The sequence below is a fragment of the Streptomyces sp. NPDC054770 genome, from assembly GCF_053611985.1.
Genome location: NZ_JBSHBL010000060.1, coordinates 1 through 57,671, shown reverse-complemented (window position 1 = coordinate 57,671; position 57,671 = coordinate 1). Strand labels below are relative to the sequence as shown.

The 57,671-nt window shown below is 69.4% G+C and carries 39 protein-coding genes and 7 pseudogenes (1 of these 46 running past the window's edge); 29 read left to right on the top strand and 17 right to left on the bottom strand.

The genetic code is table 11. From position 1 onward, the window contains the following. Window positions 1–540 carry the 5' portion of a phosphotransferase-like protein gene (locus tag ACWGKQ_RS37730; protein WP_453296549.1) on the bottom strand. The gene continues 78 nt to the left of window position 1, outside the view, so only the first 540 of its 618 coding nucleotides appear in the window; it begins with the start codon at window positions 538–540; its stop codon lies off the left edge, out of view. A 483-nt stretch (window positions 541–1,023) separates the two neighbouring features. Here ACWGKQ_RS37730 and ACWGKQ_RS37725 point away from each other — a divergent pair, with 483 nt between their 5' ends. The 3 genes from ACWGKQ_RS37725 to ACWGKQ_RS37715 all read left to right on the top strand — a co-directional run bounded on the left by ACWGKQ_RS37725 (window position 1,024) and on the right by ACWGKQ_RS37715 (window position 3,114). After that, the gene (locus tag ACWGKQ_RS37725) at window positions 1,024–1,182 is read left to right on the top strand and encodes a hypothetical protein (RefSeq protein ID WP_453296548.1); all 159 of its coding nucleotides are present in this window, start codon (window positions 1,024–1,026) and stop codon (window positions 1,180–1,182) included. Window positions 1,183–1,512: 330 nt separating this feature from the next. After that, window positions 1,513–2,184: a hypothetical protein gene (locus ACWGKQ_RS37720; protein ID WP_453296547.1), complete on the top strand. Its 672-nt coding sequence runs from the start codon at window positions 1,513–1,515 to the stop codon at window positions 2,182–2,184. A 633-nt stretch (window positions 2,185–2,817) separates the two neighbouring features. Continuing rightward, complete coding sequence (locus ACWGKQ_RS37715; RefSeq protein WP_453296546.1) at window positions 2,818–3,114, top strand: hypothetical protein; 297 nt, start codon at window positions 2,818–2,820, stop codon at window positions 3,112–3,114. Window positions 3,115–3,718: 604 nt separating this feature from the next. Here the strand turns inward: ACWGKQ_RS37715 and ACWGKQ_RS37710 are convergent. Beyond that, window positions 3,719–4,102, bottom strand: coding sequence for a hypothetical protein (locus ACWGKQ_RS37710; protein WP_453296545.1), 384 nt, complete (start codon window positions 4,100–4,102; stop codon window positions 3,719–3,721). A gap of 759 nt (window positions 4,103–4,861) precedes the next feature. Then, window positions 4,862–6,871 (bottom strand): S9 family peptidase, encoded by a 2,010-nt coding sequence (locus ACWGKQ_RS37705; protein ID WP_453296544.1) that lies wholly within the window; start codon window positions 6,869–6,871, stop codon window positions 4,862–4,864. Window positions 6,872–7,158: 287 nt separating this feature from the next. Here ACWGKQ_RS37705 and ACWGKQ_RS37700 point away from each other — a divergent pair, with 287 nt between their 5' ends. The 6 genes from ACWGKQ_RS37700 (at window position 7,159) to ACWGKQ_RS37675 (ending at window position 11,442) form a co-directional block, all read left to right on the top strand. Then, window positions 7,159–8,415 (top strand): ISL3 family transposase, encoded by a 1,257-nt coding sequence (locus ACWGKQ_RS37700; protein WP_453296543.1) that lies wholly within the window; start codon window positions 7,159–7,161, stop codon window positions 8,413–8,415. Window positions 8,416–8,446: 31 nt separating this feature from the next. Next, window positions 8,447–8,737, top strand: coding sequence for a transposase (locus tag ACWGKQ_RS37695; protein WP_453296560.1), 291 nt, complete (start codon window positions 8,447–8,449; stop codon window positions 8,735–8,737). A 35-nt stretch (window positions 8,738–8,772) separates the two neighbouring features. Continuing rightward, window positions 8,773–9,402 carry an aminoacyl-tRNA deacylase gene (locus tag ACWGKQ_RS37690; protein ID WP_453296542.1) on the top strand — a complete coding sequence of 210 codons (630 nt, stop codon included), beginning with the start codon at window positions 8,773–8,775 and terminating at the stop codon, window positions 9,400–9,402. Further along, complete coding sequence (locus ACWGKQ_RS37685) at window positions 9,399–9,833, top strand: GNAT family N-acetyltransferase (protein WP_453296541.1); 435 nt, start codon at window positions 9,399–9,401, stop codon at window positions 9,831–9,833. Before ACWGKQ_RS37690 ends, ACWGKQ_RS37685 begins: the two co-directional genes overlap by 4 nt. Then, window positions 9,830–10,588, top strand: coding sequence for an SDR family oxidoreductase (locus ACWGKQ_RS37680; protein ID WP_453296540.1), 759 nt, complete (start codon window positions 9,830–9,832; stop codon window positions 10,586–10,588). The genes ACWGKQ_RS37685 and ACWGKQ_RS37680 overlap by 4 nt, the downstream gene beginning before the upstream one ends. Before the next feature lie 659 nt (window positions 10,589–11,247). Beyond that, the gene (locus tag ACWGKQ_RS37675) at window positions 11,248–11,442 is read left to right on the top strand and encodes a DUF6417 family protein (RefSeq protein WP_453296539.1); all 195 of its coding nucleotides are present in this window, start codon (window positions 11,248–11,250) and stop codon (window positions 11,440–11,442) included. A gap of 221 nt (window positions 11,443–11,663) precedes the next feature. On the opposite strand, the pseudogene ACWGKQ_RS37670 reads toward ACWGKQ_RS37675, so the two are convergent. Continuing rightward, window positions 11,664–12,595, bottom strand: a pseudogene (locus tag ACWGKQ_RS37670) (transposase family protein). A 406-nt stretch (window positions 12,596–13,001) separates the two neighbouring features. Here ACWGKQ_RS37670 and ACWGKQ_RS37665 point away from each other — a divergent pair. Together ACWGKQ_RS37665 and ACWGKQ_RS37660 are read left to right on the top strand one after the other, a co-directional pair. Beyond that, window positions 13,002–14,618 (top strand): purple acid phosphatase family protein, encoded by a 1,617-nt coding sequence (locus ACWGKQ_RS37665; RefSeq protein WP_453296538.1) that lies wholly within the window; start codon window positions 13,002–13,004, stop codon window positions 14,616–14,618. A 51-nt stretch (window positions 14,619–14,669) separates the two neighbouring features. Further along, window positions 14,670–15,524, top strand: a pseudogene (locus tag ACWGKQ_RS37660) (IS5 family transposase). Window positions 15,525–15,563: 39 nt separating this feature from the next. Here ACWGKQ_RS37660 and ACWGKQ_RS37655 read toward each other — a convergent pair. After that, window positions 15,564–16,248: pseudogene (locus ACWGKQ_RS37655) on the bottom strand (IS5 family transposase). Between the two features lie 1,051 nt (window positions 16,249–17,299). After that, window positions 17,300–17,539 carry a hypothetical protein gene (locus ACWGKQ_RS37650; RefSeq protein ID WP_453296537.1) on the bottom strand — a complete coding sequence of 80 codons (240 nt, stop codon included), beginning with the start codon at window positions 17,537–17,539 and terminating at the stop codon, window positions 17,300–17,302. 160 nt (window positions 17,540–17,699) lie between these two features. Between ACWGKQ_RS37650 and ACWGKQ_RS37645 the strand changes: the two genes are divergently transcribed. Then, complete coding sequence (locus ACWGKQ_RS37645; RefSeq protein ID WP_453296536.1) at window positions 17,700–18,302, top strand: peptidoglycan-binding domain-containing protein; 603 nt, start codon at window positions 17,700–17,702, stop codon at window positions 18,300–18,302. Window positions 18,303–18,886: 584 nt separating this feature from the next. Here ACWGKQ_RS37645 and ACWGKQ_RS37640 read toward each other — a convergent pair. Then, complete coding sequence (locus ACWGKQ_RS37640) at window positions 18,887–19,621, bottom strand: dienelactone hydrolase family protein (RefSeq protein ID WP_453296535.1); 735 nt, start codon at window positions 19,619–19,621, stop codon at window positions 18,887–18,889. 662 nt (window positions 19,622–20,283) lie between these two features. Further along, a complete protein-coding gene (locus tag ACWGKQ_RS37635) occupies window positions 20,284–21,381 on the bottom strand; it encodes an AI-2E family transporter (protein WP_453296534.1) in 1,098 nt (365 codons plus the stop codon). Window positions 21,382–21,812: 431 nt separating this feature from the next. Between ACWGKQ_RS37635 and ACWGKQ_RS37630 the strand changes: the two are divergent. The 7 genes and pseudogenes from ACWGKQ_RS37630 to ACWGKQ_RS37600 all read left to right on the top strand — a co-directional run. Next, window positions 21,813–21,992: pseudogene (locus ACWGKQ_RS37630) on the top strand (FAD-dependent oxidoreductase); the annotation flags it as partial. 697 nt (window positions 21,993–22,689) lie between these two features. Then, complete coding sequence (locus ACWGKQ_RS37625) at window positions 22,690–23,475, top strand: GMC family oxidoreductase (protein ID WP_453296533.1); 786 nt, start codon at window positions 22,690–22,692, stop codon at window positions 23,473–23,475. Window positions 23,476–23,757: 282 nt separating this feature from the next. Then, window positions 23,758–24,051, top strand: coding sequence for a hypothetical protein (locus ACWGKQ_RS37620; RefSeq protein WP_453296532.1), 294 nt, complete (start codon window positions 23,758–23,760; stop codon window positions 24,049–24,051). A 752-nt stretch (window positions 24,052–24,803) separates the two neighbouring features. Continuing rightward, window positions 24,804–26,243 carry an acyl-CoA carboxylase subunit beta gene (locus ACWGKQ_RS37615; RefSeq protein ID WP_453296531.1) on the top strand — a complete coding sequence of 480 codons (1,440 nt, stop codon included), beginning with the start codon at window positions 24,804–24,806 and terminating at the stop codon, window positions 26,241–26,243. 89 nt (window positions 26,244–26,332) lie between these two features. Further along, complete coding sequence (locus tag ACWGKQ_RS37610) at window positions 26,333–34,720, top strand: SDR family NAD(P)-dependent oxidoreductase (protein WP_453296530.1); 8,388 nt, start codon at window positions 26,333–26,335, stop codon at window positions 34,718–34,720. Next, entirely contained in the window at window positions 34,717–40,089 is a 5,373-nt protein-coding gene (locus ACWGKQ_RS37605; RefSeq protein WP_453296529.1) for a type I polyketide synthase, read from the top strand. Before ACWGKQ_RS37610 ends, ACWGKQ_RS37605 begins: the two co-directional genes overlap by 4 nt. Next, on the top strand, window positions 40,086–40,847 hold the full coding sequence (locus ACWGKQ_RS37600; protein WP_453296528.1) for a thioesterase II family protein: 762 nt from the start codon (window positions 40,086–40,088) through the stop codon (window positions 40,845–40,847). Before ACWGKQ_RS37605 ends, ACWGKQ_RS37600 begins: the two co-directional genes overlap by 4 nt. Here the strand turns inward: ACWGKQ_RS37600 and ACWGKQ_RS37595 are convergent. Beyond that, on the bottom strand, window positions 40,830–41,285 hold the full coding sequence (locus tag ACWGKQ_RS37595) for a DUF1684 domain-containing protein (RefSeq protein ID WP_453296559.1): 456 nt from the start codon (window positions 41,283–41,285) through the stop codon (window positions 40,830–40,832). The two genes, ACWGKQ_RS37600 and ACWGKQ_RS37595, sit on opposite strands and share 18 nt — an antisense overlap. Before the next feature lie 301 nt (window positions 41,286–41,586). Continuing rightward, the gene (locus ACWGKQ_RS37590; RefSeq protein WP_453296527.1) at window positions 41,587–42,627 is read right to left on the bottom strand and encodes a methyltransferase domain-containing protein; all 1,041 of its coding nucleotides are present in this window, start codon (window positions 42,625–42,627) and stop codon (window positions 41,587–41,589) included. A 120-nt stretch (window positions 42,628–42,747) separates the two neighbouring features. Here ACWGKQ_RS37590 and uppS point away from each other — a divergent pair, with 120 nt between their 5' ends. Further along, window positions 42,748–43,524 (top strand): polyprenyl diphosphate synthase, encoded by a 777-nt coding sequence (gene uppS / locus ACWGKQ_RS37585; protein ID WP_453296558.1) that lies wholly within the window; start codon window positions 42,748–42,750, stop codon window positions 43,522–43,524. A 24-nt stretch (window positions 43,525–43,548) separates the two neighbouring features. Here the strand turns inward: uppS and ACWGKQ_RS37580 are convergent. Together ACWGKQ_RS37580 and ACWGKQ_RS37575 are read right to left on the bottom strand one after the other, a co-directional pair. Further along, window positions 43,549–43,755 (bottom strand): annotated as a pseudogene (locus tag ACWGKQ_RS37580) (helix-turn-helix domain-containing protein); the annotation flags it as partial. 203 nt (window positions 43,756–43,958) lie between these two features. Then, window positions 43,959–44,447: an RICIN domain-containing protein gene (locus ACWGKQ_RS37575; RefSeq protein ID WP_453296526.1), complete on the bottom strand. Its 489-nt coding sequence runs from the start codon at window positions 44,445–44,447 to the stop codon at window positions 43,959–43,961. Window positions 44,448–44,643: 196 nt separating this feature from the next. On the opposite strand from ACWGKQ_RS37575, the gene ACWGKQ_RS37570 reads away from it, so the two are divergent. The 3 genes from ACWGKQ_RS37570 (at window position 44,644) to ACWGKQ_RS37560 (ending at window position 47,112) form a co-directional block, all read left to right on the top strand. Further along, window positions 44,644–45,570: an AraC-like ligand-binding domain-containing protein gene (locus tag ACWGKQ_RS37570; RefSeq protein ID WP_453296525.1), complete on the top strand. Its 927-nt coding sequence runs from the start codon at window positions 44,644–44,646 to the stop codon at window positions 45,568–45,570. Then, window positions 45,567–45,875 (top strand): AraC family transcriptional regulator, encoded by a 309-nt coding sequence (locus ACWGKQ_RS37565; protein ID WP_453296524.1) that lies wholly within the window; start codon window positions 45,567–45,569, stop codon window positions 45,873–45,875. Before ACWGKQ_RS37570 ends, ACWGKQ_RS37565 begins: the two co-directional genes overlap by 4 nt. Before the next feature lie 613 nt (window positions 45,876–46,488). After that, a complete protein-coding gene (locus tag ACWGKQ_RS37560; RefSeq protein ID WP_453296523.1) occupies window positions 46,489–47,112 on the top strand; it encodes a Tn3 family transposase in 624 nt (207 codons plus the stop codon). Here ACWGKQ_RS37560 and ACWGKQ_RS37555 read toward each other — a convergent pair. Both ACWGKQ_RS37555 and ACWGKQ_RS37550 read right to left on the bottom strand, forming a co-directional pair. Beyond that, window positions 47,099–49,657: an ABC transporter permease gene (locus ACWGKQ_RS37555; protein ID WP_453296522.1), complete on the bottom strand. Its 2,559-nt coding sequence runs from the start codon at window positions 49,655–49,657 to the stop codon at window positions 47,099–47,101. The genes ACWGKQ_RS37560 and ACWGKQ_RS37555 overlap by 14 nt on opposite strands. Window positions 49,658–49,672: 15 nt before the next feature. Beyond that, the gene (locus ACWGKQ_RS37550; protein WP_453296521.1) at window positions 49,673–50,419 is read right to left on the bottom strand and encodes an ABC transporter ATP-binding protein; all 747 of its coding nucleotides are present in this window, start codon (window positions 50,417–50,419) and stop codon (window positions 49,673–49,675) included. Window positions 50,420–50,593: 174 nt separating this feature from the next. Between ACWGKQ_RS37550 and ACWGKQ_RS37545 the strand changes: the two genes are divergently transcribed. From ACWGKQ_RS37545 to ACWGKQ_RS37530, 4 genes and pseudogenes are all read left to right on the top strand, one after another. After that, window positions 50,594–51,751 (top strand): sensor histidine kinase, encoded by a 1,158-nt coding sequence (locus ACWGKQ_RS37545; protein ID WP_453296520.1) that lies wholly within the window; start codon window positions 50,594–50,596, stop codon window positions 51,749–51,751. After that, on the top strand, window positions 51,748–52,404 hold the full coding sequence (locus tag ACWGKQ_RS37540) for a response regulator (protein WP_453296519.1): 657 nt from the start codon (window positions 51,748–51,750) through the stop codon (window positions 52,402–52,404). The genes ACWGKQ_RS37545 and ACWGKQ_RS37540 overlap by 4 nt, the downstream gene beginning before the upstream one ends. Window positions 52,405–52,631: 227 nt before the next feature. Further along, window positions 52,632–53,111 (top strand): annotated as a pseudogene (locus ACWGKQ_RS37535) (recombinase family protein); the annotation flags it as partial. Between the two features lie 86 nt (window positions 53,112–53,197). Then, window positions 53,198–53,395 (top strand): hypothetical protein, encoded by a 198-nt coding sequence (locus tag ACWGKQ_RS37530; protein WP_453296518.1) that lies wholly within the window; start codon window positions 53,198–53,200, stop codon window positions 53,393–53,395. 36 nt (window positions 53,396–53,431) lie between these two features. On the opposite strand, the gene ACWGKQ_RS37525 is transcribed toward ACWGKQ_RS37530, so the two are convergent. After that, a complete protein-coding gene (locus ACWGKQ_RS37525) occupies window positions 53,432–53,563 on the bottom strand; it encodes a hypothetical protein (protein WP_453296517.1) in 132 nt (43 codons plus the stop codon). A 277-nt stretch (window positions 53,564–53,840) separates the two neighbouring features. On the opposite strand from ACWGKQ_RS37525, the gene ACWGKQ_RS37520 reads away from it, so the two are divergent. Continuing rightward, complete coding sequence (locus tag ACWGKQ_RS37520; protein WP_453296516.1) at window positions 53,841–54,602, top strand: metallophosphoesterase family protein; 762 nt, start codon at window positions 53,841–53,843, stop codon at window positions 54,600–54,602. An 84-nt stretch (window positions 54,603–54,686) separates the two neighbouring features. Here ACWGKQ_RS37520 and ACWGKQ_RS37515 read toward each other — a convergent pair whose 3' ends face one another. Continuing rightward, a complete protein-coding gene (locus ACWGKQ_RS37515; RefSeq protein WP_453296557.1) occupies window positions 54,687–55,265 on the bottom strand; it encodes a transposase in 579 nt (192 codons plus the stop codon). 832 nt (window positions 55,266–56,097) lie between these two features. After that, a pseudogene (locus tag ACWGKQ_RS37510) lies at window positions 56,098–56,322 on the bottom strand (transposase); the annotation flags it as partial. Between the two features lie 475 nt (window positions 56,323–56,797). Between ACWGKQ_RS37510 and ACWGKQ_RS37505 the strand changes: the two are divergent. After that, on the top strand, window positions 56,798–57,430 hold the full coding sequence (locus tag ACWGKQ_RS37505) for a hypothetical protein (RefSeq protein ID WP_453296515.1): 633 nt from the start codon (window positions 56,798–56,800) through the stop codon (window positions 57,428–57,430). Window positions 57,431–57,671 lie beyond the last annotated feature (241 nt).

Here is a 57,671-nt window from a genome sequence, read left to right as displayed (position 1 = left end):
GCGAAGGGCGCATTCCCGCGGGCTGCGGAGGCTGGTGTCGACGTCGAGGTCATGCAGCTCGTGAGAGTGCACCTGGCCGAATTGCATCGCGGCCAGTCCCGGTTGTCGGTCACCGCGCTCGATCTCGCGGCGTTCCAGCTCGGGCAGTGGACAGCGGACACCGACCAGCAGCGTGTCTTCGGGCACGAGCAGGTCGAGGAGGTCCAGTAGCCGCCAGCGGCGGCTGAACAGGTAGTCGACGACGAGGTTGTTGCCACCTGCGGCCATGCCGGCGACGGCGCGGTGGAAGCCCTTTACGGTGCGGTCGATCTCAGCCTGGAGATCTTCGTCCGCTATCTCACGTTTGCAGCGCATGGCGTGGAAGGCGTCCACCGGGATGTGGAACCACGTCCCGTCGAGGATGTCGAGGAGCTCCCGGGCAATGCTGGACTTGCCGGAGCTGGACGTCCCGTTGAGCAAGATGACCATGCCGCCGGCTGAGGTGTCAGGGATGCGCGCGTAGGCCGGGTCCGCCGTTCCCGCACCCTCCTCGGTTGGCATGGTGCCGTCCTTCCGCCCCCGGGCCTGACAGCCGCGACGCTTAGCTGAGTGTGCTGCCGTGATCATCCCAGGCGAAACGAAAGAGCGCCGCCCCTTTTCCGTGCCTCCGGTAGGTGCAGAGAAGCATCTTTGTCTCGCAGGGCAGAAAGCCTTCTTCGAAGGCCGCCGGACGGCCTTCCGTTCCTGGGTCGGCCTAGAACTTCTCCCGCACGCCGGGCAGCGAGGGCGCCCACGAGAAGGGCGGTGTTGCAGGTCCCGGCGTCGGGGACGGTAGCGGGCTTCGGTCTCGGGGAGTTCATCGACTGGTATCTCCGCCGTCGCTGTCGCGGGCCTTGCCGCCGGCAGCGGCATCGCTCACGCCGCAACGTGCTCCCAGTCCTGTCTGCCGCTGTCCGACTCGGTGGTTCCCTGACGGCGACGACCAATATGTGGCCGGAGCGGTATTCCGGCACGAAGACCGCCATCACCAAGGACGGGGTCGGAATGAAGCTGAAGAACGCGGTCTGCGCGGGCACGATCACGCTGATCTCGGCCCGCAGCGCGATCAAGACTGACTGGACCATGGTGCTGGCAGTCACCGGCATCGGTTGCCCCCTATACCCACGCGAACCGCCACCCCGCGACACGGCATCGGCGCGGTGAAACCGGTGGCGGCGCGTTGAGGCAGGGATGGGGGGTGCCCCGCGGAACCCGTTTCCCTGCGGTGGCGCTCCCGTTCCAGCGTGCGCCACCAAGCCGGAGGGGATCGGTCCGGCCGGCATCTGGACATCAGAGGCAGTCGGCAGCCAGGCGCCCAGTGCCTCCACGAGCGGCGCCCTACGGCCTGTGTCCGTCCGGGTCCCGTGCTGCTTGGGCTGGATCCGTCGACGGTCGTACGCCGGGTGTGCGTCCGCGCGCCCCACCCCGCGCGCTACGGCTCCGGCCAGGTAGGGCAACATCTGGGCATCCGTCGCCTGACCATGAGGGGCCGTCATGCTGTCCACCCGCCGTGCCATGCCGATCGTGGCGCTGTCCTGCCTGCTGCTCGCGGGCTGCAAATCCGGATCGCTGGGCGGCCTGTCGCCGTCCGGGAGCCCGACCGCATCGGGGACCGCCTCAAGCGCAAGCGGGGCGGGGGGTGGGGGCCGGGCGATCGCCGTGGGGGCCGGTCCGCAGAAGAAGTACACGGTGCAGCAGCAGCCGGCCGCCGGATCGTGCCACTACCACTATGAGAAGGGCGAGCCGCTGGAGGACCCGGCCTGCACCCCGGGCGCCATCTCGCCGGCCGTCACCCAGGCCAACCTGAAGACGACGATCTGCCGCAAGGGCGGCTACACCTCCGGTGTACGCCCCTCCACCTACGTCACCGGCAAGGAGAAGAAACTCAACGCCGCCTCCTACGACTACACCGGCGCGATGGGCGAAGCCGAGTACGACCATCTGATAAGCCTGCAACTGGGCGGCGACCCCAACGACCCGCGCAACCTGTGGGTCGAACCCACCGATCCGGGCCACAGGAACAGCCAGGGCGTCAACAACAAGAAAGACCCGGTGGAGACCAAGCTGCACACAGCGGTCTGCGCGGGCAAGGTCACCCTCGCCCAAGCGCAGCAGGCCATCGTCACCGACTGGACCACCGCCCTCACCACGCTTCACCTCAGCTGACACCCCGGCCCGGCCGGACGAACATCGTGCGGTACGCGGGGATGGCGTGCGATCGTGAGGGTGTCCGGGCCCGCTGCTTTCCCCCGTAGCCGCGGGCCTGGACTTGTGTCTCAGCGGGCAAGGGTCTCGGTGATGGGCTGGTCGAGGCAGGCCGTGAGGCACTCAGCGAGCGCCGCCTGCCCCGGGTCGCTGCTCGACTGGTAGAGGGCTACTCCACCGACATCACCGGCACCAGCCACGGCGTCTACGACACCATGACCGACCCCGGATCATCCCTCTTCCTCACTACCGCACCCACCCCCTGAGACCGGGCCGCCAGCTCCCAAGCCGGCATTTCGGCCGGCCGGTGTGCCGTACATTCGCTCCCACGGCACACCGGCCGGCTGGTCGCCCATCGCGCACCTGGCACACCGGCTCAGAAACCGGCTCCGGCAGCCTGGCCCCCACCCGGGCGAACGCCCAAACCAGTCCGCGGATACCCAGACCCGCCCCACACGCCGATGACAGGCGGACGACATGACAGCGCCGGACACCAGGACGGCCTCGCACACACGTCGTCGATGGCGTCGACCGCTCTTGACTGTCTGCAGCCTCGCCGGCCTCCTAAGCACCGCGGCATGCCAGCCAGCAGCAGTGTTCACCGTGGACAACAAGACATCCGAAGCACTGAGGCTTTACACCAGCGTGCCCTCGCCCACGGGCTCAAAGCCCGAAGTGCGGCCGCTGAAGGGGGTCGGACCAGGCAAAGACACCGGCCCTGACATCAACAACATACCCGGTCTGTACAGCAACAACTGCAGCGAACACGTCAGCCTCATCGCCATCGGAGCCACCTCGGGCAAGAGGTACGTCTACGGTCCGCCCGTGTGCAAGGGCAAGACCTGGACCATCGACGACTCAACCCCCTCTTCTCCGAGCACCGATCAGTAGCACGTCACCCCGGCCGGTGTGAGAGTTGCGACGGATGCTGAGTAGCCCGTCCCGGAACATCACGACCGCGAAGCGAATCATGATGCTGGCAGCAACGCCTCTCATCGCCTCTGTGTGTTTCTGGCCGATCCGCTGGCGCCAGCGATCCGTGCCCAAGCCCGGCCGCAGGTGCGCTTCGTCACCGATGGTGCGTCCCGGGGAAGGGGAGGGCGTACCACCGGTTGCCGGCGCGTACCTTCTGTTCAGCCTGGTCCGTCGCTGTCTCTCCGCCGTGGTGACGGGCCAGAGGCCTGCTCGGTGGGTGAGGGCGACGGTGACGGTGATGGGTTGGTCGGGGCAGGCGGCGAGGCGTTCGGTGAGCGCGGTCTACTCGGCGGGTCGACGGCCAGCTGGTAGCGGGTTTTGTCAGCGGCCCAGTCGGTGAGTAGGTGCACCAGTAGCCGGCATACGGCGGGAGCCACTCGGTCGGGTCCTTGTCCATCTTCGACCGTTCGCGGCCGCCGACACAGCGATCAGCGCCCGGGAGTCGGGTTCAATCAAGACGGAGATCCACAGGGATGGTCAGCACCCCGACCATCCCCGTCGACGTCACTGGCGCACTGATCTATGACGCGCAGGGCTTATTGGTGCCAGCGCCGGAAAGGTAAGCGTCGGAGATCCAGCCGAAATACTGTGCGTAGTGCACGGCGGACCAGGTCGTGTAACCGTTGACCGACTGGCCGATGCGGTAGCAGTTGAGGTCGACCCAGGCGCTCCAGGGGACTCGGACGATGAGCGAGCAATTGCTGCCGGGGCCGGTCCGCATTGCAACTCCGGTGGGGTAGGCCGGATCCCGGTTGATTACCTGCGCAGTGCCCGTGTCCTTGTCAGGCGCGGTCGGCCCGCAGGTAACTGCTGCAGCAGCCGGCGAGGCGGTGGCGAGGGAGATGCCACCGGTGGCCAGCGCAATGGCTGCGAGTCCGGCACCGAATTTGTGTCGACTCTTCATACAGATCCTTTGCTCGAGCGGAATTTTTACTGATCTCCCAGGCTGCGAAACCTAGGACCGTTCACGTGGTCGTTGACCGTGTCCTGGCCCAGCCGCCGAATCGGGATGACCGCCAGGCAGGTTCATCTACGGTGCGTCCCAGACCTTGTGGAAACCTTGCGCACGAGCCGCAACTCGCGCACTGGAACGGCATCCGCGCCTCGGTCGACAGCCCGCTGAGGCCCTCCAGCAGATCGGCGGGTCGGTCTTCTTGTCCGGATGACTGGCGGTGACGTCTACCGTTACTGAGCGCCGCTGAGGCGCCGTTGGTGGGCGGTGACCAGGGTGCGCCACCGTTGGCGGGCGGCTGGTTCGCCGTCGACCCATCGGGTGCCGGACGGATGAGCGGGAGCCACGCAGGCCGTCTCACACCAGGACCGCGGGCGAGCCTGCCGTCCTTTATGGGGATTCTTGAAAATCACCATGTCTACTCGTCGCCCCACTTGGTCCGGAGTCCAACGGAGTGGGGCGTTTCAACGAGTGGGGCGCGAGTTGTCGGCGGAGGGTCGCTCGTTCGTGCCGGCCGTGCTGGCCGGTTCACGGGCGTCTGCGGCCCCTGGACCCGGCTGACTTGTTGAGCGGCCCCTCCCGGGCGTGGCTGCAGAGAGCTTGATGGCACGATGGGCTCCGCCGTCCCCTCCGGGCCGTCGGAAGTCCGCCATGCCGGTCTCCCATGGTGACGCAATTCGGTTGAGCCGATGGCTGGCGGGCTCGGCCCGGTCACAGCAGGCCGGGCTGCTGCCATTCGGTGCCGAGGACGTGGTGGTCGAGGAAGTTGAGGAACGTCTCGTACCACAGGCGCGTGTGGTTCGGCCTCAGGATCCAGTGGTTCTCGTCCGGGAAGTAGAGGTACTTCGCGGGGACTTCGTGCCGCTGCAGTTCCTGGAAGAGAGTGGCACCCTGTCCGACGGGCACGCGGTAGTCCTTGGCGCCGTGGATGACCAGCATCGGGGTGCGGATCTTCGCGACGTCCAGGTGCGGAGAGTCGGCCTCGTACCGTTCGGGGCGGGTCAGTGGGTCGCCGAAGATCCGCTGGAAGTACCAGGGCACATCGGTGTCGCCCTGAAACGTTCGCAGGTCCCACAGACCTGCATGGCTGATGATCGCTTTGAACCGGTCTGTGCTGGTGGCGACCCGGTTTGCCATGTACCCGCCGTACGAGCCGCCCGCGAGCGCCGTACGTGAGGCATCGATGTCGTTGCGGGCCTCGGTCGCGTCGGTCAGCGCGATCACATCCGTGTAGGGGCGCCCGCCCCACTGCCCCCAGCCGCGCCGGTGGTTGATCTGCCCGTAGCCTGTCGACAGGGCCGGATCCGGCAGCAGTACGGCATAGCCGCGCGCGGCGAACGGCCACGGGTTCCACCGCCAGGTCCAGCCGTTCCAGCTGGACTGCGGTCCGCCGTGGACGGCGACGAGCAGCGGAGCGGGCCGCTCGGCGGACGCGCCCTCCGGCAGCACGAGCCAGGCGCGCAGCACGAACCCGTCGTCGGCCTCCGCGTGCACCTCGGTGAGCGTGCCGGGCAGTTCCCCCACGCCACCGGGGGCGGGCAGCCGGGCCGGAGTCTGGTCGACGACGTCGGCGTCGATCCGGACGGGCGTCGGCGGCGCGTCGACCGCGTGGCGCAGGGCGTAGAGCGTCCGCCCGTCGGGGGCGACGGTCAGCGAGCCGTACGCGCCCGAAGCGGTGAGACGCGTGACGCCACCATCTGGGTCGCGCCGGAAGACGGGGGCGTGCCCCTGCTCGTCGGATGTGAAGAAGAGCGTGTCGTCCGTTGGCGAACAGGCCACATTACCGGGCCAGTTGTCGAACCCGGGCAGGAGGTCCCGCACCGCGCCGTCGGCCAGGTCGACCCGGATGAGAGTCGCTTCCCAGGGGTCGTCGTATGTCGGGTAGCGCATCCGGCAGCACACGACGGCCGAGCCATCGTGTGTGAACCGCGGCGCCTCGTAGAGGTGTTCCAGATCACCGACGACGTGGATCTCCTCACCGCTCACCGCGTCGGCCACTATCACGGCGGTGCGATGCTCGTCCGGGACCCGCCCGGGCACGAACCGGCGGTACGCGACCCGTGTGCCGTCCGGCGACAACGCCGCATCCCCCGGGTCCTCCAGACCGATCCCCTGCCCACCGGCGACCACCGGTTCCGCGCCAGCACCGGCACGGACGAACGTGTGCGGCTCCGCCGGGCCGAGGTCGTGGTCCCAGGCGCGGGTCGGGCCGGCCTCGTACAGGATCGCGGTGACCTTCGCGTCCTTTCGCGCCGCGAGCAACTTGCCGTGCGTCTCGGCGTCGGCGGCACCCGGCAGCAGCCCGGCGGTGTGGCACAGCGCGCCAGAGTCCCGGGCGACGGTGACTGCGGCGATCCCGCCTGGGTGCCGGGCCACGACGACGGCCTCTCCGCGCGGCGGCAGCGCCCACAGCGCGGCGCCCTCGTCCTCGTCGCCGTCCGAAGCGGCGCGTCCGGACAGGAAGTACAGCGTCCCGTCCGGACCGAACACCGGCCCCGACTCACCCTTGTCGGACCGGGTCAGTCGCAGGGCGTCGCGCTCCCCGGTCGGATCGATCTCCCACAGGCCGGACACAAACCGCGTCCCGTCCCCGGACAGCAACTGCACGGCGGCGACGAGACGAGAGCCATCGACGGACAAGGCAAGGGTGTTGACGCGGGGGCAGGCGACGAGGGCGGACAGGTCACGGAAGGTGGACGCACCACCGGAGGACTCGGTCATGCGGGCGATTGTCGCCCGCGCGCGACGCGGACGGCCAGGGAGCATGACGTCCCGGCGTCGGAAGCCCGCACCGGGGCGCCCCCGTCAGCGGGCGCCTCCGTCGCCCGCAGCAGGCGTCCCGAGCCGCATCCGTCCCATCCCGTCCGCAGGTCAGCGGGCCGTGGGTGAGGAGGCAAGGTGAGCGGGTCTGGGGGAGCCCTGAGCGCAGAGCGGGGAAATTCAGGGTTCTGTCAGCGATCTCGTGAAGGCCGAGGTCAAGGGGTTGTGTCGTCGGGAATGCCCTGGTCATGGGGGATGTCTGCTTATCGGCCGAGGGCGTGTTCTTTCCCGGGATTCGTGGTGTGCGGGTGGAGTGTGTGGATGCGCTCGTGGGCTGGACACTGGTCCGTCTGTCCAGCACATGCTCCTCGAGAGCGTGTCCGGACTGCGGTGTCGCATCCCGCCGGGTCCACAGCCGCTACGGTCGCCGGCTGGACGACTGTCCCGTCGCCGGCGGGCCGGTACTGGTTCGGCTGACCGTCCGCCGGTACTCCTGCGATACCCCAACCTGCCGACGCCAGACGTTCGTTGAGCAGGTTGACGGTGTGAGCGGGCCCTACCAGAGGGCCAGCTCAAGCCTGCGCTTCGTGCTTGGTTCCGTGGCGGCCGAGCTGGGTGGACGGCCTGGGGCACGGCTGTGCCGAAAACTCTCGGTTCCAGCAGGCCGGATGCGGCTCCTCGGGCATCTGCATGCTCCGGCCGTGCCCGACCGGGCCCCACGCGTGCTCGGCGTGGACGAGTTCGCCTTCCGCCGCGGCCGTCGCTACGGAACGATCCGCGTCGACGTCGAAACCCATCAGCTCGTCGACGTCCTGCCAGACCGGAGCTCCGAGACGCTGGCTTGGCTCCGTGACCATGCCGGTGCCGAGATCGTGTGCCGGAACCGGGCCAGTGCCTACACCCGTGCCGTCAAGGAGGCCGCCCCTGGCGCCACGGAGGTGGCTGATCGCTGGCACCTGCTGCGCAACCTGTCTCTCGCTGTCGAACGGGTCTGCCACGAACACCGCGTCTGCCTGCGGAGATACGCTGAACAACAGCGGCAGGCCCAACCGCGGCAGCTCACCTTGGAGCTCGGGCCGACCACGCTGATCATGGACCGGGTCCGACGCCGGCACGAGGTGATCAGCAGGATGGTCGAGACCGGCTACCCGATCAGTGAGATCGCTCGCCGTCTCGGACTCGACCGCAAGACCGTCCACCGCTACCGCGACACCGACTTCGACGTTCTGCTCGCCTCAGCCAGCGACCGACGGAACGTGCCCCTCTACCGCTTCAAGTCCTACCTCCAGGCCCAGTTCGCCGCTGGCCACACCAACGCCAAAGAGTTGTACGGCCAGATCTGCGAACGCGGCTTCTCCCGGCGGCTACTCAACGCTCTCCCGCTACGTGCGAACCCTGCGCGACGGCACCGCCGTTTCTGCCCCCGCACCGATCCCGAGCCCACGCACCATCAGCGGATGGATCATGCGGCCACGCGAAAAGCTCACACCGCGTCAAGCCGCTGAGCTGGAACGCGTCCGGCTGGCCTGACCGGACATCACAGAAGCGTGCAACATCGCCCGCGCCTTCACCGACCTCGTCCGAAACCGCCGGGGCCATCTGCTCACCGAGTGGATCCGCCAGGGCGAACAATGCGGTCAGCCGTCGATCCGGTCCTTCGCCGGCTTCCTCCGGCAGGACCTCGACGCCGTCACCGCCGGACTTACGCTCGCCTACAGCCCGGGCGTAGTCGAAGGACATGTCTGCAGAGTCAAGCTCCTCAAGAGAAGCATGTACGGTCGCACGTCCTTCGCGCTCTTGCGAGCTCGCATCCTGGCACGGCCCTGACCTCGGCTTTCATGAGATCGCTGCCAGAACCCTGAGTGGCCGCCTCTGCTCGCCTCCTCACTTGGTTGCGGTTTCAACCGCGGGTGGGTCCCGGTGGAGCGGCGTGGCCGCCTTCTGCTCCGCAAAAGGCGATCAACTCCCGTATCGTGCACGGTAATCTCGCCGGGGTGAATGGTCTCGCACCCATTGGTCCACCGGAGATCCTCGCTTCGCTCGGTGTGTCCTTCCAGCTGCACGAGCACCCTCACGTGACCAGCCCTGTGGAGGTCTGTGCCGCGTTGGGCGTTCCGCTGGAGCGAACCGTCAAGACTTTGGCATTCGTCACCCCCGAGGACCGTCTCCTGCTGGCGGTGCTGCCCGGCCATGCACGGCTGAGGTACGGCGCCCTCGCCCGCGCAGCCGGGATCCGCCGAGACGACTTGTCTCCCGCCGATGCCGGGCGGCTGGCGCGGGCGGGGATGCAGCCGGGCGGGGTGTGCCCCGTGTCCGCGGACCGGGCTGCGACGGTGGTGTTCGACGAGACGGTCAGTAGTCTGGGACGTGTGCACTGCGGCAGCGGCCGGCGCGACAGCAGCATCGAGATCGAGGCGGCGGAGCTCATGGCCGCCGTCCCAGGGGCCGCTACGGCGTCGATCGGCAGCCTCCCGGCGGACGGGCCGGCATGACGACTGTCCGCGACGCCACGCCCTCGGACGCCGATGACATCTACGGTCTGCTGAGCGGGTTCGTGACGAGCTACCGGCCCGATCGAGCGGTCTTCGACGGCGCCACGTTTCCGCGGATCATCGAGGCTGCCTCGGACGGCGGCGCCGAGTTCCTGGTCGCCGAGCAGGACTCGTGCGTGGTCGGGTACCTGCTCGCGGTACGCATGCCCACCCTGTTCGCCGGCGGAACGATCCTCGAACTGCTCGAACTCACCGTGGCCGAGACCATGCGGGGCCGCGGTGCGGGTTCCGCGCTGATCCGGGCCGCGCAGGCGAAGGCCCGGGAGGCGAAGGACATCGAGGTGACCGTGCCGACCCGCAGAGCGGCCGACTTCTACCGCACTCTGGGGTTCCACGAGACCGCCGTTCATCTCAAATGGTCCACCACATGATCGAGAATCTGCCGACGAATCGGCCGGGCGAGACGGGCATTGAAACCATGCAGATCCAGGGGGCAACGGCACTGGTGACCGGCGCGAACCGGGGGCTCGGACAGGTGATGGCCCGGCTGCTCCTGCAGCGCGGCGCACAGCACGTCTACGGCGGGGCCCGCGACCCGCGGTCGGTCCTCGAGCCCGGCGTGATCCCGGTCCGCCTCGACATCACCGATCCCGCCCAGGTGGCCGCGGCAGCCGAGACATGCTCCGAGGTGACCTTGCTGGTCAACAACGCCGGCGTCCTTACCGACAGCCCCCTGCTGGCCGCGCCCGACCCGGCCGCGGCCCGTGCGGAGATGGAGGTCAACTACTTCGGCACGCTCGCCATGTGCCGTGCCTTCGCCCCGCTGCTCATAGGCAACCCACCCGGCGCTATCGTCAACGTGCTGTCCATCGCGAGCTGGTTCACCAACCCTGCGATGGGCTCCTACAGCGCCTCCAAGGCCGCCGCCTGGGCCCTGACCAACGGGATCCGCGGCGAACTTCACGACACCGGCGTCCTCGTCGTCGGCGTGCACTGCGGCTACATCGACACGGACATGGCCGCCCATGTCACCGGCCCCAAGAACACCCCGGAAGCGATCGCGGAGCAGACTTTCGCCGCCGTCGAAGCGGGCGAGACGGAAGTCCTCGCCGACGAACGCACCCGACAGGCCAAGGCAGCCCTCGGACTCACTCCCGGCACAACAGCTTCCGTCCGGCGCCCGTAACACCCCCCTCCGTAACGGCGTGTTCCACGCCACGGACCACCGAGGGAAGAGGCGGAGCAACTTCCCCGACACCGGCCACCTCGCAGGGTGGAGAACAAGAACACGCCCTCGGCCGATAAACAGACATCCCCCATGACCAGGGCATTCCTGTCGGCACAACCCCTTGACCTCGGCCTTCACGAGATCGCTGACAGAACCAAATTCAGGAAGCGCCATCATCCTCGGCAACGGCGCGGAGCGGTGAGGAGAGTGGTGAGGTGGGGGAGAGAAGACCCTCGGCGCACTGCGGGTGGTGCGATCGTACGCCGCGAGGGCCGGGTCGGCTGGGCGGTGGACTGGCAGCTTGAACCACACCGCCACACCGCCGCAGCGTCCGCGCGCTGCGCGATTTGGGCTTGGTGGAGGAGCCGACCGGGAAATGCGTCCTGAGCTGTCAGCACGCGAGGGCCGCGCCATTCGGCGGGCGGGCCGCCCGTCCGCGGACGGCCACGACGTGCTCGCCTTCGCCCGCGCCCTGCCGGACCCGGCACTGTCCCCACCGGCGGCGGCCGCACACCTGGTGGAGCTGCTGCCGTCGCAGATGTACCTCACCCTCGTGCGGGCTGGGGAGGTGAAGGCGGCGCCGGCCGACGGCCTGGTGGAACAGGTCCGCGACGCCCGTGCACGATCGTGTCGCGTGGCGGTGGCGGCTGTATCTGACCGCGGTGCAGATGCAGTCGGTGGCGTATCTGCTGTGGCTGCGGCAGGTCACCGGGTCGGCGGCGGAAGTGCGTCGTTTCAGCCGTGACTACGACATCCCGTTCCCGGCCGATGGACTGGTGCTGTTCTCACCCGGCGCAGCAGGGCGACCATGAACCGTTCGAGCCGCTGTGCGCCGTCATCACGGTGTCGCTGGGCCCGTCTCCGCCGCCGGGACCTCGCCCCGTCCACGGGGTGCTCAGGGCGGTCCGGGCGATGAGGTCCCTCCTCGAAGGGCCCGATCACCGCGGCCGCCAGCTGGCCTGCGGCCCGAACGATCTTACGAGCTGGTGCGTGATAGCGGGTGAGACGTGTCTGGCCTGGTCGTTGCCTGCTCTCAGAAGCTGATCGTGCGGTCGGAGACGAGGCCGGCGATGGCTCGGTAGGTGTCGGGCAGGCGGTCGCGGCGGTGGGCCCAGCGCATGGGTTGCTTCCAGCGTTTGTGATCTGCCAGGGCGTGTTCGACCGTGATGCGGTCGGACGAGTGCCCGTGACGGTCACGTTCCCACTGTTCGAATCGCCCGGGCAGTGCTCCGGGCCGTGGTTTCCTTGGCGGGGTGATCGCCTGGCCTGGGTGATCCCGGCTCAGGCCGAGGCAGCCGTCGTCCAGGAGGACCTCCACTTCGGGGAAATGCTGGAAGCAGGCGGCGATGCCTTCGTTGCGGGTGGCGGTGGCATCGCGCATACGGCCAGGTCGCAGGGCATCGGTCCATAACGTGGGCCACGCCAGTCGGCGATCACGGTGGCCTTCATCGTGTTCTGCTTCTTCTTGCCCGAGACGAACGCGCGCCGTCCGCCGCGGCCGGCCGGTGGCCTGCGGACCTGGATCTCGGTGGCGTCCGGCCGCAGTTCGATGCCCTCGGCCTGGGCGTAGGCGAACACATCCGCCAGTGTCCGAAGACGCAGGCCAGGGCATTCGGGGACCGCGCACCCTCGCTCGGCCAGGAGCGCACGTACCTCTCCGATTGCGCGGGAAATGGTGGAGCGGTCGACCCCGAACAGCAGCCCAAGGACTGCGTGCGGGAGGTCGTGCCGCAGATGTATGAGGGTGGCCACCAGCCGGTCGACGAAGACAAGTCGGTGGCGGGCGCCGGCTCCCTCGGCCCGTTTCCTGACCCCGCCCCGTGCTGCATGGCGGCGTCCCTCGACGCCGGCCTGCCATGGCACGGCCAACTCCTCGACCAGACAGGCCAGATGACGCTGGGAGACTCCGGTGAGCAGTCGATGTGCAAGAACCGCCCGATTGACCGTGATCGCCACCGGGATCATGCCACCCACCAGCCGGAACGTCTCACCCGCTATCACGCACCAGCTCGTTACGCGGCCATCCGACGTGACGTCCCGCACCGGGACATCGAACCGTCGCGGAGACCCTGTGCCGACGAGATGGCGCGCGGGCCTCGCGGCGTCGACTTCATCACGGTTGACGGGAGCGCGCCCGAACACCCCAACCGCTCCAAGGCATTAGCCAAGACAGGGCCAGGCCGCCGGGAAGTGCCGTCCGTTGCGGTGACCGCCATCTGGCGTTCATCTCTGTCTCACCGCTCCGGTCGACTGTGCTTCCTAGCGTCCGTGAGTGCGTGCACCGCTGACCTGCCGCAGTCCCCTGCCAGGTTCGGAGCGCTGCTGTCCGGTCGGTGTGCGACTGCACCCGACGACGCGAAAGGCCCCTGGAATGTCCGAAGAGCCCCAGCAAACCAGAATCTCTCGTCGCAACGCGCTCGGCCTGTTCGGCGCGACAGTGTCCGGCGCCGCCGCCGGGCCACTGGTCCTCGGCGCAGGAACCGCCGAGGCGGTTCCTGCGAAGTCGGAGGTCACCGGTCTCACCACCGGCTCGGCCACCACCCCCGTCCAGGGCCTGCACCTGACCTTCGGCGCCGACCCACGCAGCCAGATGGTCGTCTCGTGGGTCACCGACGCGGCCGTCAAGAACCCTCGGGTCGTCTACGGCACGCTGAGTGGCGGCTTCGGCTCCACAGTGCACGCGACGACGAAGACCTACGTGGACGGCACCTCCGGGCGGACCGTCTGGGTCCATCACGCGCTGATCAGCAAGCTCAAGGCCGACACCGACTACCTGTACGCGGCCCAGCACGACGGCGCCACCCCCGACGCCGGCACCTTCCACACGGCGCCGTCCGGCCGAGCTCCGTTCACCTTCACCAGCTTCGGCGACCAGGGTGCGCCCAGTGTGACGTGGAAGACCGGAGCGAACCCGGCCGACGCCTCGGGCCGGGACTTCGAGCCCAACGCCACGCCCGCCGCTGCCGACATCGTCACCGGCATCGAGAAGGTCGGCCCGCTGTTCCACCTCCTCAACGGCGACCTCTGCTATGCCAACACCGGGCCCGACCGCATCCGCGTCTGGCACGACTTCCTCGCCAACAACAGCCGCTCGGCGCGATTCCGTCCGTGGATGCCGGCCGCGGGCAACCATGAGATCGAGCTGGGCAACGGCAAGCTCGGTCTCGACGCGTACCAGACCTACTTCGAGCTGCCCTCGACCGAGACCCAGCCCGAACTCGACAACCTCTGGTACTCCTTCACCGTCGGCTCGGTGAAGGTGATCTCCCTGCAGAACGACGACATCGCCCTGCAGGAGGGCGGCGACATCTACATCAACGGCTACTCCGGCGGTCGGCAGCTCGCCTGGCTGGAGCAGGAACTCAAGTCGGCACGGGCTTCGAAGGCCATCGACTGGATCGTCATCTGCATGCACCAGGTGATGATCAGCTCGGCGACCGCCGCGAACGGCCCCGATGTCGCGCTGCGCGCGGCGTACGGCCCGCTCTTCGACAAGTACGGCGTCGACCTGGTGGTATGTGGCCACGAGCACGACTACGAGCGCTCGTTGGCGGTGCGTGGCGTCGTCCCCGGCAGCGTCACCCTCACACCCAACCCGAGTCAGACCGCACTCGACGTGATCGAGAGCGAGCATGGCACCACTCACATGGTCCTCGGCGGTGGCGGCGTGTCCGGCATCACCAACAACAGCTTCACCACCGACGACGCCGACGGTCACGGTCATCACTCGGCATACGTCCAGATGGAGCACGTCGGCAAGTTCAACTCGGTGAAGGAGAAGGAGACGGCGGTCTGGATCGGCGTCCGCGACGCGGAGCATCCGTACGGCTTCGCCGAGTTCGCCGTCGACCCGGGCCGTCACCCCGGTGACATGACCCGCATCCACGTCACCTACTACAACATCATCACGCCCACAGGTGAGCTGTCGGTCTTCGAGAAGTTCACGCTCCAACGCCGTCGTAGTGACGGCGGGCACAGCCAGCACTGACCCACCGCGACTAGGGCGTGTCTCTTTGGTGTGCTGATCAGTTGGTCGGCTGTGTCTGTCCGGTTACTGATCACTGATGCGATGTGGGACCGGATCAGCCGCTGATGCCGGCTGATCCGGCCCGTGGACGACGGTGGGCCGACCACCGCCGCACTCTTGAGGCCATCGCGTGGAAGTACCGCACCTGCTCGCCCTGGCGGGACCTGCCCCACGAGCTCGGCGCGTTCCAGACCGCTCACAAACGCCTGATCAGATGGGCTGCCGACGGCACTTGGCAACGAATCTTCGCTGCCGTCCTCGCCGAGGCGGACGCTGCCGACGAAGTGGGCTGGGCCGTGTCGGTGGACTCCACAGTCTGCCGCGCTCACCAGCACGCGGCCGGAGCCCGGAAAAGGGGCGCCCGACACGGATGAACCCACCGATCACGCGCTCGGACGCTCCCGTGGCGGCCTGAGCACGAAAGTCCACATCGCCAGTGACAGCCAGGCACGGCCCCTCGCTGTCCACGTCACCGCAGGCCAGGCTGGTGACGCGCCAGTCTTCGAGGCGGTCATGGCCCGCATCGGAGTCCCGCGCATCGGCCCGGGCAGGCCACGCACCCGACCCGACGTCGTCCTTGCCGACCGCGCTTACTCATCCCGGGCAATTCGCGGGCATCTTCGCCGCCGAGGCATCCGGGCCGTCATCCCGCAGCCCTCTGACCAGATCGGACACCGCCTTCGACGAGGCCGGGCAGGTGGTCGTCCACCCAGCTTCCACGCGGATGCATACAAGCAACGCAATGCCGTCGAGCGGTGCATCAACCGCCTCAAGCAGTGGCGGGGCCTGGCCATGCGAGCAGACGAACTCGCCACCGCCTACGAAGGGGCACTCCAGTTCGCAGCCATCCTGATCTGGACGCGATGACAGAAAGCCGAGGACACGCGCTCCCAGAAGAACGCCTGATCAGGACCTGGCTGCGGCGTCGACCACCTTCACCCTGCAGCCCGAGCACGTCCCTGATCTCCTCGCGACAAACAGATGCCGATAGACCGTCACCTGGCGCCGCGGAATGCCACAGAGCGTCGCGTCATCCGCCAAGGCAGGCTTGCGGCGCCGGCGGCCGCGCCGGGAGCGGATCGGCGGTTTGCCCTTCACCAGCGGGATGAGGGCTTGGCTGTCGTGCAGGTTCGCGGCGGAGATACCGACGGACAGGGGCAGACCGCTCCGGTCGGTGATCAAATGGATCTTCGAGCCGTACTTCCCCCGGTCCACAGGATTCGGGCCTGTCAGCTCTACTTTTTCAGCGCGCGCACGTTCACCGAGTCGATGGCGCAGCGGGACCAGTCCAGCTCGCCGCGGGCGCCGAGCTCGTCGAGGACCAGGCGGTGGAGCCTCGCCCACGCTCTGGCCTTCGACCATTCCGTGAAGCGTCGGTGAGCCGTCGCCCCCGATGGCCCGACGAGGCAGAGGGCAGTTGCTGCCAGGTGCAGCCCGAGGTGGCCACGAACACGATCGCAGTCAGGACTTCCCGGTCCCCGTGCCGACGCCGACCTCCTCCTTGCGGACGGGTCGGCGCCTCCGGCACCAGCCGCTGGACGATCTCCACACCCAGAGGCTGTCGAGCGAGCCAAATGAGATGGCCTGTCAGTGACTGCTCTCGGCTGATTGCCGACGCGGAGGTCCCTCTCGCGGAGCAATTGGCCGGGGTCCCGGAGCGCAAGTGCGTGAAGTCGCCATGTCCAGAACGCCGATGGATCTCGGCCTTCTGCGGTGACAGTGCATCACCAACTCGACGCCGTAGTCGGGAGCGGAAATGGAACAAGGAGTCGTTCAGCGCGTCAGCCACCCTGATGACCTCCGCGCGGACCAGCATCCGGTCAAGGCAGTGCATCGACCCCGCGTTCGAGACGCTTGTCTGGTATGGCGCCTTGCAGGCGCTTCGCAGTATGAAGCCGTTGCTGTGCGCATCACCGATATGAAGTGCAGGCTGAAGAAACTTGAGGTGGCCGAACAGCGGCAACGGCGAAGGTCGGCACCTCTCAAAACCCAGTACAGCTATGCCGTCATACCCATGGGGTCGTTTCTCATCGAACAGGTGCGGATGCGGCACGGTACTCTCGCCCTGACCTTGGACACGTACGGCTTTGCCATGGAAGTGGACTGGGAGAACGCGTGTGTCCCGGCAGGTCGTCCGTCGTCGAATACGCGTGAGGAAATCATGACCCGGTTGGATGCTTCGCCCCCTGCCATAGTGCATCAGGCGGGCGAAAAAAATGTGCAGCGGATGTGCGAGCGGTCTGTGCTCGGTGTGCTGCCTCGCAGGTCAGAGCCGGTATGCGGAAGTGTGTGGACCGTCCAGGCAGGATACTTCGTTCGTGCCGGTGGCCTCCTGGGCCTGACCTGCACTGCTGTTGACCTGGGCAGATGCACTGGCACAGGCGAAGAGGCTCGATCTTCAGCATCGGGACACCTCACCTCGGTGGGGCCGGCAGGAGTTGCCGTGGTCAACGGGTCCTGCCGCGGTCGGCGCTTGCGGGGAGGCGCAAGGAAGTGGGCACCCTCGGGGCTTGGGGCGAGCGTGAGTGTGCCGTGCTGTGCGGTGGCGATGCGTTCGGCGTTGTCGAGGAGGTTGCCGAGTACGCGGGCCAGGAGTGCCTGATGACCGTGTACGGGGATCGGTTCAGGGTGGATGTGCGCGGTCAGGGCGAGGTGGGGCGGCAGTCTCCTGCGGCCGGTCTCGCCGCGGACGAGGTCGGCAAGGTCGAATGCAGGGTGTCGTCGTTGGCGGCGCGCACGACGTGAGGCCGGTCGGCGGTGAACTGGTGCTGCTGTTCGACGGAACTCTGCAGGCGGTCGAGGGTGGTGTTCATGGTGCCGGCGAGCAGGGAGATCTCGCGCCCGGATCGCGGCACGGTGACCAAGGCGCGAATGCTGTTCAAATGCCCAGGTTGCGGCTGGTTCACAAGGTTTCCACAAGGTCGGTGGCGCACCGTTTGGCGTGCAAGGCGAAGCGCCGCCGAGTGGTCATCGGTGCCGCTTCGCAAACCAGGAATGGCCCGGGCACGGGCCCGTGCAAAGCACCATCTACGGGGAGGGACAGTGAACCTGCTCGGACGGGTTCCCGCTCTCGTCCTCTTCTCCGACGCCTGTTCCACCTCAAGTGCAGCGCCAGAACACGAAACCGTCCCGCAGAACAAGGAGAAGGAATCAATGCGAACTACACGACGGGCAAGCCTGGCTTCGTTGGCGGCAGTGGCGGCCCTCGCCGTCCCGGCGCTGGTGGTGGGCAGCCCGGGAACGGCGTCGGCGCAGGTTGCGCCCAAGACGGCTGCCGCCGAGGTCGCGTGCACCGGCTTCACCAACGTGAGTCTCGGTGGCGATTGGTACCTCCATGTGCCGTCGGCGGGCTCGGGCAACTACAACTGCGTCGTGGTCCGGGGGATGAAGGGCCTCCCCGTACTGGTCGTGCAGGAGAGCCTGAACGCCTGCTTCGACCAGAACATCGCGGAGGACCGGGACTTCGGCCCCGCCACCGAGCAGGCGGTGAGGAACGCCCAGACGCAGATCAACAAGGACTTGGGCAAGCACGTGCTGGACGAAGACGGCCGTTTCGGCCCCATCACCAGCTCTTACTTCCACTTTCAGGCATACGACTACTCCAACGGCCAAGGCGGCAGGCACACGGGCGTCTGCTACTACTGACGGTCCATGACGTGTCCGCACGGCGGCCCGCCGTGCGGACACGTTGCCTGCCGTAGGTAGGCCGAGGGCCGACCGGGGCGACCCCGGCCTGGTCCACGCCGGGGCCCTGGCCGAGGCGGCCGGGCTGGAGCTGCGCAGGCATGGACCACGCCTTCGGGCCCACCGGACCCGCGGCTGGCCGTGAAAGCATCCGGACGGCGTCGTGACGGTTTGCGATCCATGCCTGGCGAAGGGCGGCTGAGTCACAGGCTGTCCGGCAACTGCTGTTGGCCACCGAGGGCTTGCCTGCTGATGACGTATGCCGGTCGGCGGATAGAGCGGGCGTTCGATATGAGACCTCCCCGGGACAGGCAAGATCCGCGCGTTGGCGCAGGCCCGTCGGCTGTCGGCGGGTCGGCTGTCGGCTCAGCCCCACCGCTACGCATGTGCAGAGCTGGTTGTTCCAGCTCTGCACATGCATGCGCTTCGCGCGACCGGTGCCGCGCCTGCCACGACAGGCGCTCGTGGTGAACTGCCGGCTTCGCGGGCGGCGATCCTCACAGATCGGGGCCGATTCGAGACGCCTTGTTCTCCGGGCTGGAGCCTCAGCTGTTGGCCAGGGTGCGGTCCAGAAGGGGGAGCAGGCGATCCCAGTGGCGCTTCAGCCCGGAGGCGCTGTAAGCGTCGGTGTCGGACATGGTGAAGCCGTGGATGGTGCCGGGGTAGATCTCGGAGGTGTAGCCGATACCTGCCGCATCCAGGGCCTGGTTGAGCTCGACGAGGGACTCAGGCGTCATGTCGCCTTCCGCGTGGCCGAGGTGGACCTGGGCGGTGAGCTTGGAGAAGAGGTTGGCCCCATCGCGACCCACCGGGCCGTGGAACGCGGCGACGGCCGCCACCTGGTCGGGGTGGGCCGCGGCGGTGCGCATCGCGTAGAGGCCGCCTATGCAGTAGCCGGTCACCGCGACCGGTCCGGCGCCGACCTCGGGCTGGGTGGTGAGGAACCTGAGGTAGGCGTCGGCATCGCTCAGGACATGTTCGGCGGTGTGCGCCTCGATCAGGGGCATCAGCTGGGCGAAGACCGCGGGCCGGACCTCTTCTCCGATGTACTCGGGAAGCTCGACCAGCGGTGCCGGGCCGTGCCGGTAGAAGGAGTTGGGGACGAGCACGTAGTAGCCGTGCCCGGCCAGTTCGCGGGCCATCTCCCGCAGCACGGGCCGGATGCCGAAGCCGTCCGCGTACATCAGCACCGCTGGGTGCCGCTCGCTGTGGTGAGGGAAGGCGGCGAAGGCGTCGGCCTGGCCGTCCGCGGTGGGAATCCGCAGCGTCTTGGTGGGCATGCATACTCCTGTCGTGGTTGATGTGCAGAGCCTGTGATCAACACGACGGAGGCGGAGCCCGCGCCGCAGCGCAAGAGCCTCGATCGAACAGCGGGCCCAAACCGGCCCGTACGGCGCTCAGAAGAGCACCGGGTCACCGATCCGTGTGTGGCGCAAGGCCGTCCCGGTATTCATGGCCGCACAGCGTAGCCCACCGGATACGAGCCGACGTCGGCACTGCAGCCCGAGCGGATACCTCGATTGGACGAGAACCGGCACGCGTCGCATGCGACAGGACATCGAGACTTCCGTTCGACGGACACCCTCGAGATCGAAAAGACAACAGCTCCTAAGCCACTCGGGTACGGCGTGCGTTCACTCACCTCGCTACCCCGGCAAACCAGCGGCCGCGGATCGGTCGCTTTCGCCCGCACCCGCACCATCAGGCGACGACAGGAACGCTCGTAGGCTCACGAACCACCCTCTCTGTCCGCCCCCGGCACCAGCAGCATCACCAGGATCGCCCGCGCGGCCCTCGTCCTGCTCCCACTGGATACCGGGCGCACCACCTGGACACCGGCTCGAAGGGCAGCCTGGTTCACCGGGACCACCCCCCGGGCCGCCGGAGTGTCAAGCAGTGGCGCGAGTTGCTGCGCGCCGGGCACTGACCCGGCGGCCGACGTTCAGCTGGCGGCGATGCGGGGGAAGACGGCGTCTTCCAGCAACAGGCCGATGGCCACCGCGATCGGTATCGCCAGCAACGCGCCGATAAGCCCCAGCAGGTCCCCGCCGATCACCACGCCCAGAACGGTGACCAGCGGGTGTACCTCCACGGCGTACTTCATCGCCTTGGGCGTGATCAGGTAGTCCTCCGCCACCCGGAAGAAGATGTAGAAGACCGCGGTGGCGATGGCGACCGGCCAGGAGACCACCAGGGCCACCAGCGACACCACGATCCCGCCGATGGTGGACCCCACCAGCGGCACCAGGTCCATGACGGCGACGAAGACGCCCAGCGCGGCGGGATAGGGGACGCCGAAGATCTGCAACCAGACGTAGGTGGCCACCCCGGCGATAACCGAGGTGGCGACGTTGGCGAGCATGTAGCGGCCGGTGCGCGACAGGATCTCGTCGGTGATCTCGGCGGCGTGTTCGCGGCGGCTGCCGGCCACGAAGCGCAGGCAGAACTCCTTGAGCGTGGGCAGCCCGGACAGGAAGTAGATGGTCAGGGTGACCACCAGGGACAGCCCGCTCACCGTGGTGACCACCAGTTGCCCGGCCCCCAGCAGCCCGCTCGCCACGCTGTTGGCGCCGCCCGAGCCCATTGCCTGCTTGGCCTTCTCGACGAGGTGGTACTTGTCCTCCAGTCTTCCCAGCTCGGAGTGGTGGTTCTGGAGCTGCTGGAGCCAGATCGGTACATTCCGGGCCAGCGCATTCACCTCGTTGGTGATGGGAGTGACGAACAGCAGCGACAGCGCGCCCAGGAAGAGGGCCAGTCCGACGAGCACGATCGTCACCGCCCAGGACCGGGGCAGCCCCCGCCGGAGCAGGGCCTGCACGAACGGTTCCGCGCTGATGGCGATCACCAGCGCCAGCAGGGTCAGCATCACGATGCTGACGATGCTCTCGACCGCGTGGACCAGCAAGTACGCCAGCAGCGCGCCCAGGCTCAGCTGGAACCCGATGGCAAGCCAGGATCGGGAAGGCCCCGGGCTGCCCCCTTCGGACACCCCGGGGAGCGGTATGCGGGCGCTGTCCGGTTCGGACTCGAACGCTGTCACCGGGGCTCCTGGAGATTGGCCGGGCCGCAGGCGGCACGGTACGGCTGGGGGTGGTGAGGCTTGATGAGAGGGGGCGAGCCTATCCAGGAGCGGGTACGCAGATACCTGTTCCGACCCCGATTGCGACGGTGGTGCAGTCGGATGACAGATGCCGTACGGACTACGGGACCCTAGCCTCGAAGTGGAGAAAGATGCCGGTCAGGCAAGAGCTCACTTGTCGCTGAGATCCGACAGCACCCCGCCTGGCCGGAAATCCGTGGTCACCGAGTGTCTTTGACGAAAGTGGATGAGCGTGCAATCGAAATGCTCGCTTCGTGACCCGGCTCGTCAAGCGTCGGCAGACGTGGCCGATGCGCCAAGAGGAACGGCTGGGCCGATTCCTCGCGGTTCGAGTGCTGTTGGCCCTGATGTGAGTACAAGGGCCGTGGGCCATGGAGCCGAGTCGTTGCCTGCATCCTGCGGAGGGAACCCGAATGACTGATCCGGGGCGGAAGTTCGACTACGACTGGGTCGTGATCGGTTCCGGGTTCGGGGGTGCGGTGGCCGCGTTGCGTCTGGCCGAGAAGGGGTACCGGGTGCTCGTGCTGGAGCGGGGCAGGCGGTGCGCCGATCATGATCTGCCATCCTCGACCTGGCAGGTCTCGCGCTACCTGTGGATGCCGCAGGTCGGCCTGCGTGGCATCTGCCGGATTGTGCAGCTGCGTCACGTGCTGGTCGGCACGGGCTGCGGTGTGGGCGGAGGCTCGCTTGGCTATGCCGCCGCGCTCTATCGTCCGGATCCGGACTGCTTCCGTGATCCGCTGTGGGCTGGGCCGGCCGACTGGCAACAGGAGTTGGACGCGCACTACACGGTTGCCGAGCACATGCTCGGCGTCGACAGTTCCGTGGAGCCGAGTACGTCCGCGTCCCTGCTCGATGAGTACGCCGCGGAGCGCGGATTCTCTGACACCTGCCATGCCCCGCCGCTTGGGATCTTCCTCGGCAACCCCGGCATGACGGTCCCGGACCCGTACTTCGGCGGCGCGGGTCCCGAACGTACCGGGTGCGTCCGATGTGGGGCATGTACGACGGGCTGTCGGATCGGCGCGAAGAATACGCTGACGAAAAACTATCTGTGGTTCGCCGAGAAGGCCGGCGCCCAAGTGCTCGCGGAACGTGAGGCGTTCGACATCAGGCCGAGCGGTGCCGATGACGGGTCGGACGGCTATGTCGTCGAGCACCGGCGTCCCGGTAGCCGCCTGTCCGAGGGGTCTGCCGTGATCACGTGCGGGGGGGGGTGTGGTGTTGGCCGGTGGCTCTTTGGGCACGGTGGAACTGCTGCATCGTTGCAAGGCGGCCGGATCCCTGCCCGGGGTCTCCGACCGAGTGGGATACGGGGTGCGGACCAACGGCGAGTCGGTGGTGGCCGTCACCGGGTCCCGGGGCTGGGACTTCACCGACGGCCCGTCGATCACCCGTGCCGCTCGGCCAGATTCGCGCAGTCTGATCCAGCCGTTCACCTACGGCCCTGGCGCCGACTCGCAGTCGCCCTTGTTCTGGCCGATCACCGACGCGGGGAATGGGCGCGCTGTGCTTCGGCGGATGGTTTCAGCGGTGCTGCGCGATCCGCGCCGCACGCTGCAGCCTCTGCGGGTCCGTGGTTGGTCGAGGCGTACCCAGCTGGTGCTTGTGATGAGTCGGACCGAGGGCACGATCCGGTTGCGGCCCAAGGGCAGGAGGCGCGATGGGAGCATCCGCCTGGAAACAGAGCTTGGGCCGGTCGCTCCGGCGATGCGGGTGCCCGCAGCGTACGAGTTCGCGGACTGGCTGACCGAACGCATCGGTGGTGCCGCCCAGGCGTCGATCTCGGAATCCACGCGGAGCGTTCCCACGACGGTCCACCTGCTCGGCGGAGCGGCGATCGGCGCCGGGCCGGATACCGGGGTCGTGGACCGCGACCACCACGTCTTCGGCTATCGCAACCTGATCGTGTGTGATGGTTCGGTCCTGCCCGTGGACCTCGGTGTGAATCCGGCCCTGACCATCACGGCGCTCGCCGAACGCGCCATGGCCAAGATCGCCGACCATGACCCGGCGCACAGCGGTGCGGCGTGATCGGCGAAGGCATCGGCTCACGCCGGGTTTCGGCGGCGGCGGTGATCGAAGCGGTCCCGCGCGGCGGGTCGGCCGTCGCGTTTGGGTGCAGGTCCTGGGCGATCCGTGCGGATTCTGCTCAGGGGCGAGTCCGTCTGCTGCCACTGGCCCGGTCCGCCGTTCTGCGCTCTGTCGGACTACGGCAGGGAAGCCGAGACCACCGCTCGTGTTCACAGAGGCTGAGCGGCGGACGCTGGAGTGCTGGGCCGTGTCCGGCAGGTCATGAGGGCATAGGGTCTGACCGTGATCAACCTCCAGGTCCGAGGCGAGGACGGCACGATCGAGGCCCGCGCGAAGCATGGTGTGGTCTGGGGTCCTGAGCTGGCTGGTCTTGATCAGTCGGTGTTTCCCATGCTGGGACATCTGCTGCCGTATGCGGACACCGTTTTCAACCACCGCCAGGTGTCCACCCTGTTGGAGGAGGTACCGCGGCTGCCTGCAGGCGTGCTCAGCGATGAGTTTGCGCGCGAGTTGACCGAACTGGGTCAGGTAGTTCTCGACGGGCAGGGCCTGTACTTGTGGTTCCTCGGGGACTGAGACCGCAGGCCGGCTCAGCCCCGGAGCCATAGCCGAACAGCCGCGGTGGTGACGGTGCCGTGGAAGACGTAGGCCCTACTTGTCGTTACCGCCCACCGAAATCACCGAGCTCAGCCCAGCGGGAAAGTTCGGCAGGCCGCAGCCGTTGTCGCGGTTGCCCGCGGTGATCGCCACGCCTGGATGCGTATAGGCCGAGGCGTATGCCGGCAGGCTGCCCCCTTCGGTGGTCCCGCGTCACTCTCCACCAGGAGGATGTGGCACTGCGCGCAGGCGGCGGAGACCATGCCGAGATCGAGGGCGATCCCACCCTCCCAACCTTGGCCGCGACCGACTTTCGGGTCGCTGTGTATCTCCGTGGAGCACCGGGCGTGGCCGGGCGAGGCGGTCGGGCACACCTCGCGTACGTCCAGGATGTTCTTCGTCTGCTGGTGGTACAGCAGTTGTATGCCTCCGACCTGGTAAGGCGACGCGGGAAGTTCCTCTGTCCGGACACGGTCGTCGACCTCACCTCCCGGCGCCCGGCCGTTGGGCGGGCGTGATCCAGGGTGTGGTCGGCAGTTCGGCCTCGGACAACGCCGGCCCCGCGACCTGCAACTTCGGTTTGGATGACGCTCGCTGACGGACATGCACGACCGGCGCGGCCTGTCTGTTGCCCAATTCCCTTTTGAACAACGAAAGTTGCCCATAAGGCTGTGATCCAACACACGCGGCGGCACGGGAGCGGTTGACTCCCCGCGCACGTTCGGAAGGTCGTGAACCATCATCACTATGGCGATTTCGCCGGGGCCGCCGAGCTGAGCCGTCGCCGGGCCGCGGTGCTGGCGCACCGTTCGCACGCGGCAGCCAGGCAGCGTGACCGAGGGCGGCGCTCGGCGTGGGAACGGATCGCCATGCTGCTGGACGCCGGATCGTTCACGGAGGTCGGCTCACTCGTCCGCCGCGGTCCCATGAAGGCAAGCCCGTCCAGCCGACCGGGCGATGCCGTGGTCACGGGGCACGGCACTGTCCACGGAATGCCGGTCTGCTGCTTCGCACAGGACTTCACCGTCTCCGGTGGCAGTCTCGGAGAGGCCGCGGGCCGGAAGATCGTCAAGATCATGGATCTTGCTCTGGATGCCGGTGCGCCGGTCATCGGGATCAACGACAGCGCGGGCGGCCGAATCCAGGAGGGTGTGGTGGCGCAGGCGCTGTACGGCGAGATCTTCACCCGCAACGTGCGGATGTCGGGTGCGGTCCCTCAGATCTCGGTGATGTGCGGGCCATGCGCGGGTGGCGCAGCCTACTCGCCCGCACTGACCGACTTCGTGGTGATGGTCGAGGGCACCTCACACATGTTCGTCACCGGGCCCGAGGCCACCAGACACGCGGTCGGCGAGCGGGTCGGCCTGGAGGAACTGGGGGGTGCGCGCATGCACAACACCCTGTCCGGTACCGCCCACTACCTCGCCGTGGACGAGGACGACGCGTTCCGATTCGTCCGGGCCCTCCTGTCGCACCTGCCCGCCGCCGGCGGGACGCCCGGCTCCGGCATGCGCGCGCCGGGCCGGGGCGGCGCCGCCCCGGCGGGTACGGCGAGCGTGCCGCCCCCGTCCTCGGAGGCGCACCGCATTCTCTCCGATGTCCTGGACCCGGACGGATTCCTTGAGACGCAGGCCCTGTTCGCCACCGAAGCCGTCACAGGATTCGGCTGGCTCGGCGGCGCATCCGTCGGTGTGGTGGCCGCCCGCCCTCTCGGTACGGACGGACTGATGGGAGCCGCCGAGTGCGACAAGGTCGCACGCTTCGTCCGTACCTGCGACGCGTTCGGTCTGCCGATCGTGACGTTCGCGGGAGTTGCCGGAAGACCCCGGCCCGTCGCCCCCGCCGCCTCCACCGCTTCGAGGAACGACATGCCCCGGCTGATGTACGCCTATGCCGAGGCCACCGTGCCCTTGCTGACCGTCCTTGCCGGACCGGTGTCCGGTGCCGGCTACCTGGCTCTCGGGTCCCGGCACCTCGGCAGCGACATCGTGCTCGCCTGGCCCGGCGCCGGCGCCGGCGAACTCGACGCTTTCGCCGCGGCCGAGTGCGGCGCGGTCGACGAAGTCATCGACCCCGACGACACCCGCGAGCGGCTGCACCGAGCCCTGTGGCTCCTGCGGTCCAAGCGCCGCTCGGCGCTGCCGCGCAAGCACGGAAACCTGCCTCTGTGACCGCTGTGCCGTGACCTGCGACGCCCGCGCCTCGGGACACGTCACCTCCCCCCTCCTTTTGTTCGGTACCTGTACGGAAGGCACCACCCATGAACGAGGAACGATCCGCGGAGTCCGATATCGCCGTCGTCGGCATCGCCTGCCGGTTTCCTGGTGCCGATGGTCCCGAGGCCTACTGGGCAGCGTTGCGTGACGGCGTCGACGCCGTGGTCGCCGCGCCTCCGGGCCGCCCCGCCGCCCGCCCGTCCGGGCGGGCGGGATTCCTCGACGCGGTCGACGCGTTCGACGCGGAGTTCTTCGGGCTCTCTCCCCGAGAGGCCTGTCGCGTCGACCCTCACCAGCGGCTGGTCATGGAACTCGGCTGGGAATCACTGGAAGATGCCGGCCTGCTCCCGGCCACGCTGCGCGGCGGACGGGCGGCCGTGGTCATCGGCATGGCCAACGACGACTGGCAGGCCGTTCTGCGGACCGCGGAGGCGGCACCCGACCTGCACTCCGTCACGGGCGGCCAGCGTGCCATGGCCGCCGGCCGACTCTCCCACTTCCTCGGTGTCAACGGCCCCAGTCTGACCGTCGACACAGGCCAGTCCTCCTCGCTGACAGCCGTCCACACAGCCTGCCGCATCCTGCGTTCCGGGGAAGCCGAGTTGGCGATCGCCGGCGGTGTGAGTCTCATGCTGGACGACGCCGCCGACGAGGCGGTCGCCGCCACCGGAGCGATGTCTCCGCGCGGCCGCTGCCGTGTCCTGGATGCCGGAGCCGACGGGTTCGTACGCGGTGAGGGCGGCGGTCTGGTCGTACTGAAGCCGCTGGCCGCAGCCCTCGCCGACGGTGACCGGATCCGCGCCGTCCTACGCGGTAGTGCCCTCGGCCATGACGGGGGAGAAGCACCACTGACAGTGCCGGACGCCGGGGCTCAGCAGTCCCTCCTGCGCGCCGCTCTGGCAGATGCCCGCACCGACCCTGCCGACGTCGGCTACGTCGAACTCCATGGCACGGGAACGGTGGTCGGCGACCCCGTCGAGGCCGAAGCGGTCGGCGCGGTCCTCGGCGCCGTCAGGTCCCCACAGCAACCGTTGCGCGTGGGCTCGGCGAAGTCCAACCTCGGCCACTTGGAGGCCGCCGCGGGCATCGCCGGACTGATCAAGGCCGTACTGGCCGTCGAGCACGGCCTGATCCCCGCAACGTTGCACTTCAGTACCCCTTCCCCCCGGGTCCCGCTGGATCGCTGGCGGTTGAGTCCGCAGATCACCACCGAGTCCTGGCCGGACGGCGAGAGCACTCGGATCGCAGGTGTGAGTTCTTTCGGCATGAGCGGAACCAACTGCCATGTCGTGGTGGCCGAGGCCCCGCCTCCGGTTCCGTGCAGCGCGCCGGCGGACGCACCGACCGCCTGGCCGCTGTCCGCACGCACTCCTGCCGCGCTGAGGGCACATGCCGCCGCACTGCGGGACCGGCTCGTCCGCGACCCGGACGTTCCACTCACCGCGATCGCCGTGACGCTCGCCCGCCATCGCACCGCGTTCAAGGAACGCAGCGTGATCGTCGGATCCGGACCGTCTGTGTTCCTGCGGGCGCTGGACGCCCTTGCACGCGGCACCGAAGACGTCTGCCGCGTCATCGCCGAACCCGGGGCCGATCCAGGTCTCCTGGACCTGGCCGATCGTTTCATCGGTGGCGAGACGGTGGACTGGCCGGCGGCGCTGCCGGCCGGCGCTCGGGCGGATCTGCCCACCTACCCGTTCCAGCGGAGCACCCTGTGGCCTGTTCCTCCCCAGCACAGGGGCCGGCCTCCCGGGGCCGGCGCCGAGGCGACCCCGGCAGGGTCCGCCGTCCCTCACCCGAGTGCGGTAGCAGCAGTGGGGCCGGTGTCCCACGAAGGTCTGGCGACTCTCGACGTGGTCCGACGCGAGACCGCCGCCGTACTCGGCCACGCCGACATCGACGCGATCGAGCCCGACCTGGCGTTCCGTTCCCTGGGAACGGACTCGCTGACGGCGCTGGAGCTGGTGGAGAAGCTCACCGATGCCACCGGCATGCCGCTGCCCAGCAGCCTGCTCTTCGACCACCCGACCCCGCGTGCGGTCGCGGCCTATCTGGACGCTGTCGCAGCGCCCACCCTGCCTTCCCTTCCGCCGGCCGACAACACGACCGAGGGGCGGCCGGGGGCCGATCCGGCACAGCCGGGTGCCGCCGAACCCATCGCCGTCGTCGGTATCGGTTGCCGGTTCCCCGGCGGCATCCACTCCGCCGACGACCTGTGGGACCTGGTCGCCGCAGAACGCGATGTCATCGGCGACTTTCCCACCGACCGGGGTTGGGACCTGGAGCGGCTCTTCTCCGACGCGCCGGACGCGCGTGGCACCAGCGGCAGCCGACGCGGCGGCTTTCTTCACGATGCCGCCGGGTTCGACGCCGCGTTCTTCGGTATCTCGCCTCGCGAGGCGCTCGCCATGGATCCTCAGCAACGCCTGGTCCTGGAAGTCGGGTGGGAAGCCGTCGAACACGCCGGGCTCGATCCGCTCGCCCTGAGGGCGACACCGACAGGCGTCTTCATCGGGGCGATCCCCCAGCAGTACGACAGCGTCGTCCAGCGCTCCGGCGAGGACCTCGACGGGTACGTCTACACCGGAAGCACCACCAGTCTGCTGGCAGGGCGCCTCGCCTACGTCCTGGGCCTGCAAGGCCCCGCCCTCGCCGTGGACACCGCCTGTTCTTCCTCCCTCGCCGCCCTCCACCTCGCCGGTCGCTCACTGCGTGCCGGGGAATGCTCGTTGGCCCTGGCGGGCGGTGTGACGATCATGTCCACACCGACGATGTTCACCGACTTCACCGCCCAGGGCGCCCTTTCCCCGGACGGACGTTCCAAGGCGTTCGGGGCCGAGGCGGACGGCACCGGCTGGTCCGAAGGCGTCGGCGTCCTCGTCCTGGAACGCCTCGGTGACGCCCGCCGCAACGGGCATCGGGTCCTTGCCGTCATACGCGGCAGTGCGCTCAACGAGGACGGTGCCAGCAACGGCCTGACCGCCCCCAACGGCCCTGCCCAGCAGCGTGTGATCCATGCCGCGCTGGCCGACGCGGCACTGCGCCCCGACGAGATCGACGCCGTGGAGGCCCACGGCCCGGGCACCCGGCTCGGTGACCCCATCGAAGTCAATGCCCTGCTCGCCACCTACGGAGCCGATCGTCCCTCCGACCGGCCACTGTGGCTCGGCTCGGTCAAGTCCAACCTGGGACACACCCAGGCCGCCGCCGGCGTCGCGGGCGTCATCAAGATGGTCATGGCCCTGCGCCACGCCACCTTGCCCCGTACCCTGAACGCCGACCGGCCCAGCTCGCACATCGACTGGTCCAGCGGCACGGTCCGTGTGCTCTCGCAGGCGCGTCCCTGGCCGACCGCCGATCGGCCGCCACGTGCCGGAGTCTCCGGCTTCGGCGCCGGCGGCACCAACGCCCACCTCATCCTCGAAGGCGCCTTCGAGCTTCCCCCGCCGACGGCGGACACCGACCGCCGGCCGTCGCCGGGCGCCTCGCACGCCTTCCCCCTTTCGGCCAGGACCACCGCCGCGCTCGCGGAGCAGGCCCGTCGCCTGCACGCGCACCTGACCGCCCGCCCCACGGTGCCGCTCGCCGACATCGCCCACACCCTCGGCACGCGCCCAGCGCTCGCCCGCCGCGCGGTCGTCACCGCAGACGACCGGGCCGAACTCCTCGACGGACTCACCGCCCTTGCCGAAGACCCGGGACAGGAACAGCGCGTCACCGGCGGCACCGCCGTCTTCGTCTTCCCCGGCCAGGGATCCCAGTGGCCGGGGATGGCTGCCGGCCTCCTCGACCACGACCCGGTCTTCACCGCCAGCGCCGAGAGGTGTGCCGCCGCCTTCGGCCCCTACCTCGACTGGTCCGTTCTCGACGTCCTGCGACAGCTTCCCGGCGCCCCTCCTCTCGACCGGGTGGACGTCGCCCAGCCGGCTCTGTTCACCGTCATGGTGTCCCTCGCCGCTCTGTGGCGTGCCCACGGCGTCGAACCCGCCGCGGTCATCGGGCACTCCCAGGGAGAGATCGCCGCCGCCTACGTCGCGGGCGCACTGTCCCTGGAAGATGCTGCCCGGATCATTGCCCTGCGCAGCCAGGCACTCCTCAACCTGTACGGCCATGGCGCGATGGCCGCCGTCTCCCTGCCCGCCCACGACGTGCGCGTCCGGCTCCGTCCCCACGGAACGGCGCTGGAAATCGCCGCCGTCAACGGCCCCGCCTCGACCACGGTCGGCGGTGATCCCGAAGCGCTGACCCGGCTGCTGGGCCGGCTCGACAGCGACTTGGTGCGATACCGACGCCTGCCCGGCGTCAGCAACGCCGGTCACAGCTCCCAGATCGAGCCCCTGCGCGATCACCTGCTGGACGCTCTGTCGACGGTCGGTCCCCGCACCGCGACCGTGCCCTTCTTCTCCACGGTCACCGGCGGTCCGCTGGAGGGCACCGCGCTCGACACCCGCTACTGGTGGCGCAATGCCCGTCAGACCGTCCTGTTCGAACCGGCCCTGCGCGCCCTGCTCGACGCCGGGCACCGCACGTTCATCGAAGTCAACCCGCACCCGCTGCTGCGATCCGCGCTGGAAGAGACCTTCGACGCCGCCGACGTCACCGCCGCTGCCGTCGGAACGCTCCACCGCGACGAGGACCCCAGCACCCGCGTCACCCAGGCGCTCGCGGAGGTGTACCGGCTCGGCCATCGCGTCGACTGGCGTGCCGCAGGCACGGCCGGCCGCCTGACCACCCTGCCGTCGTACGGCTTCCAGCACCGCAGGTTCTGGCCGCAACCCGGCCCCGCGGCCGTCCCTCCCGGAAACTCCACGGGACACCCGGTGCTCACCACCGTCCTCGCCCTGCCTCACATCGGTGGCCATCTGCTCACCGGCCGACTGTCCCCTCACGACCTGCCCTGGCTCACCGATCACGCGCTGCGTGGCGAGGCTCTGGTGCCCGGCACGCTGCTCGCCGAACTCGCCTGCACCGCCGCCCGCCTCACCGGCGGCGGCCAGGTGGGCGAACTCGTACTCGAGACACCTCTGCGGCTGCCCGCCGACGCGGGCACCGTCAGCGTCCACATAGCCGTCGACGCTCCCGGCGAGGACGGCTCACGTACCGTCAGCATCCACGCCCGGCCCGCAGCCGCCGACCCCGACGGACCGTGGACCCGGCACGCCCACGGCACCGTCACGCCCTCAACCCCGGAACCCCCGGCCGGCCCGCGCTCTCCCTGGCCGCCGGCCCCCGCCGAACCCGTCGACCTCACCGGCGCGTACGACCGCCTGCGGCGCACCGGCTACGAGTACGGCCCCGCGTTCCGCGGACTGCGTGCCTTGTGGCGAAGCGAAGAGGCGGTGTTCGCGGACGTCGCCCTCGACGAGGGCCAGGACCCGAACGGGTTCGCCGTTCACCCGGCACTGCTCGACATGGCCCTCCACCCCATCCTGCTCACCCGCGAAGACACCGAAGACACCGCAGTCGCCCACGTGCCGTTCAGCTGGAGCACGGTGCGCCTCCACCGGGCCGCCCCCACCGCCGCGCGGGTCAGCGTGTACCCGGCCGGCGACCACACCTACACACTGCACGTCACGGACCCGGCCGGACACCCGGTCGCCGACGCCACCCTCACGTTCCGCCCCGTCTCTTCCCCTGCGCCCGACCTGCGGTACCTGGACTGGACGCCCACCGTGCTGCGGATCGAGGGGCCCCTCGGAGCGGGCACCGCCGTCCTCGGCGCGCCGCACCCCGCGCTCCCGGCGGTTCCCGCCTGCCCCGACATCGATTCCCTCATCGCCCCGGCGCCGGTCGGCGGAGCGCATGTGCCTCGCATCGTCGTGGTCCACCAGCAACCCGACAACGGCGACGAGACGGGCCTGCCCGCCAGGGTCCGTGGCGCCACCGCCCGCCACCTGCGCATCCTGCGGACACTGCTGACCGATCCCCGGTACGCCGCGAGCCGCCTCGTACTGTCCACCTCGCGGGCCACCACCGACGCCCCCGACCTCGTGGCGGCCGCCGTCACCGGCCTGTGGCGCAGTGCCGCCGCCGAACACCCCGGCCAGGTCGCCCTGGTCGACCGTGACGGCACGCCCGCCTCCGACCGGCTCCTGCCTGCCGCCGTCGCCGCCGGCCAGGCACAACTCGCCCTGCGCGACGGCATCGCGTGCACTCCCCGGTTGCAGACCCGCACCGACGGCGACGTCATCACCGCACCCGACCGTCCGGGACCGTGGAAGCTGGCTCTCACCGAATCGGCCACCACCAGCACTCCGGATGACCTGGCTCTCGTTCCCGCACCCGAATACGACCGCGATCCCGGTCCGGGCGAGGTGACGGTCGCGGTGCGGGCGGCCGGGCTGAACTTCGTCGACGTCATCACGACCATGGGCCTGTTTCCCGGAACCGCGGGCCTGGGCCGGGAGTTCGCAGGCCGGGTGACCGCCGTCGGTGCCGGTGTCACCCGCCTTGCCCCCGGCGACCGTGTCATGGGCATCGTCGGCCTCTCCGATTCGGCGGTGGCACCCACCGTGGTCACCGACGCCAGGCTGGTCGCCCGGGTACCGGGGGACTGGTCCTGGGCCGAGGCCGCCGGCGTCCCGATCGCCTACCTCACCGCCTACTACGGCCTGGTGACGCTGGGCAGACTCAAGCGCGGCGAGTCCGTGCTGATCCACGCGGCCACCGGCGGCGTCGGCATGGCGGCCGCCCGCATCGCCGCCCACCTCGGTGCCGAGGTGTACGCCACCGCCCACCCCGACAAGTGGCCCACCCTCGCAGCCATGGGCATCCCCGCCGAACGCACGGCCTCCTCCCGTTCGCTCGACTTCGAACCACGGCTGCACGCCGCTTCCGGAAAGCGCGGTGTGGACCTGGTCCTCAACTCCCTGACCGGCGAGTTCGTCGACGCCTCGCTGCGCCTGCTGGCGGACGGCGGACGGTTCCTCGAAATGGGCAAACTCGACATCCGGCCGGGTGCGGACGTCGCCGGCGTCCGCCCCGACATCGACTACAGCCCCTTCGACATCCTCAGCGTCGACCCCGCCGGCATCGAGGCGCTGTACCGCGAGCTGCTGGTCCTGTTCGCCGACGGCTCCCTTCCACCGCTGCCCGTCGCCGCCCGGCCGGTCGGCGCCGCCCGCGAGGTCTTCCGCGACTTCCGCGACGCGCGGCACACGGGCAAACTCGTCCTCACCCTGCCGGTGACGCCCGACCCCGACGGAACCGTCCTGATCACGGGCGGCACCGGCACCCTCGGTGGCGAACTCGCCCGCCACCTGGTCCTGCGGCACGGCGTCCGGCATCTCATGCTGGCCGGTCACACCCCGGAAGGCGCCGCTCGCACGCAAGCCCTGCGGGCCCGACTGACCGCGCTGGGCGCCCACGTCACTGTGCACACGGCGGACCTTTCCGACCTGGCCGAAACCGACCGGCTGCTGGCCGCCGTACCCGACGCACATCCGCTGACCGCGGTCGTCCACGCTGCCGGCATCCTGCACGACAGCACGGTCACTGGCCTGACCGACGACCGCCTCGCCGCCGTTCTCGGTCCCAAGGCGGACGCCGCATGGTGGCTGCACCTGCGCACCCGTCACCATGACCTCGCCGACCTCACCTTCTACGGCTCCGTCGCCGGAACTCTCGGCCTGCCAGGTCAGGCCAACTACGCAGCCGCCAACGCCTTCCTCGACGCTCTCGCCGCCCACCGTTCTCACCATGGGCTGCCCGGCCGGTCGATCGCCTGGGGGCTGTGGGAAGACCGCAGCGCCATGAGCCGCCACCTCAGCACCCGCGACCTGGAACGCATGGCCGACGCGGGACTGCACCCCCTGTCCGCCGCGGACGGGCTGGCCCTCTACGACGCCGCACTCCTGCGCACCGAACCCAGGCAGGTCGCCGTACGCCTCGACACGCCCGGTCCGTCCACCGCGCGGCGCGCGGCCACGCACACGCCCTCCGTCTCCGCAACGGCCGCACAGCCGGCCGGCGCACATCCCGCCGCCACCCTGCGCGACCGGCTCCGGCAGCTCATGCCGGGCGAGCGCCGCGGGGCACTGACCGAATGGATCAGCGGACAGGCCGCAGCCGTCCTGCGTCTGCCGAGAACCGAGGACATCGCGCCTGACGCGGCCTTCCGCGATCTGGGATTCGACTCCCTGACCTCCGTCGAACTGCGCAACCGTGTCAATGCCGCCACAGGCCTGCGCCTTCCCGTCACCGTCGTGTTCGACTGCCCGAGCCCCGCCGCGCTGGCCGCCCACGCAGATCTCCTTCTGCACCCCGCCGACGCCCCGTCACCAGCGGCAGGTCAGGCCGTCGCCGCTCCCACCCCGCCGCATCGCGCGGCCGCCCCCTCAACCACGTCGGATCTCGCCGAACTGAGCGCCGACGAACTCCTTCGCCTCATCGACGAGGAGTTCGGCACGGGTCCACAGGGAGGTATCGCATGACCGGCGACAACTCCGCCCCGAACACCCATGGGCAGGGCACGAGCGAACGGGAGGAGCAACTCCTGGGGTACCTCAGACGCCTCACCGGCGAACTCCGCCTCGCTCGTGAACAGGTCGCCGCGCTGGAGGAGGACCGGCATGCCCCCATCGCCATCATCGGTATGGGCTGCCGCTATCCCGGGGGCGTTCGCAGCCCACAGGACCTGTGGCGGCTGGCCGCCGAAGGCCGCGATGTCATCGGCGACCCGCCGACGGACCGCGGCTGGCCGGATGCCGCCGCCGCTCCCGGCGGTTACCTCGACGACATCGCCGGCTTCGACGCCGGCTTCTTCGGCATCTCACCTCGCGAAGCGCTCGCCATGGACCCCCAACAGCGCCTCATGCTCGAAGTCACCTGGGAAGCCCTGGAACACGCCGGTATCGACCCCACATCCCTGGGTGACTCAGACACGGCGGTGTACACCGGCGCCGGCCAGCAGGACTACGGCCCGCCCCTGGCAGCATCGCCCGACCACGTCGTCGGCCACCGCCTCACCGGCACCGCGCACAGCGTCATCTCCGGGCGCGTGGCCTACCTCATGGGGCTGTCCGGCCCGGCCCTCACCATTGACACCGCCTGCTCCTCCTCCCTGGTCGCCATCGACCTCGCCTGCCGCGCTCTGCGTGCCCGCGAGACCGGCCTCGCCCTGGCCGGTGGCGTCACCGTCATGAGCACCCCCGGCACCCTGAAGGAGTTCGCGCGCCTGACGGGCCTGGCCGCCGACGGACGGTGCAAGGCGTTCGCCGCGAACGCCGACGGCACCGGCCTCTCCGAGGGCGCCGGACTCCTCGTTCTCGAACGCCTCGACGACGCCCTGCGCGCCGGGCGCCGTATCCACGCCGTCATCCGGGGCACCGCCGTCAACCAGGACGGCGCCAGCAACGGTCTGAGCGCCCCCAGCGGCACCGCCCAGCGCCGCGTCATCCGGCAGGCACTCGCCGACGCCCGGCTCACTCCCGCCGACATCGACGCCGTGGAGGCGCACGGCACCGGCACCACCCTCGGGGACCCGGTCGAGGCACAGGCGATCATCGACGTCTACGGTCCCGGCCGACCCGTGGGTCGGCCGCTGTATCTGGGCTCCCTCAAGTCCAACATCGGCCACACCCAGGCCGCCGCAGGCGTCGCCGGCGTCATCAAGATGACCAGGGCCCTGGACGTCGGGATCCTGCCGCGCACCCTGCACGCCGATGTCCCCACCCCGCATGCAGACTGGAGCGCCGGAAGCGTCGAACTGCTCACCACCGCGAGCCCGTGGCGCGGCACCGCCGGCCGCGCCCGTCGCGCCGCCGTTTCCTCGTTCGGCATCAGCGGCACCAACGCCCATCTGGTCCTGGAGGAAGCCCCGTGTCCTGTCGACGGCGGCGCGGCCCCCGCCTCCCATGATCACGCCTCCCACGATCGCGCCTCCCACGATCGCGCCTCCCACGATCGCGCCTCCCACGATCGCGAGGAGCCGGCTGCCGAAGCGGGGCAGCCCACGGTGTGGGCGCTGTCGGCGCGCTCCGCGCCCGCGCTGCGGGCTCAGGCCAGCCGGCTCGCCGAACACCTCGCGCGTGACCCCGCACTGTCCACCGCCGACGTCGCACACTCCCTGGCGACCACCCGCGCGACGTGGGAGCATCGCGCCGCCCTCACCGGCACCGACCGCGCCGGCCTGCGCGAGGCCCTCGCCGCTGTGGCGGCCGGCCGGCCGCACCCGGCGGCGTACACCGGAACCGTCCGTGCCAGGGCGCCCCTGGCCTTCCTGCTGTCCGGGCAGGGCACCCAGCGCCCGGGGGCTGGTGCCGAGCTCTACCGCACCCATCTCGCCTTCCGGCGCGCTCTCGACGAGATCTGCGATCTCGCCGATCCGTATGTGCACCGCCCGCTGCGCGACCTGATGTTCGCAACGACCGCCCCGGTACGCACCGACGTCGCCCAGCCGGCGCTGTTCGCCCTTCAGGTCGCCCAGTACCGCCTGCTGGAAAGCTGGGGACTGCGCCCCGACGTCCTGCTCGGCCACTCCGCCGGCGAGATCACCGCCGCCCACCTCGCCGGCGTCCTCTCGCTGCCCGACGCGGTCCGTCTGGTGGCCGAACGGGGCAGGCTGATGCACGCGCTGCCGCCGGGCGGAGCCATGACCGCGGTCCGGGCGGCGGAAGCGCATGTCCTGCCCCACCTTTCCGACCTGGCCGAGCGCGTGGAGATCGCAGCGTTCAACGGTCCGGCCTCCCTTGTCCTCTCCGGGGACGAGGACGGCATCCGCACGGTCGAGGCACGTCTGGAAGCAACCGGTGTACGGACCCGGCGCCTGAGGGTCGCCCATGCCTTCCACTCCGCCCGGATGGATCCCGTACTGGGCGAACTCCGTGCGGTAGCCGACGGTCTCGTCCTCCGCCCTGCCACCGTCCCCCTGGTCTCCTCCCTCACGGGAGTCAGCCCCGCGCGCCAACTCGCCGACCCGGAACACTGGGTGCGCCACGCCCGCCTCCCGGTGCGCTGGTCCGACGCGATCCGCACCCTGTGCACCACTCATCGCGTCCGCAACCTGCTCGAACTCGGCCCCGGCGGGGCGCTGACCGCCCACAGCGCCGCGAGCGCCACGCCCGGCAGTCTTGCCATCGCCCTTTCCTCCCCGGGAACCCCTGAACCGGACGCGGCCATCGCCGCGCTGGCGGTCCTGCACACGCGGGGGATCTCCCCCCACTGGCCGACGCTGCTGCCCGGCAGAACGGTCCCGCTGCCCACGTATCCGTTCCAGCGCGAGCACTACTGGCTCTCCCCGGATCCGGGACGGCCACGTTCCGGGGAAGGGCGGGGGACCGCCGGGCCCGCTCTCGCGACCGGCCCGACGGACGGCAATCCGGCGGACGGGACAACGCCTCCGGACGGGACAACGCGTCCTCTCCCGGTCGCGGACTCATCGGACGAGCACACGGTCCTCACCGAGACGTTCACCATCCGCACCAGGCCGTGGCTGACCGACCATGTCATCGACGGTACCGCGGTCGTCCCGGCGACCGCTCTCCTGGACCTTGCCCTGCGCGCGGCGAGCCGCATCGGTCACCCGCAGGTCGCGGAACTCACTCTCCACACACCGCTCGCCCTCTCGGCCGGCGGCGACATGGACCTGCGGATCACCACCGGCGCTCCACCCGGTTCAGGACAGCCCTTCCGCATCGAGGCGCGCTCGGGCCCACGCTCCCCTTGGACACCGCATGGCGTCGGCCGCTTCTCGGCAGCCACACCCTCGGCACCCGCCGACAGCTTGTTCACCGACGCCGACGCCGAGCCCGTCTCCCTCGACGACCACTACGACCGCTGTGCCCGCCTCGGCATCACCTACGGTCCGGCCTTCCGGAGACTGACCCGGCTGCGTCGTCATCGGGTGACGCTGTATGCGACAGCGGAGGCAGAAGCGGCAGCGGTGCCGCAGACCGGGCCGGAACTGTTCACTCCGGCCGTGCTCGACGCCGCGCTGCAATCAGTCCTGGCCGTCCGCGACGACCCGGCGCCCGCCCTGCCGTTCACCTGGACCGGCGTCACCGTGCACCGGCAGTGGCGCGGGACGCTCACCGCGCGGATCACACCGCGCGGTGGGGATGCCTACGCCATCGACATCGCCGATCCCGAGGGCGGACCGGTGCTGTCCGTCCACTCACTGACCATGCGGCCGGCGGCGGCGCCACATCTACTCCAGCCCGTATGGCAACCCGTTGAACCCGTTGAACCCGTTGAACCCGTTGAACCCGTTGAACCCGTTGAACCCGTTGAACCCGTTGATCCGGTTGATCCAGCGGTCCTTCCGCCCTCCGCCGGCCTGGCCCTGGTGGGTACCGGGTCCATGGCGCTGCCCGACGTCCCGAGCCACCCGGACACCGCTGCGCTGCAGTCAGCCTTGGACCGTGGTGCCCGCCCGCCAGGCACCGTCATAGTGGCCGCACCGCCCCGCGCCCACGATCGCCTGCCCGCAGCCGTTCATACCGCGACCGAAGAACACCTGGCCCTCCTGCGTTCCTTCCTCATGGACGCACGGCTGAGCCGGACCCGGCTTGCCCTGCTGACCCACGATGCCACCGGCGCCGACCCGGATCCGGCAGGTGCTGCCCTGAGGGCGTTGTGGCGATCCGCCGCAAGCGAACACCCCGGCCGCTTCACCCTGGTGGACACCGACGACGCCCCCTCCTCCCGTCGTCTCCTGCCGACCGCGCTCGCCGGCACCGCCTCCGAACTGGCCATCCGGGCCGGCACCCTACATCGCCCCGTTCTCGCTCCGCTGACGCACGCACCTCCGTCCGCGGCCTCAGCCGAACCCGCGGAACCGGACCACCCCGGCTTCGATCCCGAGGCGACCGTGCTGATCACCGGCGGTACCGGGACGCTCGGGAGTGAGCTCGCTCGTCACCTCGTAGAACGCCACGGTGTCCGACACCTGCTGCTCACCAGCCGCCGTGGGCCGGCCGCGCCCGGACATCGACAGCTCCAGCGCGAACTTCACGCCGCCGGAGCCGAGGTCACCACCGTCGCGTGCGACGTCAGCATCCCCGGCCGGCTGGACGCACTGCTCACCGGCATCGACCTCGCGCATCCGCTTCGTGCCGTCGTACACACCGCGGCCGTTCTCGACGACGCCACGATCACCAACCTGACCTCCGCCCAACTGCACCGCGTCCTTGCGTCGAAGGCCGACGCCGCCTGGTACCTGCACGAGCGCACCGCACGTCTGCCGCTGACCCACTTCATCCTCTACGGCTCGGCCGCGGCCCTTCTCGGCACCCCGGGGCAAGCCAACTACGCCGCCGCCAACGGCTTCCTCGAAGCACTCGCCCACCACAGGCACGCCCGCGGACTGCCGGCCCTCACCGTGGCCTGGGGCTGGTGGCGGGACTTCGGCCTGACCGCCGGTCTCACCCGCGCCGATGTCCGCCGCCTTCGGGACATCGGCTTGGCCCCGATGTCCACGGCCGAGGCCCTCGCACTCTTCGATGCCGCGCTGGACCACACGGCTCCCGTGCTCATGGCCGCCCGCCATACGCCACGACGCCACACCCCACCGCCCGCTGTTCCCCGGCGCATCGCCGCACTTGACGACCTGGACAGTCTGATCGGCCTGGTTCGTGCCCAGGCTGCGGCCGTCCTCGGCTATGACGACACCCGTCGGGTGCCCGCGGACGCTCAGTTGGCATCGCTCGGGCTGGACTCCCTGGGCCTGGTCGATCTCCGCAACCGCCTCACCGCGGCATGCCGACATGACATTCCACTGTCCGTGCTGGTGACCGGATCCACGCCGCTCGCCCTCGCCGGGGCGCTGCACGCCCTCCTCACACACCAGGACGACGTCCGATGACCACCGCCGACTGGCTCCGACCCGCCATACCTCGCCCCGCCGCCCGGCTGCGCCTGGTGTGCTTCCCGCACGCCGGAGGCAGCGCCGCTGCCTACGCCCCCTGGGCCCCGCTGCTGCCCGACGACATCGAACTGGTCGCCGTCCGCTATCCCGGCCGGGCCGAACGCCTCAGCGAACCCCTCGCCCTCGACATGGCCGACCTCGTCACCGGCGTCGCCGCAGCACTCCACCCTCTGACCACCCGGCCCTATGCCTTGTTCGGTCACAGCATGGGTGCCGCCGTGGCGTACGAGACGGCCCTCGCCCTTCGTGCCCGCGGCGGGGGCGATCCGGTGCGCCTCATCGTTTCCGGCCGACCGGCGCCCCTGCACCACTTCCCGGCGCCGGCCGGACCCGTCACCCGGGAGACCGTTCTCGCGGAGCTGCACCGTTTTGGAGGGACTCCCGCCGAACTGCTGAACGATGCCGAGGCTCGCGAGATCATTCTGCGTGTCTTCTCCGCGGACCTGCGCCTGCTGAAGACCTACCGCCCCACCGACCCGCCAGTCCTGCCGTCGTTCCCCGTCAGCGCCATGCTCGGCAGCCAGGACCCCCAGGTCTCCGTCGCCCAGGCAGCTGACTGGTCCGCCACCACCAGCGGCGCCTTCGACCTCACGGTTTTTCCCGGAGGCCACTTCCATCTCGTTCCCCGGGCGAAGGACGTGATCGCCGTCCTCTGCGACCTCCTCGCCCCCTTGCCGTCACTTACTCCCTCGTGATGCGGCGTCGTGGGGGGTCTTCTCGCCGGCCTCGACGGCGAACGGCAGCCGGTTCTCGGCGGGAGCGACGGGGCAGACGGGCATGCCGCTGAACGCGCAGGGCAGGTTGAGCGCGCGGTTGAAGTCCAGCACGACGGTGCCGTCCTGGTCGGGTTCGGGGACCGAGAGCGAGCGGCAGGCGCCGTAGGTGGTGACACCGCTGGTCGCGTCGGTGAAGACCACGACCATGCCGTAGGGAGAACTGGTGGGCGTCAGGGTGTGCTCACGCCCGGCGTGGGTGAACGTGATGACGCCCGGCGAGGTGTAGGTGTACCTGTCGGTGCCCACCGTGTCGAGGTCGAGCGACTTCGGCGCGGCGTGGCGGTCGAGTCGGGGCCGGTCGGGAAAGACAGTGAGGCGCTCGGCGAGCGCGTTGTGCTCGGCGGGGTCGACGCTCAGCTGGTAGCGGGTCTTGTCGGCGACCCAGTCGGTGACGTACGTGCACCAGTAGCCGGCGTACGGGGGCAGCCACTCGGTCGGGTCCTTGTCCTTCTTCGCCCGGTTGGAGGCCGCGGAGACGGCGATCAGCGCGCGGGAGTCGTCGAGGTCGTTGGCGTAGGCCTCGCGGGCGGTCCAGGCGGAGGCGCCGACTGGCGGGGAGCGTCATTCCAAGTGCGCGATATTCGGTGCCGGCCAGGCTGTCAGGCAGATCCACCTCACTGTCCGAACGCGCGGAGGCGACCAGAAGCGCCGCAGCGGGTCAGTTCCATGGATTCTCCGCCGTAACGACATAGAGCGTCACCGCAGCGAAGAACGGACTGCGCGCGAGGTGTTCCAGCCACCTGTCGGCCTGCCGGCGGGTGAGGTAGTCGGCGGCCACGGCACGCTCGGTATTGCGCTGGAGACCGAGAACCTGGTCGGCGGCACGGACTTCGCGAAAGACCGAGGTGACCGGTACAACGGATGTGACGGCGAATCCTGCTCGCTCGGCCAGCCGGGGCAGCTGACGCCCGACGACGGCATTGCGCACGATCCGGTCGGCGATATGGCGGGTATACGCCCGGGCGACATCCAGGTCCGGATGGTCGACGGCGAGCGAGTCCCAGTCGGGCTCGGCCATGACGAGCCGTCCGCCAGGGCGCAGGACCCGCCGTACCTCCGCCAGAACCCTGGGGACGTCGGCAACGTGTTGGAGCACGCGGTCGGTGTGCACCCGATCCACAGAGCACGGGGGAAGCGGCAGCGCGTGCACGTCGGCCATCAGCACATCGGCGTGCAGCAGGTCCGCGGTGCGAGTCATCGCCTGACGGGTCATCTGAGGGTCGTAGTCGACTCCCAGAACCAGCCCTGTCGGTGCTGCTGCGCGTGCCAGCGCACCGAGGTCAGTACCCGGGCCGCAGCCCAGATCCAGTACGAAGTGGCCTGGCTGGATGGCTAGCGCGTCGAGTACCGTCTGCTTGTAGGAGTGCGCGAGATCGGTGGTGGCGAGCCGGTCCTGGTAGGCGATCTTGTCGGGGACCACGGTCTCGAAGATGCGCCCCGCGACATGAGCAAGGGCTTCGACTTCGCCTTTGAGCATCTCGCGGCCGGCCGAGGTCAGGCGCATCGGACGTCGCCTGCCCTCTCCCTCCAGATACTCGATCAGCCCCTTTCCGCGCAGCCGTGTCAGCGCGCTGGACAGACTGCCTCGGCCGAGCCTCTCGCCAGTCATCCGCTCAATTGCGGTGTTGACGGCATAGCCGTGCAGCGGACGGTCCGCCAGCGCAGACAGAACAAGCATCTGGGCGTCGTTGGTACGCACTGGCGCTCCCGGGCGGTGGACGATGGACTCCCCAATGACACGCGACGCGTGCTATTACTCCTTAGTATGCACGCTGCGGCCGGCCAGCGGCTGTCGATCCCGACTCGAAAGGCTTCGATGTTGCGCGTCACCGACCCCCTCTACGCCCTGTACGCCCGCCGGCTCCGCCGGGAACTCCAGGGCGGGGAACTGCCCGGGCACATCGGGCTGATCATGGATGGCAACCGTCGCTGGGCACGCCAGCGAGGCATCGGGAACCCGAGCCTCGGTCACAAGTACGGTGCCGAGCACGTGGAGAACGTGCTGTCCTGGTGCGAGGCCCTCCAGATCAGGCATGTCACCGTGTTCGTCTGCTCCGCAGAGAATCTCCAGCGGCGCGGTGATGCCGAGGTCGCCTTCCTGATGCAGGTGATCGAAGAAGTCCTGACCCGGCACCTCGCCAGGCCGCTGCCACGCTGGCAGGTACATATCGCCGGAGCACTCGACACGCTGCCCGACACCACTGCTCGCGCCCTTAAAGAGGCGGTCGAGGCCACACGGGAGTGCCCCACGGGGGCGCACGTGACACTTGCCGTCGGCTACGGCGGCCGCCAGGAACTCGTGGACGCTATGCGGGATCTGCTGTATGAGCAGGCAGAGACCGACAGGTCGATGCGGGACCTCGCCGCCCATCTGACCACGGACGACATCGCCCGCCACCTGTACACCGCCGGCCAGCCGGACCCCGACCTCGTCATTCGCACCAGCGGGGAGCAGCGAATGTCCAACTTCCTGCTGTGGCAGAGCGCTTACTCGGAGCTGTATTTCTGCGAGGCGTACTGGCCGGCGTTCCGTGAAGTCGACTTCCTGCGTGCCGTACGCGCATACGCCGCCCGACAGCGTCGCTACGGCGCTTGAGAAGTGGTAGCCCGCTACGACTCATCATGGAAACGTCGTCTGGCCACCTTCCCCGATGCGGAACGAACTGCTCAAGCTGCGCGAGTCCGAGGCCCGGGCTTGCAGGTAGGCGGTCCAGTCGGTGACCGCGCGGGAGCGCCATCGCGTGAGCGTGCTGAGGTGGAGGCCGAGCATGGATGCGAGGACGGCCGGAGGCATGTCCTGGGCGAGCTGGACCAGGGCGGTGGCCCGGGCGGGGCGGCTGACCGAGCCGGTCGAAGCTGTCGAACCTGTCGTCGACGAGCGCGGTGAACGCCCCCCACAACGCCAGCAGCCCTACTTCCCCGGGCGCCTGTGCCGGGGCGACGCACCCCGCCATCCGTCCCTGCCCGGCCGCCGCAGGCCGCCGCGCCGCATCCGCCACCAGCCCCCAAGGGGCAGGCTCATAGCCTCTGTTAGAACCAGCTGTGGGCGGTACCGTCGTTGCAGGCGTGCGTCCGGAAGCCGTTTTCCTTGCTGTCGTCGATACACGTTTCGGTTGACTGGTTCCGGAACCGGATGGTGCCGTCAGCCCAGTGATCGATGAACCAACTCTGGGCCTCGCTGGCATAGCAGGCGGCGGCGAGCGGCGTGCTGCTGTTGCCCGAGAGGCACCTGCCCGTGTGCTTGTTCTTCAACTGACGCGTGCTGTCGCCCCACACGTGCACGTACCACTGCTGGAAGTCGCCGCCGTTGCACGTGTACGCGCGCATGCCGTAGCCCGTGCTGTCGTCCATGCACAGGAGCGTCTGCTGGTTCTGGAAAATTTCGAGATCGTCCGCGGCGGTCGCGTGGGCAGCCGCCGCGATGGTGAAGGACGCGGCACCGAGCATGACGGCACCAGCGGATCGTGCGAGGCGACTAGAGAACAGAGCCGCCGCCTTCCCTTTCGCCATCGGTTTCATGGTGATCCTTTCCCCTCGAGGAATCACGGTGTTGGGGTGAGCGGACCGCATGGTCACCACGGCCCGGCACACCCCCATCTCTCCCCGCCCCGATATCTGCAGCCTGACGCTATGACCGCCTGCCGCGGCCGGGCCGCCACAGGGCGCACGAGATGCCGCCAATTCACGCAAGGTCACGCGGCGACCTCGGGGCCGGATGTCGGTTTGGCTCGGGATCGTCTGTACGTTCACGACTTTCATGCCTTACCTTCCGGCGCTGTGGTGTCCAGGAAGAACGGGAGTCGGCCCGGCCATGCACGCTCACCCCTCCGCTGCCCGGCTCGGCACGCAGGCGGAACTCCAGGCTGCGGCTTCCTCGCTCCTTGTGCCGCTGACGGTCACCGCCCCCGGGGACACACCCTTCTGGGCCTGCGTTGAGTCCGCGGCCGCCGGCCCGGCGGTGATCGCCCGTATCAACGGTGCCGCGCACACGGTGTCCCGTGAGGTCAGGTCCATCACCTCCGCCGACCCGGAACTGGTGAAGGTGGTGTTGTTCGGCCGCGGTATGGCGGTCGCGGCCCAGGGCGAGCGGCAGCAGGCGCTCGGGCCGGGCGACCTGGCCGTACTCGACACCACACGGCCGTACGCGCTGGCAGTCGCCGAGGAATGCGCTGTTCTGGCGGTGGGGCTGCCCCGCTGCCTGCTGGGCGCGCATACCGGGACCGTGACCCGCCGCACAGCACAAGCACTGCCAGCCGGCAGGGGGGTCCGCGGTGTCATGCGTGCGCTTCTGCAGGGCGTCGGTGAGCACATCGACAGCGATCTGCCAGCCACGAGCGGCGCCCATCTTGCCGACGCCCTGAGCGCTCTGCTGATCGCCATGTACGCGGACACCACGGCCGAACGCGCCGAGGTTCCCTGCGGCATGACCGAACGCATCACGGCTTTCGCACGCGCCAACCTGGATGACCCGGGTTTATCCGTTGTTTCCGTCGCCCGGACCCACGGCATCTCGCCACGGCACCTGCACCACCTCTTCCAGCGCGCCGGCGGCCCGTCCTTCTCCGCGTGGGTCCGCCGCGAGCGCCTCCACCGCGTCCGCCGAGACCTGGCTGACCCAGCGCTCCTCTCACCACCGCGGTGATTGCCGCCCGCTGGGGCCTGCACGATCCCGCCCACCTCAGTCGGGCACTGAGAGCCGAATTCGGGCGAACGCCGTCAGAAATCCGCCGCGCCGGGCAACAGAATCCCAACGACTCGGATAGCGGTGTCAGCGCCACTCCCGTACCTTCCGCCTTCGCGCGCAGGGTGAGGAACCGACCCGCGACCAGGTCCTGGACTGGCGCGCCCGCGCCGCGAAGGACCACCGGGTCGTCTTCGACCACATCGACCGGTACGTCGAGGTGTCGGCGCAGCACCTGTTCACCAGGGCCTACGTTGAGCAGGTGAGCCGCTTGTCGCGCCTGGGGCACCTGTCCCTCGGCTGCACCACCTGGGAGCAGTCATGAGCGACGGCGAGCTGTCGGGGGCCGACTTAGCCAGAGTGGCACTGGAGACGGCGCGGAAGAACGGCGACGTCCGTAGGGCGAAGGCGAAGCAGCACGAGGTTGTCCGTGGTCCAGCATGGCCGGCGTGAGCCGATGGGACTTGGTACCGCGATCGGCCTCCTGGTGAGCCCCGGTGATCGCGCCCAAGGCCCGGTGACGGCCAGGAATAGCGCGTGCGAGGGCCAGGCCGCGGACGGCTAGCTGGAGAGGGGTTGGTCGACGGGCTGGTCCAGCTGCGCTGCTGGCGCCCGGGCTCAGGGGTTTCCTGACGGGGCAGCATCTGGTTGTGGCTCGCCTCCGAGCACTGCACAGTGGCCGTTTGCAGAGCACCAGACGTCTGTATGTGCCATCTCCGAGGCGATGTCCGCTGCGAGTCGGTTTGCTTTGGCCTCGGCTGCCTTTTCGAGAGCTTGTATGTGCATGGTGACGGCGAAGTACGAGGCAGCCATCGTGATTGCAAGTAGAACGGAAAGGGCGATTACGGCGAGGCGGAGTCGTCGTAGAAGACCATCTTTGTGGCCCGGTACCTGCGGCTGCGGGATCTCCAGCGGGAGGTCGAGGAGGGTTTGAACGTGATGGAGTCCTCCAACGGCGCGAACTCCGTGATCGCCTACGGAAAGGGCGGGGAGATCGCCTCGAACCGGCGCGACGAGCAGGAGATGTTCGTTCTGTGCCTGCGGATTCTGCAATCGGCTCTGGTCTACGTAAACACCCTCATGCTCCAAGACGTCATGGACGATCCGGAGTGGGCCGACCTGCTCACCCCCGCCGACCGGCGCGGACTGACCCCGCTGTTCTGGTCCCATGTGCGCCCGTACGGCGAGGTCAACCTGAACATGGCCGCCCGCCTCAACCTGGCCTCGGCCTCCGTGCCGGGCCCCGCATTGCGGAAGCCGCCGGCCACGGGCTACCCCACCAGACGGCATAGCCGGGGCTTGACGCAGCAGCACAGAGGCCACAGCTGCGGCCGGTCCAGCAGATCGTCCCGGGCCCGCGACGCCTGTGCGCACGCTCGCTGCATGGGCGAGACACCAACTACATCCAGCACGAGGGCGCTCCCCTGCTTATGGCCGTGCGCGGCGGGCGCCGGGCGATCCGGTGTGACCTTCGGAGCAGGCCGGGCCGTCAGTCCGCGGTGATGCTGTCCAGCACGTCAAGACGGGCGGCCCGGCGAGCCGGCCATTGGGCGGCGGCCAGGCCGACGAGAACGGCGGCCAGCAGCATCAGCAGCAGCTTGGGGTAGGGCAAGACCGTGCGGAGTTCTGGCAGGGTCACGGTCATGGTGGTGCCGGCCGCCCAGGCCAGGAAGACGCCGAAGGCCATGCCGATCGCCGCGCCGAAGACGGAGATCAACACCGATTCCAGCCGTACCATCCGCTTGACGCCACCGCGGTCCAGGCCGATCGCCCGGAGCAGGCCGAGCTCGCGCCTGCGCTCGAACACGGCCATTGCCAGCGTATTGACCACTCCCAGGGCCGCGACCAGCAACGACATCCCGAGCAGTGCGTAGAGCAGGTTGAGGGCGAAGGTGATGGTGCGGTCGAACCCGTTCCTCAGGTCCTGCTTGTTCTCGACCTCGATCACAGGGCTTTTGCCGGTGGCGTCCTTGAGAGCCTGTTTGAAGGCAGGGGTTGCCCCGTTCGCGCCCTTGACCAGGATCTGCTGCGCCGGCGCGTACGGCTGGTGTGCGGCGACCACGCCGCCCGGCAGGAGCACGGGGGCGAGCATCCGGCTGGGTGCGAACACCCCGCCGACGGTGAGGCGGGTGCCGGTCCCGTGCGGGGCGGCCACGGTCACGGTGGAGCCGACGGCCAGTCCGTGCCGGCGCGCGAAGTCGGAATCCACCAGGATCTGACCTCGTTTCAGTGCCGCGGCCTCCCCCTGACTCATGCTCGGTCGGACCAGCCGATCGGCGCTGTCGGCGTCCAGACCCTTCGCCTCGGTCCGCACGCCGGCTATCCGCCACTCCACGTCGGTGACCGGGCTGGAGGCGACCACCCCGGGGGCCTTGGAGACCGATGTCGCGATGCTCGGGTCCAGGGTGCCGGTGAGCGGGGTGACGGCGTAGTCCGCCGCCATCTCTTGGGTCACGGCACGGTCGACCGCATCCGAGACCGAGGCGCCGATCACGGTCATCGCGGTGACCAGGGTGAGTCCGATGGTCAGGGCGGCGGCCGTACTCGCGGTGCGGCGCGGGTTGCGGATCGCGTTGAGTGCGGCGAGTGAGCCGACGGGGCCGCAAAGGCGGGCGAGCGGCGGGCGGGCCAGGGCGATCACCGGGCGGGACAGCAGCGGAAGCAGTTGCATGATGCCGAGGACCGCGAGGAGTGCCCCCGCCATGAGCGGCAAGCGCGCCGTGGCGCCCCTCTCGGTGCTGCCCAGCAGGATTAGGCCGATGCCGCCGGCGGTGGTCAGGGCGCCGAGGAGGTTGCGGAGCAGCAGGCTTCGGTGGGTGGCAGGTTGCTCGCCGTTGCTCAGCGCGGCGACCGGGGGGATCCGGCAGGCGCGGAGGGCGGGCAGGGCGGCGGACAGGACGGTGACCAGGGTGCCGACGAGCAGGGTGATCAGCACGGTTGTCGGGGTGATGACCACGGCGGCTCTGGGCAGGTCCGCGTCCAGGGACTTCACTCCCGCCGCGAGACCGGCGCCGATGCCGATGCCGAGGAGCAGTCCGGCGGCGGAGCCGGTGAGACCGACGAGGAGCGCCTCGGTCAGCACGGAGCGGGTGACCTGGCCGCGGCCGGCGCCGATGGCGCGGAGCAGTGCCAGCTGCCGGGTGCGCTGGGCCACCAGCATGGTGAAGGTGTTGGCGATGAGGAAGATGCCGATGAACAGCGAGATCCCGGCAGCGGTGATCAGCATGGTGGCCAGGCTCCTGCCGCTCTGGGCCAGCCTCTCGGCCTGCTGCGCGGCCAGCTGCGCGCCGGTCTCGGCTCGGAATTGGTTGCCGCCGGGGACCAGCGGGGTGACGGCATGCAGCAGTGCGGTCTCGGAGGTGCCGGGGGCAGCGGTGACGTCGATGCTGCTGTACTGGTCCGGCGCCAACGACAACACCCGCCGGGCGCCCTGGGTGTCCAGCAGAGCCAGCGGGTTGCCGGACCGGACCGCAGGCGCGTCGGAGGAGAAGACGCCGGTCAGGGTGACGCTGATGGCAGGGCCGTTGGCGGCGATGCGGACGGTGTCACCGAGCCGGTAGCCGGCCTTCTCGACGGTGCCCCGGTCCAGGGCGACCTCGGTCGCGGTGTGCGGTCCTCGGCCCCGGAGCATCGGGTAGCGTGCATCGTTCCCGGCGGCATCCGGCACGAAGTTGGCGCCCGTGCTTCTCATGATGTCGCCGATCATGTTGCCGTTCTTGTCCGCGATGGCAGCGGTGCCGCTCACCACCGCGCGGGTCCCGGCGACTCCCGGCAGCGCGGCAATCCGACGGACGGTCGCCTCTGTGAGCCGGGCGGAGCTCTTGGTGCTGTTCTGCCTGGCGCTGGAGGGCAGTCCGGCGGTGTCGTCGGCAACCTGGACCGAGATACCGGTGAAGTCCTTGCTGCGGCTGTTGTTCGCGGCTTGGTGGACACTGTCGGAGAAGATCATGGTGCCGGTCATGAAGCCGGTGCCGAGCAGCACGGCCAGGGTGGTCATCAGGAGCCGGCCGCGGTGGGCCAGGACATTGCGCAGTGCGGTACGGAACATGGGTGAAAGCCCCCGTCAGCCGACGCGGTCGAGCCGGCGCATGCGGTCCAGCACACTGTCGGCGGTGGGCGCCCGCAGTTCGTCGACGATGCGGCCGTCGGCGAGGAAGACCACCCGGTCCGCGTGGGAGGCGGCCACCGGGTCGTGGGTGACCATGACGACGCTCTGGCCGAAGTCGCGCACGCAGGACCCGAGGAGCGCCAGGACCTCCGCGCCGGCGTGCGAGTCGAGGTTCCCGGTGGGCTCGTCGGCGAAGATGATCTCGGGCTTTCCTGCCAGGGCGCGGGCGCAGGCCACGCGTTGCTGCTGTCCACCGGACAGTTGGCCGGGGCGGTGCTTCAGCCGGTCGGCCAGGCCCACCGCGTCGACGACCCGTGCCAGCCAGTCCCTGTCGGGCCTGCGCCCGGCAATGTCACCGGGCAGCGTGATGTTCTCCAGGGCGGTGAGCGTGGGCATCAGATTGAAGGCCTGGAAGATGAACCCGATCCTGTCCCGGCGCAGCCGGGTCAGCTGTCGGTCCTTCAGGCCGACCAGCTCCACATCGCCGATCGTCGCGGAGCCGGAGGTCACGCTGTCGAGCCCGGCCATGCAGTGCATCAGCGTGGACTTGCCGGATCCCGAGGGACCCATGATCGCGGCGAACTCGCCGCGCGGAAACTCCACGCTGACGTCGTCCAGCGCCAGGACCCGGGTCTCCCCCTCCCCGTAGACCTTGTGCAACCCACGGGCTCGGGCAGCCGCCGCGTACGTGGTCGTCGTCATCGTGTCCATCACCATGGGAGTCCTCTCGGTGGAGCTCGGAACGCCGTCCACGCTCGCCCAAGCCGGGTCCTGGGGGCGTCCGGCCGTCAGCGGACCCGTTGGGCGGTCCGTAATGCTGCAGGCGTACGCCTGTAAGGCGACGCGGAGAGCCGGGCGCACGCCTACGCTCGGCCCGTGGAAGAGATCAAGCCCCGGCCGCCCCTGCTCGGACGCATCCCGCCAGGCGCCTGGCCGATCCTCACCTGGTGCGCGGCCCCGCTGTTCGCACTGGCGCTGTGGCTGCTGGAGCAACAGGGCGGGCCCGAGGCCGCCCCCTTCTTGCAGGGCCCCTGGGCCGGCCTGGCGCTGGCCGTCGGCCTGGCGCTGCCGCTCGTAGCGGCCCGACGCCGACCACTGCCGGTCCTGGGCCTGGTCCTCACCGAATCCCTGGCGGCTGCGGCGCTCGCTCCCTGGGCGTGGGCTCTGCTGCTCCCGACGGCGGACGTGCTGCTGCTCTACATCGCCGCCACCGCCGGCCGCAGCCGTCGCACCACTGCCATGGCGGCCGTCGCGGTCCTCACGGCGCAGATCAGCGGCTGGCGGATCACGAACGGAGGCTGGGCGCACGGTGTGACCGAGGCCGCGGTGCCGATCGCCTCGGTCGCCCTGGTCTCCTGGACGCTGGGCAGCTCGATCCGCCAGCGGCGCGAGTACGCCGAGCGGCTGCGTGAACAAGCCGCCGCCCAGGCTGTGCAGGCGGAGCGCCTGCGGATCGCCCGGGAGCTGCACGACACGGTCGCCCACAGCATCGGAGTGGTCGCCATCCAGGCCGGCGCGGCCAAGCGGGTCATCAAGACCCAGCCCGAGGGAGCCCGCAGAGCGCTCGACGCGATCGAGCTGACCAGCCGGGAGACCCTCGTGGGGCTCCGCCAAATGCTCGGCACGCTGCACCGGACCGAACCCGAACCGGTGACGGGCATGGCAGGCGTGGACCGGCTGACGCAGGGCACCGCCACGGCCGGACTCCACGTAAAGGTGCGCTGGCAGGGCACGAAACGTCCGCTGCCACCCGACACGGACCAATCGGCATTCCGCATCATCCAGGAGTCATTGACCAACGTGGTCCGCCACGCGAACGCCCGCCACTGCCAGGTGAACGTCGACTACCGCACCGCCGAGCTGGCCATCGAGGTCGTCGACGACGGCACCGGCGCGCCGCCCGATGCCGCGACCGACGGCACCGGCTACGGAATCACTGGAATGCGCGACCGAGCAGATCTGCTGGGCGGCGAGTTCAGCGCCGGGCCGCGCCCCGAGGGCGGCTTCCGGGTGACAGCCAGGCTGCCGGGATGACCGTACGCATCGTCCTCGCCGACGACCAGCCTCTCGTACGAGCCGGCCTTCGCATGGTCATCGCCGACGCCCCCGATCTGGAGATCGTGGGCGAGGCCGGAACCGGCACGGAGGCAGTCCGGATAGTCAGGGAACTCCGGCCCGACGTCGTCGTGATGGACATCCAGATGCCCGGCATGGACGGCATCGAAGCCACCCGGATGATCACCTCCAACGCCCCAGCGCCGCGCGTACTCATGCTCACCACCTTCGACGACGACAACAACGTCTACGCCGCGCTCCGGGCGGGGGCCAGCGGATTCCTGGTCAAGGACATGGCGCTGGACGACATCCTCGCCGCGACCCGCGTCGTGGCCGCCGGCGATGCCCTCATCGCGCCGAGCGTCACCCGACGCCTGATCGAGGAGTTCGCGAACCGTCCCGCGGCCGCTGCCCCTCCGCAGCGACTCGAGGGCATCACCGAGCGGGAACGCGAGGTGCTGACACTCGTCGGGCGCGGCCTGTCCAATAGCGAGATCGCGGCCGAGCTGTTCATCGGTCATGCCACCGCCAAGACCCATGTGGCGCGGCTGCTGACCAAACTCGACGCCCGCGACCGTGTCCAGCTCGTGATCATCGCTTACAGAGCGGGCCTGGTGTCGTCCTCACCATGAGCCGGCAGCAAGCAGGTCACCCCAGGTCTGCGATCTGGCCCACCGCCGCTTACGACAACGAGGACGTCTGCGGGCCTGGCTGTTCTCGATCGCCCCGGCCACCGGGGACCTCAGCCAACGCACTGGTGACCGCCGAAGCGCTGCCACTTTGCTGTGGCATGCAGGAAACGACCGATTGATGAGCAAGATCGATAAGCGGCGGCGCGTGGCCGGATCGGCACCGGATCATGCCCATAAAACGGTGTCAGAAAGTCGCTGTGCTCAAGAACTTGAGGAACACCGATTTCTGTACGATCTGGCAGGTGCATCCGCCCCAGGACGACGACACCGCCGATCTCCTCGCACCCGTTCCGGCCGTAAGGACCGGCAGCCTCGTGGGATACGCTCGCGTGTCCACCAAGGGGCAGTTGCTCGACCGGCAGGTCCACGCGCTCACCGAAGCAGGGTGCATCCGGATCTTCTCCGACACGAAGTCCGGCAAGAACGTCGAACGCGAGGAACTGTGGAAGGCCTTCGACTACCTGCGCGAGGGCGACACCCTCGTCGTCCCGTCGCTGGACCGGCTCGGCCGTTCCATCCAGGACCTCATCGCGATCGTGTCCGGCCTGCGCAAGCGTGGCGTCGGCTTCACCTCGCTGCACGAGGCGCTCGACACGACCACGCCCGGCGGGCGCCTGGTCTTCCACGTGTTCGCGGCGCTCGCGGAGTTCATCCGCGAACTCATCGTGCAGGGCACCAACGAGGGCCTGGACGCCGCTCGTGCCGCGGCGCCCGACTCGGCCGTCCGCCGGAGATGGCGGAGGAGCAGGTACGTCACGCCCGCGACCTGCTCGCCCGCTCGGAGAGCACCGTCACCTCGATCGCGAAGCTCCTCGGCGTTTCCAGGAACACGATCTATAACTACGTGCCCGAGCTGAAGGGCGGTCGCCTCGCACTCGCTGAGGCGACGAGCACGCCGGAACTGCCCCAACCCACAAGGTCCGAGGACTGATCACCGCCGTTTGCGGCTGGTGACGATCCTGCTGGCTTATTGCGCGGTGACCTCGACGGTGTCCTCCGACTTGCGGTTCAGCTTCGACTTGAGGTCGTTGAACCTCTTCTTGACGTGCGGCGTGGCCTTCGCGGCAACGATGCCCGCCGTGCCTACGGCTGCGACCACCTTGATCACGGTCTCAAGACGCGCTGCGGAAATTCGGCGTCCCGGCCGAGAAGGGCCGCACCTCGGCCATCCGCCAGATCGTCCTCCAGGCCCCCGCGCCCGTCATCGCCCAAGCACTGGGCTACCACGACCAGAGCACCACTCGCATCGCCACCGAGGCCGAAGCCCCCTGGAAGAACTACGCACCCGGCGACCACACGCGATGACCAGCCTCCTTGAACTACGCGCCGGGCGAAAGATCACACCGCTCGGCCATCTTCACCCCACAGTGGTGACCATGCTGAACCGAGTAGCCGTTCTGTCCGACATTCACGGAGTCCTGCCGGCCCTGGAGGCAGTGCTCGCCGAACCAGACGTCAGCACCGCCGATCACATCGTGCTCACCGGCGACATCACCGCCGGCCCGCAACCGACCCAGGTTCTCGACCTGCTGACCAGCCTCGGCGACCGCGTCATCTGGATCAGTGGCAACGCAGACCGGGAACTCCTTGAATACCGCCAGGGGCAACGCGACACGATCCCCGATCCGATCGCTCCCTGGGCAGCCGAACAGCTCCGCGAGGACCATCTCGACCTTCTCGGCTCGCTTCCACGATCACTCTCCCTGTCCGTGAAGGGGCTGGGAAAAGTGCTGTTCTGCCACGCCACCCCTCGCGATGACGAGGAGGTCGTCCTGGTCGACTCCCGCCTCGACCGCTGGGACGAAGTCTTCGACGGGCTCGATACCGACATTCGCACCGTGGTCTGCGGCCACACCCACATGCCGTTCGTCCGCCTTGCCCACGGCCGGCTCGTGATCAACCCCGGCAGCATCGGCATGCCCTACGGACGGACCGGAGCGCACTGGGCCCTGCTGGGCCCGGGCGTCGAACTCCGCACCACGCACTTCGATATCGAGGCCGCAGCCACCCAACTCGGCCAGGACTCGTCCTATCCCGACATCACCGAATGGGCCGACTACTTCCTGCACGCTCGCGCGACCGACGCCGACGCCCTCGTAGCCTTCGCTCCACGGGACGGACGCGACCACAGCCCGTGACACTCGCCCCCCATCCACGACAGCAGGCAGCCGAACACCGACTACACGATCAACGACGCCTACCAATCTCAGACCCCAATACGGTTACGCGGCGAGGGAGAGGTCGAGTCGGGCAAGGTGGCTGACGCGGGTGCGGTCGAGCGGGTGGCCGTTCCACCAGGCATCGAGGCGCATGAGGTTGAGCGCGACGGCGGAGAAGACGTGCTCCAGGTGGGTCTTCTGGAGGCCGAGGTAGCGGGCACGTCTCATCCCGGTGACCGCGACGGCCTGGTGGATGGTTCCCTCGATGCCCGCGAGGGTTCCGTACTTGGCTCGCCACTGCTCGTCGCCCTGCTGGAGGCGGGCATGGTCGAGGACTTCTTGAGCCTCGCGGGGTTGCAGGGAGAGAGTCCGGCCACCGGTTTTCGAGCTGGTGCACTGGTCGCGCACCGGGCAGGGGCGGCATGTCTCCTTGTTGAACTTGATGACGATGGCCTTGGTGCCGCGCAGGGTAGCGGGGCTCCACCAGGTGCTGGTGTCCCCGCGTGGGCAGGTGGCCTGTCGCTTGTCCCAGTCGATGGTGAACGCGGTGCGGTCGAACCCGGCGCCGGCACGCGCCTGGGGTGAGCTGTTCATCAGGACCGGGGTGACCAGGGTGACCCCGAAGTTCTTCTTGATGCCCACGATCAACTCGGGAGGCGTAACCGGAGTCGAGGAAGTGCTCGGCGGGCAGGAGATCGCGGGCGGCGAGCATGTGATGGACCGGTTCGGTCATTTCCGCGTCGGTCACTGTGGCGTCGGTGGTCGCGATGCCGGTGATCAAGCGCGGTGGCGGTCCGTCGGCTCCGGGGATCAGCGCCTGGCCGTCGGCAGCCGGGTCCTGGTCATCGGCATCGTCGCAGGACTCGCTGGTGTGGATCTTGTAGCCGGTCCACCAGGAGCCCTGTTTGAGGCCGTAGCGGGCGTCGGTGTCGTACGGAGAGGCCAGCCTCAGTCTGCCGGGCGGGAGGTCTTTGCTCTCCCGCCGCTTCACCTCCGCTCCGGCTTCGGACACGGTGCGGTGGTAGTTCTGCACCCACATCGAGCGCAGGACCTGCACCGCCGGGAGTTCGCGCAGCCAGGGCGGAGCATCAGGGGCATGCACCGCCTCCAGCAGCGCGAACCCGTCCCGGCCGTAGACCAGAGCCATCTCCTCGCGCTTGCTCGTGGAAGCCGGCGGATGCCAGGAGTGAGTCCGCGGACCGTAGCGTTCGGCCCATTCCCGAACGGGCACCGCCTGGGCCAGCCAGTCCGGGGCCGCGCAGGCCAGCGCCTCCAGCGTGGCCCGCAGTGTCTCCCCCGCCAGCTCCAGCCTGTTCAGGTCGCGTACCGCCGCCAGTACGCGGGTGGAGTCGGTGCGCTGCTTGCCTCCGGCCTTCACCAGGCCCCGGTCCTTGAGCGCGGTCAGCAGCAGGTCGAGCACCTTCTCCTCCATCCCGTGCTCGACCAGGCGCGTGCGGAACTCGGACAGCACCAAGGCGTCGAACCCGGGATCATCCAGCTCCAGGCCGAGCGCGTATTTCAAGTCCATGCCGTACCGCACCCGATGCGCTGCCGCCCGGTCGGTGAGGTTCTCGGTGAACTGCAATACCGTCACCAGCGCCAGCTGGCCAGGTGACCAGCCCGGCCTCCCTCGGGTTCCGAACGCCTCGGCGAACTCGGCGTCCGCGAACAACTCGCCCAGTTCGTCACGGACCCGCATCGCCAACGGGTACGGGCCCCGTGCCGCGACCGCCCGCGCCACCTGCGCGGTCAGTTCGGGCACCTTCGGCCACGGCCTCGGCCGCATCGACATTCCACACCCCACCCGCGACCGGAACGCCAAGACGGCCGCTGCTGTCCCAACCAACGAGCCGCCAGCCCCGCCGGGCACGGAATTAGCCAGCAGGATCGGTGACACGGTTCTTACCGGCACGTCCGCCGTGGGTTCAGCGAGGCTGAAGCCCCTTCAGTGGAAACTCACGGTTATTTCTACAGTCTCTGCTTGAAAACGCAGCGCGTTCGCCGACTGTAGTGTCGACGGCGTTGAGGGGCCTCTGACGAGCGTGCTCAGGTAAAGGGCTTGTGCTCCACCTTCCGGCCGGAAGCGCGGGGTGAACCCTGCAGCCGGGCAGGCGTCGGGGACAGGCCGCACGGGTATGGCTACTGGCAGCCTGACGTCGGCGGATTGGGGAGGCATGACCGACACCGGCGCGCTGTACGGGCTGCTCGGGGCTGTGGGGGGAGCCACCGTTGCCAGTCTCGCGGCTGTCTATGGCCCGCTGCGTCTACATCGGCGGCAGGCCGAGCAGAAGGCGAGTGAGGAGCAGGCCCGCCAAGGTGAGATAGAGACCGCTCGGCTGTTGAAGATGCGAACCACGGGTCGGGCGTGGATCGATGCGCTGGAGCGGTTCGTCCAAGATTTGCAGGCACACCGTCCTGTGGACATCGACCGATTCGACGAGATCATGGTCCAAGTCAGCCGAGAGGCCACCGAAGCCGGACACGCGCTGGCTCACAGCGGTCTCTGGCTCGAATCACAGGACACACCACCGCACGGCATTCCGCTGGTCCCAGCCTCAGGCGGGTCGCGACCAGACGATGCGGACGGATCAGCGTTCATCGCCCTTTCCCAGCTCCTGGGCTGCTTGCGAGAGGCGACCCGGGAAGTCCGTGCCGATGTCCTGCAACGTCCCTTGCAGCGGGAGAGCCCCGTGCGCAGCGAGGTCCTGGAGTCCCTGGAGCAAGTCAGGGCTGCGCGGGCACAGCTGAATGCAGCCCTTCTCGATCAGATCGACCAGATCAATGGAGGCCACACACGCCGCCTGTAGGACCGGGACGATTGTGTTCTGGCTTCATGGGCCGCGGCCAACTGGTCGGAGCCGACGAGGGTAACTCCCGGGGTGATGGAGCCTCCAAACATCTTGTCTGTATTCAGACATGATCACGAGCTTCCATACGGATTGGGACTCTCATTCGGCCGGTGCATATGAGGCGTCGGCGGACGAGGCCACCGCGGCGTTCGCGGAAGACGACGTACTCGAGCGGCAGTTCGCACTGCCGGAAGTGGGC

Excerpts from the sequence above, each read along its gene's own strand:
- ACWGKQ_RS37705 (WP_453296544.1), bottom strand. The coding sequence starts at position 6,871 with ATGACCGAGTCCTCCGGTGGTGCGTCCACCTTCCGTGACCTGTCCGCC.
- ACWGKQ_RS37575 (WP_453296526.1), bottom strand. The coding sequence starts at position 44,447 with ATGAAACCGATGGCGAAAGGGAAGGCGGCGGCTCTGTTCTCTAGTCGC.
- ACWGKQ_RS37665 (WP_453296538.1), top strand. The coding sequence starts at position 13,002 with ATGTCCGAAGAGCCCCAGCAAACCAGAATCTCTCGTCGCAACGCGCTC.
- ACWGKQ_RS37570 (WP_453296525.1), top strand. The coding sequence starts at position 44,644 with ATGTCGGTTTGGCTCGGGATCGTCTGTACGTTCACGACTTTCATGCCT.
- ACWGKQ_RS37685 (WP_453296541.1), top strand. The coding sequence starts at position 9,399 with ATGACGACTGTCCGCGACGCCACGCCCTCGGACGCCGATGACATCTAC.
- ACWGKQ_RS37640 (WP_453296535.1), bottom strand. The coding sequence starts at position 19,621 with ATGCCCACCAAGACGCTGCGGATTCCCACCGCGGACGGCCAGGCCGAC.
- ACWGKQ_RS37610 (WP_453296530.1), top strand. The coding sequence starts at position 26,333 with ATGAACGAGGAACGATCCGCGGAGTCCGATATCGCCGTCGTCGGCATC.
- ACWGKQ_RS37530 (WP_453296518.1), top strand. The coding sequence starts at position 53,198 with ATGGCGGAGGAGCAGGTACGTCACGCCCGCGACCTGCTCGCCCGCTCG.
- ACWGKQ_RS37720 (WP_453296547.1), top strand. The coding sequence starts at position 1,513 with ATGCTGTCCACCCGCCGTGCCATGCCGATCGTGGCGCTGTCCTGCCTG.
- ACWGKQ_RS37710 (WP_453296545.1), bottom strand. The coding sequence starts at position 4,102 with ATGAAGAGTCGACACAAATTCGGTGCCGGACTCGCAGCCATTGCGCTG.
- ACWGKQ_RS37700 (WP_453296543.1), top strand. The coding sequence starts at position 7,159 with ATGGGGGATGTCTGCTTATCGGCCGAGGGCGTGTTCTTTCCCGGGATT.
- ACWGKQ_RS37505 (WP_453296515.1), top strand. The coding sequence starts at position 56,798 with ATGACCGACACCGGCGCGCTGTACGGGCTGCTCGGGGCTGTGGGGGGA.
- ACWGKQ_RS37520 (WP_453296516.1), top strand. The coding sequence starts at position 53,841 with ATGCTGAACCGAGTAGCCGTTCTGTCCGACATTCACGGAGTCCTGCCG.
- ACWGKQ_RS37680 (WP_453296540.1), top strand. The coding sequence starts at position 9,830 with ATGATCGAGAATCTGCCGACGAATCGGCCGGGCGAGACGGGCATTGAA.
- ACWGKQ_RS37600 (WP_453296528.1), top strand. The coding sequence starts at position 40,086 with ATGACCACCGCCGACTGGCTCCGACCCGCCATACCTCGCCCCGCCGCC.
- ACWGKQ_RS37540 (WP_453296519.1), top strand. The coding sequence starts at position 51,748 with ATGACCGTACGCATCGTCCTCGCCGACGACCAGCCTCTCGTACGAGCC.
- ACWGKQ_RS37725 (WP_453296548.1), top strand. The coding sequence starts at position 1,024 with ATGAAGCTGAAGAACGCGGTCTGCGCGGGCACGATCACGCTGATCTCG.
- ACWGKQ_RS37605 (WP_453296529.1), top strand. The coding sequence starts at position 34,717 with ATGACCGGCGACAACTCCGCCCCGAACACCCATGGGCAGGGCACGAGC.
- ACWGKQ_RS37555 (WP_453296522.1), bottom strand. The coding sequence starts at position 49,657 with ATGTTCCGTACCGCACTGCGCAATGTCCTGGCCCACCGCGGCCGGCTC.
- ACWGKQ_RS37550 (WP_453296521.1), bottom strand. The coding sequence starts at position 50,419 with ATGACGACGACCACGTACGCGGCGGCTGCCCGAGCCCGTGGGTTGCAC.